The 54,984-nt window shown below is 72.1% G+C and carries 57 protein-coding genes and 1 riboswitch (2 of these 58 running past the window's edge); of the genes, 32 read left to right on the top strand and 25 right to left on the bottom strand.

Going from position 1 to position 54,984, the window contains the following annotated elements; all coding sequences use genetic code 11:
• The 5 genes from Q1B24_RS11940 to Q1B24_RS11920 all read left to right on the top strand — a co-directional run.
• Positions 1–82: the 3' portion of an OAM dimerization domain-containing protein gene (locus Q1B24_RS11940; protein WP_299928444.1), read on the top strand. 674 nt of this gene lie to the left of the window's left edge; the window shows 82 of its 756 coding nt (coding positions 675–756); its start codon lies off the left edge, out of view; the stop codon is at positions 80–82.
• Positions 79–495: a hotdog domain-containing protein gene (locus Q1B24_RS11935; protein WP_299928440.1), complete on the top strand. Its 417-nt coding sequence runs from the start codon at positions 79–81 to the stop codon at positions 493–495. Before Q1B24_RS11940 ends, Q1B24_RS11935 begins: the two co-directional genes overlap by 4 nt.
• Positions 496–910: 415 nt before the next feature.
• Entirely contained in the window at positions 911–2,476 is a 1,566-nt protein-coding gene (gene lnt, locus Q1B24_RS11930) for an apolipoprotein N-acyltransferase (RefSeq protein WP_299928437.1), read from the top strand.
• A 26-nt stretch (positions 2,477–2,502) separates the two neighbouring features.
• A complete protein-coding gene (locus Q1B24_RS11925) occupies positions 2,503–3,225 on the top strand; it encodes a polyprenol monophosphomannose synthase (RefSeq protein ID WP_299928860.1) in 723 nt (240 codons plus the stop codon).
• Positions 3,222–3,782 carry an FxsA family protein gene (locus tag Q1B24_RS11920; RefSeq protein ID WP_299928434.1) on the top strand — a complete coding sequence of 187 codons (561 nt, stop codon included), beginning with the start codon at positions 3,222–3,224 and terminating at the stop codon, positions 3,780–3,782. Before Q1B24_RS11925 ends, Q1B24_RS11920 begins: the two co-directional genes overlap by 4 nt.
• A gap of 21 nt (positions 3,783–3,803) precedes the next feature.
• Here the strand turns inward: Q1B24_RS11920 and Q1B24_RS11915 are convergent, their stop codons facing one another.
• The 3 genes from Q1B24_RS11915 to Q1B24_RS11905 form a co-directional block, all read right to left on the bottom strand.
• Positions 3,804–4,184, bottom strand: a complete 381-nt coding sequence (locus Q1B24_RS11915) for an RNA polymerase-binding protein RbpA (RefSeq protein WP_056907751.1) — start codon at positions 4,182–4,184, stop codon at positions 3,804–3,806.
• A 237-nt stretch (positions 4,185–4,421) separates the two neighbouring features.
• Complete coding sequence (locus tag Q1B24_RS11910) at positions 4,422–5,783, bottom strand: MFS transporter (RefSeq protein ID WP_299928423.1); 1,362 nt, start codon at positions 5,781–5,783, stop codon at positions 4,422–4,424.
• Positions 5,780–6,616, bottom strand: a complete 837-nt coding sequence (locus Q1B24_RS11905) for a glycerophosphodiester phosphodiesterase (RefSeq protein WP_299928418.1) — start codon at positions 6,614–6,616, stop codon at positions 5,780–5,782. The genes Q1B24_RS11910 and Q1B24_RS11905 overlap by 4 nt, the downstream gene beginning before the upstream one ends.
• A 35-nt stretch (positions 6,617–6,651) precedes the next feature.
• Here Q1B24_RS11905 and Q1B24_RS11900 point away from each other — a divergent pair, with 35 nt between their 5' ends.
• Positions 6,652–6,912: a zf-TFIIB domain-containing protein gene (locus Q1B24_RS11900; RefSeq protein WP_366916484.1), complete on the top strand. Its 261-nt coding sequence runs from the start codon at positions 6,652–6,654 to the stop codon at positions 6,910–6,912.
• 174 nt (positions 6,913–7,086) lie between these two features.
• On the opposite strand, the gene Q1B24_RS11895 is transcribed toward Q1B24_RS11900, so the two are convergent.
• Positions 7,087–8,610, bottom strand: a complete 1,524-nt coding sequence (locus Q1B24_RS11895; protein WP_299928411.1) for a UDP-N-acetylglucosamine 1-carboxyvinyltransferase — start codon at positions 8,608–8,610, stop codon at positions 7,087–7,089.
• Between the two features lie 124 nt (positions 8,611–8,734).
• Between Q1B24_RS11895 and Q1B24_RS11890 the strand changes: the two genes are divergently transcribed.
• Both Q1B24_RS11890 and Q1B24_RS11885 read left to right on the top strand, forming a co-directional pair.
• A complete protein-coding gene (locus tag Q1B24_RS11890; protein ID WP_299928409.1) occupies positions 8,735–9,751 on the top strand; it encodes a zinc-dependent alcohol dehydrogenase family protein in 1,017 nt (338 codons plus the stop codon).
• Positions 9,748–11,544, top strand: coding sequence for an alkaline phosphatase D family protein (locus Q1B24_RS11885; protein WP_299928406.1), 1,797 nt, complete (start codon positions 9,748–9,750; stop codon positions 11,542–11,544). Before Q1B24_RS11890 ends, Q1B24_RS11885 begins: the two co-directional genes overlap by 4 nt.
• A gap of 17 nt (positions 11,545–11,561) precedes the next feature.
• Here the strand turns inward: Q1B24_RS11885 and Q1B24_RS11880 are convergent, their stop codons facing one another.
• Positions 11,562–11,708, bottom strand: a complete 147-nt coding sequence (locus tag Q1B24_RS11880; RefSeq protein WP_299928398.1) for a hypothetical protein — start codon at positions 11,706–11,708, stop codon at positions 11,562–11,564.
• Positions 11,709–11,843: 135 nt separating this feature from the next.
• On the opposite strand from Q1B24_RS11880, the gene Q1B24_RS11875 reads away from it, so the two are divergent.
• Positions 11,844–12,959, top strand: a complete 1,116-nt coding sequence (locus Q1B24_RS11875; RefSeq protein ID WP_299928395.1) for a crosslink repair DNA glycosylase YcaQ family protein — start codon at positions 11,844–11,846, stop codon at positions 12,957–12,959.
• Between the two features lie 4 nt (positions 12,960–12,963).
• On the opposite strand, the gene Q1B24_RS11870 is transcribed toward Q1B24_RS11875, so the two are convergent.
• Genes Q1B24_RS11870 through Q1B24_RS11860 form a run of 3 tightly spaced genes read right to left on the bottom strand, consistent with a single transcriptional unit; the run spans position 12,964 to position 14,996 of the window.
• A complete protein-coding gene (locus Q1B24_RS11870) occupies positions 12,964–13,671 on the bottom strand; it encodes a 4a-hydroxytetrahydrobiopterin dehydratase (protein WP_299928392.1) in 708 nt (235 codons plus the stop codon).
• A gap of 29 nt (positions 13,672–13,700) precedes the next feature.
• The gene (locus tag Q1B24_RS11865; protein WP_299928384.1) at positions 13,701–14,501 is read right to left on the bottom strand and encodes an SRPBCC family protein; all 801 of its coding nucleotides are present in this window, start codon (positions 14,499–14,501) and stop codon (positions 13,701–13,703) included.
• 12 nt (positions 14,502–14,513) lie between these two features.
• On the bottom strand, positions 14,514–14,996 hold the full coding sequence (locus Q1B24_RS11860) for a pyridoxamine 5'-phosphate oxidase family protein (RefSeq protein ID WP_299928376.1): 483 nt from the start codon (positions 14,994–14,996) through the stop codon (positions 14,514–14,516).
• Between the two features lie 125 nt (positions 14,997–15,121).
• On the opposite strand from Q1B24_RS11860, the gene Q1B24_RS11855 reads away from it, so the two are divergent.
• On the top strand, positions 15,122–17,485 hold the full coding sequence (locus Q1B24_RS11855) for an excinuclease ABC subunit UvrA (RefSeq protein ID WP_299928373.1): 2,364 nt from the start codon (positions 15,122–15,124) through the stop codon (positions 17,483–17,485).
• 3 nt (positions 17,486–17,488) lie between these two features.
• Here the strand turns inward: Q1B24_RS11855 and Q1B24_RS21855 are convergent, their stop codons facing one another.
• The gene (locus Q1B24_RS21855; RefSeq protein ID WP_366916482.1) at positions 17,489–17,701 is read right to left on the bottom strand and encodes a zinc finger domain-containing protein; all 213 of its coding nucleotides are present in this window, start codon (positions 17,699–17,701) and stop codon (positions 17,489–17,491) included.
• On the opposite strand from Q1B24_RS21855, the gene mmuM reads away from it, so the two are divergent.
• On the top strand, positions 17,700–18,617 hold the full coding sequence (gene mmuM / locus Q1B24_RS11850; RefSeq protein ID WP_299928370.1) for a homocysteine S-methyltransferase: 918 nt from the start codon (positions 17,700–17,702) through the stop codon (positions 18,615–18,617). The genes Q1B24_RS21855 and mmuM overlap by 2 nt on opposite strands.
• On the opposite strand, the gene helR is transcribed toward mmuM, so the two are convergent.
• Positions 18,607–20,820 (bottom strand): RNA polymerase recycling motor ATPase HelR, encoded by a 2,214-nt coding sequence (gene helR / locus Q1B24_RS11845; RefSeq protein WP_299928367.1) that lies wholly within the window; start codon positions 20,818–20,820, stop codon positions 18,607–18,609. The genes mmuM and helR overlap by 11 nt on opposite strands.
• On the opposite strand from helR, the gene Q1B24_RS11840 reads away from it, so the two are divergent.
• The 14 genes from Q1B24_RS11840 (at position 20,726) to Q1B24_RS11775 (ending at position 31,187) form a co-directional block, all read left to right on the top strand.
• On the top strand, positions 20,726–21,331 hold the full coding sequence (locus Q1B24_RS11840) for a YiiD C-terminal domain-containing protein (RefSeq protein ID WP_366916481.1): 606 nt from the start codon (positions 20,726–20,728) through the stop codon (positions 21,329–21,331). The two genes, helR and Q1B24_RS11840, sit on opposite strands and share 95 nt — an antisense overlap.
• Positions 21,328–21,690, top strand: coding sequence for a DNA polymerase ligase N-terminal domain-containing protein (locus Q1B24_RS11835; protein WP_299928362.1), 363 nt, complete (start codon positions 21,328–21,330; stop codon positions 21,688–21,690). The genes Q1B24_RS11840 and Q1B24_RS11835 overlap by 4 nt, the downstream gene beginning before the upstream one ends.
• 88 nt (positions 21,691–21,778) lie before the next feature.
• On the top strand, positions 21,779–21,931 hold the full coding sequence (locus Q1B24_RS11830) for an RNA polymerase subunit sigma-70 (RefSeq protein ID WP_326494427.1): 153 nt from the start codon (positions 21,779–21,781) through the stop codon (positions 21,929–21,931).
• Positions 21,932–21,970: 39 nt separating this feature from the next.
• Complete coding sequence (locus tag Q1B24_RS11825) at positions 21,971–22,174, top strand: CopG family transcriptional regulator (protein WP_299928358.1); 204 nt, start codon at positions 21,971–21,973, stop codon at positions 22,172–22,174.
• Complete coding sequence (locus tag Q1B24_RS11820) at positions 22,171–22,533, top strand: type II toxin-antitoxin system death-on-curing family toxin (RefSeq protein WP_299928355.1); 363 nt, start codon at positions 22,171–22,173, stop codon at positions 22,531–22,533. The genes Q1B24_RS11825 and Q1B24_RS11820 overlap by 4 nt, the downstream gene beginning before the upstream one ends.
• A 176-nt stretch (positions 22,534–22,709) precedes the next feature.
• Positions 22,710–25,586 carry a Na+/H+ antiporter subunit A gene (locus tag Q1B24_RS11815; RefSeq protein ID WP_299928352.1) on the top strand — a complete coding sequence of 959 codons (2,877 nt, stop codon included), beginning with the start codon at positions 22,710–22,712 and terminating at the stop codon, positions 25,584–25,586.
• The gene (locus Q1B24_RS11810) at positions 25,583–26,080 is read left to right on the top strand and encodes a Na(+)/H(+) antiporter subunit C (protein WP_299928347.1); all 498 of its coding nucleotides are present in this window, start codon (positions 25,583–25,585) and stop codon (positions 26,078–26,080) included. Before Q1B24_RS11815 ends, Q1B24_RS11810 begins: the two co-directional genes overlap by 4 nt.
• Positions 26,077–27,771 (top strand): Na+/H+ antiporter subunit D, encoded by a 1,695-nt coding sequence (locus Q1B24_RS11805; protein ID WP_299928344.1) that lies wholly within the window; start codon positions 26,077–26,079, stop codon positions 27,769–27,771. Before Q1B24_RS11810 ends, Q1B24_RS11805 begins: the two co-directional genes overlap by 4 nt.
• Complete coding sequence (locus Q1B24_RS11800; RefSeq protein WP_299928341.1) at positions 27,768–28,328, top strand: Na+/H+ antiporter subunit E; 561 nt, start codon at positions 27,768–27,770, stop codon at positions 28,326–28,328. Before Q1B24_RS11805 ends, Q1B24_RS11800 begins: the two co-directional genes overlap by 4 nt.
• The gene (locus Q1B24_RS11795; protein ID WP_299928338.1) at positions 28,325–28,630 is read left to right on the top strand and encodes a monovalent cation/H+ antiporter complex subunit F; all 306 of its coding nucleotides are present in this window, start codon (positions 28,325–28,327) and stop codon (positions 28,628–28,630) included. Before Q1B24_RS11800 ends, Q1B24_RS11795 begins: the two co-directional genes overlap by 4 nt.
• Positions 28,627–28,992: a monovalent cation/H(+) antiporter subunit G gene (gene mnhG, locus Q1B24_RS11790; protein ID WP_299928335.1), complete on the top strand. Its 366-nt coding sequence runs from the start codon at positions 28,627–28,629 to the stop codon at positions 28,990–28,992. Before Q1B24_RS11795 ends, mnhG begins: the two co-directional genes overlap by 4 nt.
• A 24-nt stretch (positions 28,993–29,016) precedes the next feature.
• Entirely contained in the window at positions 29,017–29,856 is an 840-nt protein-coding gene (locus Q1B24_RS11785; RefSeq protein WP_299928332.1) for an aldo/keto reductase, read from the top strand.
• A gap of 38 nt (positions 29,857–29,894) precedes the next feature.
• Positions 29,895–30,611, top strand: coding sequence for a peptidylprolyl isomerase (locus Q1B24_RS11780; RefSeq protein ID WP_299928329.1), 717 nt, complete (start codon positions 29,895–29,897; stop codon positions 30,609–30,611).
• Positions 30,612–30,725: 114 nt separating this feature from the next.
• Positions 30,726–31,187, top strand: a complete 462-nt coding sequence (locus tag Q1B24_RS11775; RefSeq protein ID WP_299928326.1) for a GyrI-like domain-containing protein — start codon at positions 30,726–30,728, stop codon at positions 31,185–31,187.
• Here the strand turns inward: Q1B24_RS11775 and Q1B24_RS11770 are convergent.
• Together Q1B24_RS11770 and Q1B24_RS11765 are read right to left on the bottom strand one after the other, a co-directional pair.
• Entirely contained in the window at positions 31,177–31,608 is a 432-nt protein-coding gene (locus Q1B24_RS11770) for an OsmC family protein (RefSeq protein ID WP_299928323.1), read from the bottom strand. The genes Q1B24_RS11775 and Q1B24_RS11770 overlap by 11 nt on opposite strands.
• An 84-nt stretch (positions 31,609–31,692) precedes the next feature.
• Positions 31,693–31,836 (bottom strand): hypothetical protein, encoded by a 144-nt coding sequence (locus tag Q1B24_RS11765; protein WP_299928320.1) that lies wholly within the window; start codon positions 31,834–31,836, stop codon positions 31,693–31,695.
• Between the two features lie 173 nt (positions 31,837–32,009).
• Here Q1B24_RS11765 and Q1B24_RS11760 point away from each other — a divergent pair, with 173 nt between their 5' ends.
• The 5 genes from Q1B24_RS11760 to Q1B24_RS11740 are packed head-to-tail and all read left to right on the top strand — an operon-like array spanning position 32,010 to position 40,035.
• A complete protein-coding gene (locus Q1B24_RS11760; RefSeq protein ID WP_299928317.1) occupies positions 32,010–32,834 on the top strand; it encodes a formate dehydrogenase accessory sulfurtransferase FdhD in 825 nt (274 codons plus the stop codon).
• Positions 32,835–32,893: 59 nt separating this feature from the next.
• The gene (locus Q1B24_RS11755; protein WP_299928314.1) at positions 32,894–34,078 is read left to right on the top strand and encodes an exonuclease SbcCD subunit D; all 1,185 of its coding nucleotides are present in this window, start codon (positions 32,894–32,896) and stop codon (positions 34,076–34,078) included.
• Entirely contained in the window at positions 34,075–37,059 is a 2,985-nt protein-coding gene (locus Q1B24_RS11750) for an SMC family ATPase (protein ID WP_299928311.1), read from the top strand. Before Q1B24_RS11755 ends, Q1B24_RS11750 begins: the two co-directional genes overlap by 4 nt.
• 58 nt (positions 37,060–37,117) lie before the next feature.
• On the top strand, positions 37,118–38,638 hold the full coding sequence (locus Q1B24_RS11745; protein WP_299928308.1) for a TldD/PmbA family protein: 1,521 nt from the start codon (positions 37,118–37,120) through the stop codon (positions 38,636–38,638).
• On the top strand, positions 38,638–40,035 hold the full coding sequence (locus Q1B24_RS11740) for a metallopeptidase TldD-related protein (RefSeq protein WP_299928306.1): 1,398 nt from the start codon (positions 38,638–38,640) through the stop codon (positions 40,033–40,035). Before Q1B24_RS11745 ends, Q1B24_RS11740 begins: the two co-directional genes overlap by 1 nt.
• Positions 40,036–40,047: 12 nt before the next feature.
• Here Q1B24_RS11740 and Q1B24_RS11735 read toward each other — a convergent pair whose 3' ends face one another.
• The 13 genes from Q1B24_RS11735 to Q1B24_RS11675 all read right to left on the bottom strand — a co-directional run bounded on the left by Q1B24_RS11735 (position 40,048) and on the right by Q1B24_RS11675 (position 52,628).
• A complete protein-coding gene (locus Q1B24_RS11735) occupies positions 40,048–41,334 on the bottom strand; it encodes a serine hydrolase domain-containing protein (protein WP_299928300.1) in 1,287 nt (428 codons plus the stop codon).
• Position 41,335: 1 nt separating this feature from the next.
• Complete coding sequence (gene gcvP / locus Q1B24_RS11730; RefSeq protein WP_299928297.1) at positions 41,336–44,200, bottom strand: aminomethyl-transferring glycine dehydrogenase; 2,865 nt, start codon at positions 44,198–44,200, stop codon at positions 41,336–41,338.
• A gap of 63 nt (positions 44,201–44,263) precedes the next feature.
• A riboswitch (glycine riboswitch) is annotated at positions 44,264–44,370 on the bottom strand.
• A gap of 95 nt (positions 44,371–44,465) precedes the next feature.
• Positions 44,466–45,032 carry a MerR family transcriptional regulator gene (locus tag Q1B24_RS11725; protein ID WP_299928857.1) on the bottom strand — a complete coding sequence of 189 codons (567 nt, stop codon included), beginning with the start codon at positions 45,030–45,032 and terminating at the stop codon, positions 44,466–44,468.
• Positions 45,033–45,274: 242 nt separating this feature from the next.
• Positions 45,275–45,742 (bottom strand): bifunctional nuclease family protein, encoded by a 468-nt coding sequence (locus Q1B24_RS11720; RefSeq protein ID WP_299928294.1) that lies wholly within the window; start codon positions 45,740–45,742, stop codon positions 45,275–45,277.
• Positions 45,743–45,795: 53 nt separating this feature from the next.
• On the bottom strand, positions 45,796–46,536 hold the full coding sequence (locus tag Q1B24_RS11715; RefSeq protein WP_299928291.1) for a MerR family transcriptional regulator: 741 nt from the start codon (positions 46,534–46,536) through the stop codon (positions 45,796–45,798).
• A gap of 3 nt (positions 46,537–46,539) precedes the next feature.
• Entirely contained in the window at positions 46,540–47,052 is a 513-nt protein-coding gene (locus Q1B24_RS11710) for an FHA domain-containing protein (protein WP_299928288.1), read from the bottom strand.
• Between the two features lie 141 nt (positions 47,053–47,193).
• Positions 47,194–47,580, bottom strand: coding sequence for a glycine cleavage system protein GcvH (gcvH, locus tag Q1B24_RS11705; protein WP_299928285.1), 387 nt, complete (start codon positions 47,578–47,580; stop codon positions 47,194–47,196).
• 49 nt (positions 47,581–47,629) lie between these two features.
• Positions 47,630–48,382, bottom strand: a complete 753-nt coding sequence (locus tag Q1B24_RS11700; protein WP_299928282.1) for a DUF881 domain-containing protein — start codon at positions 48,380–48,382, stop codon at positions 47,630–47,632.
• Entirely contained in the window at positions 48,375–48,707 is a 333-nt protein-coding gene (locus tag Q1B24_RS11695) for a DUF1290 domain-containing protein (protein WP_172261349.1), read from the bottom strand. The genes Q1B24_RS11700 and Q1B24_RS11695 overlap by 8 nt, the downstream gene beginning before the upstream one ends.
• A complete protein-coding gene (locus Q1B24_RS11690) occupies positions 48,704–49,612 on the bottom strand; it encodes a DUF881 domain-containing protein (protein ID WP_299928272.1) in 909 nt (302 codons plus the stop codon). The genes Q1B24_RS11695 and Q1B24_RS11690 overlap by 4 nt, the downstream gene beginning before the upstream one ends.
• On the bottom strand, positions 49,605–50,210 hold the full coding sequence (locus tag Q1B24_RS11685) for a CDP-alcohol phosphatidyltransferase family protein (protein ID WP_299928854.1): 606 nt from the start codon (positions 50,208–50,210) through the stop codon (positions 49,605–49,607). Before Q1B24_RS11685 ends, Q1B24_RS11690 begins: the two co-directional genes overlap by 8 nt.
• 14 nt (positions 50,211–50,224) lie before the next feature.
• Positions 50,225–51,289 (bottom strand): hemolysin family protein, encoded by a 1,065-nt coding sequence (locus Q1B24_RS11680; protein WP_299928269.1) that lies wholly within the window; start codon positions 51,287–51,289, stop codon positions 50,225–50,227.
• Complete coding sequence (locus tag Q1B24_RS11675; protein WP_299928266.1) at positions 51,279–52,628, bottom strand: hemolysin family protein; 1,350 nt, start codon at positions 52,626–52,628, stop codon at positions 51,279–51,281. Before Q1B24_RS11675 ends, Q1B24_RS11680 begins: the two co-directional genes overlap by 11 nt.
• A 257-nt stretch (positions 52,629–52,885) precedes the next feature.
• Between Q1B24_RS11675 and Q1B24_RS11670 the strand changes: the two genes are divergently transcribed.
• Both Q1B24_RS11670 and Q1B24_RS11665 read left to right on the top strand, forming a co-directional pair.
• Positions 52,886–54,418: a sulfatase gene (locus Q1B24_RS11670; RefSeq protein ID WP_299928263.1), complete on the top strand. Its 1,533-nt coding sequence runs from the start codon at positions 52,886–52,888 to the stop codon at positions 54,416–54,418.
• Between the two features lie 4 nt (positions 54,419–54,422).
• Positions 54,423–54,984: the 5' portion of an SLC13 family permease gene (locus tag Q1B24_RS11665; protein ID WP_299928261.1), read on the top strand. Its footprint extends 548 nt past the window's final position; only the first 562 of its 1,110 coding nucleotides appear in the window; its start codon is at positions 54,423–54,425; its stop codon lies off the right edge, out of view.

Raw genomic sequence — 54,984 nt, 5'->3', positions numbered from 1 at the left:
TACGACGCCGGGCGAGGTCGCGTCCTTCATCGTCCACCGGCTCACCGGCCCCCGTCCGAGCGCCGAGGAGATCGCGTCATGAGCACCCCGATGACCGACAGCAGCCGGGTCGGCACGGTGGTGACCCACCGCCGCTACGTCCCCTACTCCCACGCCCACTACGCCGGCAACCTCGTCGACGGGGCCTACAGCCTCGGCCTGTTCGGCGACGTCGCCACCGAGATGTGCATCGTGCTCGACGGCGACGAAGGGCTCTTCGCCTCCTACTCCGACGTGCAGTTCCGGGCCCCCGTCCGCGCGGGTGACGTCCTCGAGATCACCGCGACGCTGGTCAAGGAGGGCACCCGCAGCCGGGTGATGGACTTCGACGTGAACGTCGTCGGGCGAGGCGCTCCGAGCGACGACGCGCCCGGCCGCGCCGAGGTGCTGGACCCCCCGGTGCTGGCCACGACCGCCACGGGCACGGTCGTCGTACCTCCCTCATCGCGCGCCTGATACCCCCCACCTCGGCGTGTCATGCGTCGACACGCCGAGCGACGCGAGATTTGTCAATGGAGTTTCCTCCGGGGCGCATGCCGTTGACCTGCGACAACGTGCGTCGTCGCAGGTCAGGGACGTGTTGACACCGGTCTCGCGGAGAGGGAGGGTTCCCGGGTCCGCCTGTGCAGCTCGCGGGTGGCGCCTTCGGCAGAGCGGAGACGAACGTGGGGCACGCGGAGCCAGCGGTGCCCACCGTCCGTCGACCGGTCGACGGCGCCCCGCGGGGGCTGGATGCGGGAGGGACCCCGGGGCCGTAGACAACTCCGCGTGCTCGTCAGCCAGACGGGTGCGCGTTGGTCCGAAGCCCCCCGGTTCCTCCCGCACCGCTGCAGGCGCTCCTCCGTGCCGACCCGTCGGCTACGGTCTGTGCGTGCCGCTCCGCTGCCTCCTCGCCCTCGTCGGCGGTCTCGTGCTGGCAGCCGCCTTCGAGCCGGTCGGCCACTCCTGGGTGATGCCTCCCGCGATCGCGGCCCTGGTGCTGTCCGTGCGCGGGCTCGAGCCGCGTCGTGCGTGGCTGCCCAGCCTCGTCTTCGGGGTGGCGTTCGTCTACGCGGTGATGGTCTGGATGCGCGCGGTCGGCACCGACGCCTGGCTGGCGATGTGCGCCATGGAGGCGGCCTTCTTCGTCCCGCTCGGCATCGGGATCTCGTGGAGCATGCGGTCGCGCGCGTGGCCCGTCCTCGCCGCGCTGTGGTGGGTCGGCATCGAGACGTTGCGCAGCGGCTTCCCCTTCAGTGGCATGCCGTTCGGTCGTCTGGTGTTCGCCACCGCCGACACCCCGTGGGCCGACGCCCTGCCGTGGATCGGCATGACGGGCGTCAGCCTCCTGGTGGCGCTCACCGGTACGACGCTCGCCTGGGTGCTGCTGGAGGTGCGCACCCCGTCCCGCGCGACGTACGCCGCCGTGGCGGGACTGGCCGTCGTCACCCTCGCGCCCGCACTGGTGCCGTTCCCGCTCGAGCGCAGCGGCACGGCCACGGTCGCGGCAGTGCAGGGCGACGTCCCGGGCACCGGGCTCAACGTGCCGGCCGTGCACCGCGAGGTGACGGCCAATCACGTGCGGCTGACCGAGGAGCTGGCCGACGCCGTGGCCGCGGGGGAGCAGCCGCGACCCGACTTCGTGGTGTGGCCGGAGAACTCGACCGCGGTCGACCCCTTCCTCGACACCGAGGTCCACGCCGGCATCGTCGCCGCATCCGACGCCATCGCGGTCCCGATCCTGGTCGGCGGCACCAACAGCAACCCCCTCGATGACACCCAGGTGCTCAACCAGGGGATCGTCTTCCAACCGGGTCTGGGCAGCGGCGACCGCTACACCAAGCGCCACCCGGTGCCCTACGGCGAGTACATCCCCTTCCGCGGCAGCAGCTGGATGCCTTCCACCTACGGCAGGCTCACCGAGGTGCCGCGCGACATGGTGCGCGGCACCAGCCTGGAGCCGATCCGGATCGGCGACCTGCTCGTCGCCGACGCGATCTGCTTCGACGTCGCCTACGACGAGGGGATCGCCGGCCAGGTGGCGCGCGGTGCCGAGCTGGTGACGGTGCAGACGAGCAACGCCATGTTCAGCCGCACCGGCCAGCTCGCCCAGCAGTTCGAGATCAGCCGGCTCCGGGCCCAGGAGACCGGCCGGTGGGTGGTGGTGGCCGCGATCAACGGGATCTCCGGCGTCGTACGACCTGACGGCACGGTGGTCGCGTCGGTCCCCGCACGCGGGCAGGAGGTGCTGGTGGAGAGCGTCGGTCTCAGCACCACCCAGACCCTCGCCGTCCGTCTCGGCGTCTGGCCCGGACGACTCGCACTGATCTTCCTCGTCGTGCACACGGCGGTCGTGCTCATCACCTATCGTCGTCGCCGGCAGCGCGACCGCGCCGCCGACGACGACCTGCAGCCGCCCCGGCCGTTGCAGCCCCTGGAGCGAGGTACGCCCGCGTGAGTGTCGACGGTCTCGGCCGGTGCGTGATGGTCATCCCGACCTACGACGAGGCCGACAACCTCGAGTGGATCGTCGGGCGGTTGCGCGCCGCCCAGCCGGGCGTGGACGTGCTGGTCGTCGACGACAACAGCCCGGACGGCACCGGTGACATCGCCGACAAGATCGCCGCCGCCGATCCCGCCGTGACCGTCGTGCACCGCACGGAGAAGGCCGGGCTGGGCGCTGCCTACCTCCACGGCTTCGACGTCGCGCTCCGAGCGGGATACGACGTCATCGGCGAGATGGACGCCGACGGGTCGCACCAGCCCGAGCAGCTCCAGCGGCTCCTCGACGCGCTCCACACGGCCGATCTCGTCATCGGTTCGCGCTACGTCCCCGGCGGCTCGGTGGTCAACTGGCCGCTCCAGCGGCTCCTGCTCTCGCGCGGCGGCAACCTGTACGTCCGTCTGCTGCTCGGCATCCGGGTCAAGGATGCCACCGCCGGCTACCGCCTGTTCCGGCGCACGACCCTGGAGGCGATCGACCTTGGCTCGGTGAGGTCTACTGGATACGTGTTCCAGACCGATCTCGCCTACCGCACGCTCAGCCGCGGGCTGCGGCTGACCGAGGTCCCGATCGAGTTCGTCGAGCGGGAGCGCGGCGACTCCAAGATGAGCGGCCAGGTCGCGTCCGAGTCCCTGCGCAAGATCACCCGCTGGGGGCTCTCGGAGCGACGTCAGCAGCTCCGGAGGAGCAGGAGCCGGGCATGACCATTCCACCCCCGCCCGCAGGACCACGCCGTCGGCGCCGGTGGGTGCGCCCGGTCCTCGCGGCCGCCTTCGTCGTGGTGCCCCTGGTCGAGATCTGGGCCATCCTCCAGGTCGGCCAGCTCGTCGGCCCCTGGTGGACGATCGTGCTCCTCGTGCTCGACAGCCTGCTCGGGGCGTGGCTGATCAAGCGCGAGGGTGGCCGCGCCTGGACCGCGCTGCGCGAGGCACTGCAGCTCGGTCGGATGCCGGCCCGCGAGATCGCCGACGGTGCGCTGATCCTCATCGGCGGCACGCTGATGCTCAGCCCGGGATTCGTGCTCGACATCGCGGGCATCGTGCTGATCCTGCCCTTCACCCGGCCCCTCGCGCGCCGGCTGCTCACCCGGGTGGTCGAGCGCCGCCTGGTGGTCGCGCCCGGCCTCGGCGGCCCGTTCGGCCCTCCCGGCTTCGGGAGCGGTTTCGGCACCGGCTTCGGTCCGGGTCACGGACCCCGGGACGACGAACGCCCCGGACCTGGGCCCGGAGGCCCGGTGGTCCGGGGCGACGTCGTCGAGTGAAGCGACAGCCCGATCAGCTGATCAGCTGACGCGCTTCTTCTTGTTGGCGCGGTGCAGGTGCGCGGGGCCGATCTCGCCACCGCGCAGCAGCTCCAGCCGCTCCTTGAGGATGTCCTCGAGCTCCTTCTCGGAGCGACGCTCCAGGAGCATGTCCCAGTGCGTGCGCACCGGCTTCTCGACCTTCTCCTCGGGGAGGATGCCCGCCGTGCTCAGGGCCTCCTCGCCACATCGCGGGCACTCCCACTTGGCCGGGATGTCGGCCTCGACCGACATCGTGACCTCGAAGTCGTGCCCCTGCTTGCACCGGTAACCGACCTGCTGCCGAGCGGCGAACTCGATGCCGCGCTCGTCCTCGAAACTCTGGCCGCCGAGCCGTGCGCCACGTAGTGTGCGCTCCGCCACCGTGCCCACCTCCATTGGGTTGCTGACACCCGTTGTGTTGTGTTCGGGTCTTCCAGTGCAACGAGCCAGACAATGGTTCGTGACGCCGCTCGTGGACGACGCGGCTCGATCGCACCGGAACTTCTACGATCTTCAACGGTAGCGGGGACCGCACAATTCCGCGGATTCACGGTGTCGGCGGCCACGCTCAGGCGAGACGAACTTCACCCCCAGGGGTGGACCTGGCCCCGAGCAGGCTCAGATCACCGCGGGTACGTCGTTGCCCGCCTCGCGGATGCCGCGCTCGGTGTCGACCCGGGTGAGCAGCAGGCCGCCGATCACGAAGAAGGCGATCAGGGCGAACAGCGCCGGCCGGTAGGAGTCGGTGAGGGCGAGCACGATGCCGAACGTCGCTGTACCGAACCAGGAGGTGCCGCGGTCCATCGCGTGGTAGAAGCTGAAGTACTCCGCCTCCTTGCCCCGGGGGATGAGGAGGGAGAAGTAGGACCGGGCGAGGGCCTGCGTGCCACCCAGCACGATGCCGATGGCCACGCCCATCACCAGGAAGAGGGCCACGTTGCCGGCCGGCAGGAACAGGCCCGCCGTGACGATCACGCACCAGATGGCCAGGCCCATCAGGATGGTCCGCTTGGCGCCCACCCGGCCGGCGAGCCGACCGAACAGCAGCGCACCGCCGAAGGCCACGAACTGCACCATCAGGATCGTGGCGATGAGGACCGTCTGCCCGTGGCCGAGCTCCTCCGAGCCGTAGACCGAGGCGGACGCGATGACGGTCTGGATGCCGTCGTTGAAGAAGAGGTAGGCGATCAGGAAGGTCAGGGCCATGGGGTACTGCCGCATGTCGCGCAGCGTGGCCGCGAGCTGGCCGAAGCTCCGACGGATCGCGTTGCCCTCCACCTGCTCGACCGCGACCGGCGGGTGGTCGTTGAGCTTGAGGAAGGGGATCAGGGTGAACCCGGCCCACCACACGGCTGCCGACAGCATGCACAGGCGGGCGGCGAGCCCCTCGTCGAGTCCCAGGGCCTCGTGCCCTAGGTAGACAGCCAGGTTGAGCACGAGGAGGAGGCCGCCGCCGAGGTAGCCGAAGGCCCAGCCGCGGGAGGAGACCCGGTCCCGGTCGTCCTCGTCGGAGATGAGCGGCAGGATCGAGTCGTTGACCACGCCGGCCGCGCCGAAGAACAGGTTGCCGAGCACGATGCCGACCGCGGCGAGCTGCCAGTTGTCGCCCGTCGCGAAGAAGATCAGCGAGGCGAAGAACGCGCCGATCCAGGCCAGGGTCGCGAGCAGGCGCTTCTTGTTGGCCACGCGGTCGGCGTAGGCCCCCAGTGGGGGCAGCACCAGCGCGGACAGGATCGTGGAGACCGTGATCAGCCAGAAGAACAGCGAGTCGGGGGGCAGGGAGATCCCGCCGACCTCGAAGCGGCCGTCCTCGCCGCCGACGGCGTTCTCGGCCAGGTTGATGAAGTAGGGGCCGAAGAAGACGGTGCCGATGGTGGTCGTGTAGGCGCTGTTGGCCCAGTCGTACCAGTACCAGGCCTTCTGCTCGCGCGCCTGCTCGAGCGGCGCGAGGTTGGCGATCCCGCCCTCCACGTCCGTCATGCGTCCCCCTCCATGCCATCCCCCTGCCATGGCTGGTCGGGGCCGTTCCACTGTCCGCGGGCGCGGAGCACGTCCCTGAGTATGTCCGTGCGATCGGTCATGATGCCGTCGACACCACGGTCCAGGAGGGCGTTCATCTCAATTGGGTCGTCGATGGTCCAGACGTGCACCTGGACGCCGGCCGCGCGGGCCCGTCGTACGAGCCCGCGCGAGACCACGAGGACGCGGCCCCGCCGGTGGGGGACCTGCAGCGCCGCCGGTCGCCCGCGGGTGAGCCACCGGGCGAGCCGGGCGCTGGGGGAGAGCACGAAGGCGACCACCTCCAGCGGGTGGGCCGAGGTGGCGACCCGACCACCCGTGCGCCGGCGGAACGCGTTCATCCGGCGTCCGGAGAACGAGCCGACCAGCACCCGGTCCCACGCCTGACGCGCCTCGATGAAGCGCGCGAGCGCCTCGACCGCGCCCTCGGACTTGAGGTCGATGTTGAAGCGGGCCTGCGGGAAGGCGTCGAAGAGGTCGGCGAGGGTCGGCACCCGCTCGCGACCGCCGATCAGGGCCTGCTGCACCTCGGCGTACGTCGAGTCCGCGATGCTGCCGGTGCGGTCGGTCACCCGGTCCAGGACGGTGTCGTGGAAGGCCAGCAGGACGCCGTCGCGGGTGACGTGGACGTCGGTCTCGAGGTAGGTGTAGCCGAGCTCGACCGCGTGCGCGAACGCGGCCAGCGTGTTCTCGAGGCCCTCGATGTCTGGGTGGTAGGCGCCACCACGGTGGGCGAAGGCGAGGGGCCGTCCGCTGTCGAGGTAGGCAGGTACGGACCGTTGGGGCGACGTCACGTCAGAAGTATGGACGTCAGCGGTACCGTCGGGGGATGGAGAGCATGACGTGTCCCCGGTGTGGTGTGGAGATGGACCAGCGGACCCACGGTGAGGCGACGGTCAGCTCGTGCCCTGAGGGGCACGGGGTGTTCCTCGCGCGCGCCGACCTGGGGATGCTGGTCGAGGCGGAGAACGACTGGCACCGCAACGCCGGCCAGCACACCGCACCCCTGCCGCGCATCACCGCCGACATGACCGCCCCGCCGACGACCGGCAAGGTGTCGCGGGCCTGGGTGGAGACGCTCTTCAGCTGAGCGCCCGCCTCGCTGGTTGAGGTGCGAGGAGCGCCAGCGACGAGCCCCGAAACCATCTCTCCAATGACGTGAGATCTCGACGCGCCCGTTCCGAGCTCGTTCCTCGCTCGGAGGGCTTGCTCGATCTGGCCGGGCCCACGCCGGCGACTCGTTCCTCGTCGCCGGCTGCCCGTCTCAGATGTCGCGGAAGGTCTCGATGTTGGCGCCGAGCTCGTTGAGCCGCTCGGCAAGGTCCTCGTAGCCGCGGTGGATGACGTACGTCGAGCGCAGCACGCTGCGGCCCTTCGAGGCGAGCATCGCGATCAGCAGCACGACGGCCGGGCGCAGGGCGGGCGGGCAGACGATCTCCGCGCCGGAGAAGTGCGTCGGGCCCTCGATCAGCACGCGGTGCGGGTCGAGGAGCTTGACCTGGGCACCGAGCTTGTTGAGCTCGGTGAGGTAGATCGCGCGGTTCTCGTAGACCCAGTCGTGGAGGAGCGTCTGACCCTCGGCGACCGCGGCGATGACGGCGAAGAACGGCAGGTTGTCGATGTTGAGGCCGGGGAACGGCATCGGGTGGATCTTGTCGAGCGGCGCCCGCAGCTCGGAGGGGTGGGTGGTGATGTCCACCAGCCGGGTCTCGCCGTTGAGGGCGGCGTACTCGGGGGAGCGGTCGTAGCGGAAGCCCATCTCCTCCAGCGTCGCGAGCTCGATCTCGAGGAACTCGATCGGCACCCGGCGGATGGTGATGGACGACTTGGTCACGATGGCGGCCGCGAGCAGTGACATCGCCTCGATCGGGTCCTCGGCAGGGGCGTAGTCGACGTCGACGTCGATGGACGACCGGCCGGTGACCTTGAGCGTCGTGGTGCCGATGCCCTCGACCTCCACGCCCAGGCGCTGGAGGTAGAAGCACAGGTCCTGGACCATGTAGTTGGACGAGGCGTTGCGGATCACGGTCGTGCCCGGGTGGAGCGCTGCGGCCATGAGGGCGTTCTCGGTGACCGTGTCGCCGCGCTCGGTCAGCACGATCGGCCGGGACGGCTCGATGGTGCGGTTGACGCTGGCGTGGTAGCTGCCGTCGCTCGCCTTCACCTCGAGGCCGAAGGGACGCAGCGCCGACATGTGCGGCTCGACCGTGCGCTCGCCGAGGTTGCACCCACCGGCGTAGGGGAGGTCGAACTCGTCGTAGCGGTGCAGCAGCGGGCCGAGGAACATGATCACGGAGCGCGTACGTCGCGCGGCCGTCTCGTCGATGGCCGCGAGGTTGAGGTCCGCGGGCGGGATGATCTCCAGGTCGTTGTCGTCACCGACCCAGCGGGTGGCCACGCCGAGGGAGTTGAGCACCTCGAGCAGGCGGTTGACCTCCTCGATCCGCGCGACCTTGCGCAACGTCGTACGACCCTTGTTGAGCAGCGACGCGCACAGCAGCGCGACGCCGGCGTTCTTCGAGGTCTTGACGTCGATCGAGCCGGACAGCGTGGTGGGACCGTCGACGCGCAGGTGCGTGGGTCCGGCGCCCAGTGCCACGATCTCGGAGTCGAGTGCCGCGCCGATGCGGGCGAGCATCTCGAGGGAGAGGTTCTGGTGGCCCTTCTCGATGCGGTTGATCGCACTCTGGCTCGTGCCGAGCAGCTCGGCCAGCTGGTGCTGGGTGAGCCCGCGGTGCTTGCGGGCGTCGCGGATGAGGTTGCCGATGCGACCCTTGTAGTCAGCCATGGCGACAACGGTATCTCAGATATGAGATAACGCTAGTTCGCCGCTCCCGAGCGTCCTTCGACGACCGGGGGAGGGACGCCCGTAGGGAGGGATGGCGTGCACACGTGCATGGCAGGATCGGCCCATGCGTGCCACCACCATCCATGCGCCCGGGGACATCCGCTTCGAGGACGTCCCCGACCCGCGGATCGAGCTGCCCACCGACGCGATCGTCAAGGTGGTCGCCGGCTGCATCTGCGGCTCCGACCTCTGGCCCTACCGCGGCGAGAACGACGTGAGCGCCGGGTCGACCATCGGCCACGAGTGCGTCGGCGTCGTGGAGGAGGTGGGCTCGGAGGTCTCCACCACCAAGGTCGGCGACTTCGTGATCGTCCCGTTCTGCCACTGCGACAACACCTGCGCGCACTGCCGCGCGGGGGTGCAGTCGGCCTGCGTCAACCTCGGCATGACCCAGAGCGGGCAGGGCGAGTACGCCCGGGTGACCCAGGCCGACGGCAGCCTCGTCGCGACCGACGGGATGCCCGACGAGTACCTGGTTCCGTCGCTGCTGGCGCTCACCGACGTGATGGCCACCGGCTGGCACGCTGCGGTCGCCGCCGGCGTGCAGCCCAGGCACACCGTCGTCGTGGTCGGCGACGGCGCGGTCGGCCTCAGCGGGGTGCTCGCGGCCTCGCAGATGGGCGCCGAGCGCGTGATCGCGATGTCGCGCCACGAGCCCCGTCAGGAGATCGCCCGGTCCTTCGGCGCGACCGACGTCGTCGCCGAGCGCGGCAAGGAGGGGGAGGCCCGCATCGCCGACCTCACCGACGGCATCGGCGCCGACGCCGTCCTCGAGTGCGTCGGCACCGACGGCGCCATGAAGACGGCGTTCACCGTCGCGCGCCCGGGCTCGACGGTCGGCTTCGTGGGGGTGCCGCACGGCGTCGAGCTGCCGGTGCGCCGGATGTTCCAGAAGAACGTCGGCCTCGCCGGCGGCATGGCCCCGGTCCGCCGCTACCTGCCTGACCTGCTCGACCGGGTGCTGTCGGGTGCGATCGACCCGGGCAAGGTCTTCGACCTGACGCTCCCGATGGCCGAGGCGGCCGAGGGCTACCGGGCCATGGACGAGCGTCGCGCGATCAAGGTGCTCCTCCGCCCATGACGTCACCCGAGGACAAGCTGCTGCTCGGCCCGCTGCTCCGCTACGTCGACGAGACATCGGCGTCCGTCTGGGTCGAGACGGACGGCCCCGGTCGCGTCACGGTGACCCGGGGGGCGGCGAGCGCCAGCGCGTCGACGTTCGTCGTCCACGACCACCACTACGCCCTCGTCGAGCTGGACGGGCTCGCTCCGGGCACCGCGGAGCCCTACTCGGTCACGATCGACGGCGACCGGGTGTGGCCGCCGGCCGGGTCGCCGTTCCCCGACCCCGTCATCGCCACCATCGAGGCGGGTCGGCCGCTGCACCTGGCGTTCGGCTCGTGCCGCACGTCGGTCTCCCATGACGAGAAGGGCAACAGGACCCACGGCGTCGACGCCCTGCGCGCGTGGGCACTGCGCGTCGCCGGACAGGTCGAGGCCGCAGACCCCGACGATGCCGACCTCGACCCGGACCGTCTCCCCGACCTGGTGCTGTTCCTGGGCGACCAGGTCTACGCCGACGAGACCACCGACGCGATGCGCGAGTTCATCGAGTCCCGCCGCGACATCGAGCAGCCGCCGTGGACCGAGCTCCAGGACTACGAGGAGTACGCCCACCTCTACAAGCTCGCGTGGTCCGACCCTGCGAACCGGTGGCTGCTGTCGACCGTGCCGAGCGCGATGATCTTCGACGACCACGACATCCGCGACGACTGGAACACGTCGATGGACTGGCGTCGGGAGATGGAGGCCACCTCGTGGTGGCACGGACGCATCGTCGCCGGGCTGGCGTCCTACTGGGTCTACCAGCATCTGGGCAACATGTCGCCCGCCGAGCGGGAGCAGGACGAGGTCTACGCGAAGGTGCGCGCGCACCGGGGTGACGCCGAGCAGGACCTCGGTCCGTTCCTCGACGAGTTCGCCGCCAGGGTCGACCGGGAGCCACAGACCTACCGCTGGAGCTACACCCGCGACTTCGACACCCAGGCCCGGCTGGTGGTCGTCGACTCGCGCGCAGCACGCAAGCTCGACCCGGACGACCGGGCGATGCTCGACGACGACGAGGCAGCCTGGCTCGACGAGCAGCTGCGCGGCGACGTCGACCACCTGCTGGTCGGCACGTCCCTGCCCTTCCTGCTCGCGCGCGGGCTGCACCACCTCGAGGCGTTCAGCGAGGCGCTCGCCCAGGGAGCGTGGGGCGAGCGTGGCGGCCGGATGGGCGAGAAGCTGCGCCAGCTGGTCGACCTCGAGCACTGGGGCGCCTTCCAGAACAGCTTCCAGCAGGTCGCGCGTCAGGTCATGGAGGTCGCGGCGGGGGAGCGGGGGCGCGCGCCGTCCACCGTCACGTTCCTCTCGGGCGACGTGCACCACAGCTACGTCAGCGAGGCGCGTACGACACACGGCGGGCCGGTCCTGCGCTCGACGGTCCTCCAGGCCGTGTGCTCACCGATCCGCAACCCGCTCTCGCGCAACATGCGCTTCGCGACCGCCGCGCTCTCCTACGGCGTCGCCGGCCCGATGGGCCGCCTGGCGTCGAAGTCGGCTCACGTGCCTGACGCGCCGCTCACCTGGACCTACGCCGAGGGGCCGTGGTTCGACAACAACCTTGCCTTCCTCCGGCTGGCCGGCCCGAGCCTGCGCATGTGGTGGGTCACCGGTGAGGTCGTCGACGACCACGACCGGCCGCGGCTGGCGAAGGTGGAGTCCTACGAGCTCGACGAGGACGGCAACCCGCCCCCGCGCGAGCACTTCGTGTCCAAGGTGCGCCGCAGGGTCACGCGGCGCGCGAAGGACGACTCGGTCCGCGAGCGCTGACAGAGCGGCGCTGGGTCTCAGGCGTTGCTGAGCACGCGGTCGCGCCCGTGGACGCAGCTGCACGTGTCGGAGCACGGCAGGTAGGTGTGACGACCGTGGCCGCACGCGCTGCACGGCAGGTCGTGAGAGAGGTGGACCGAGCTGGTCTCGACGGTGTCCCACATGCCGTCAACGGTCGCACCGGATCGCGCCCGAGGGGCGCGAACCGGCCGGGAATGACCGATCTGGGGCAGGAATGACCCGTTCGGGCCATGCCGACATGACCCCGACACACCGGGCTCGGGTCCTAGGATCGCGCCATGGGCGCCCCACCGAGCCTGAAGCTCACACCGCGGCAGGCCCGGCGCATCGCCGTACGCGCCCAGCTGCTCGCCGCGCCGCGCCCCACCGACGTGCTGGAGGTGGTCCGACACCTCGGGTTCCTCCAGGTCGACCTCACCAGCGTCGTGGCACAGCATGCCGACCTCGCCCTGTGGACGCGGCTCGGGGCCGCCTACGCACCGGAGGACCTCGAGGACCTGGTGGGCGACGGCGCCCTGGTCGAGCTCCGGGCCATGCTGCTGCCCAGCGAGGACGTCGCGCTGCACCGCGCCGACATGGACGCCTGGCCCGGCGAGCCGCCGCTCAAGGAGTGGCAGGAGGACCTCGCCGACTGGGTGGCTGCCAACGATGGCTGTCGCCGCGACGTCCTCGCGCTGCTGCGCGCGGAGGGACCGACCGCCGCCCGCGACCTGCCGGACACGTGCGACGTGCCGTGGCGCTCGACGGGGTGGACCAACGACAAGAACGTGATGAAGCTGCTCGAGTGCCTCGAGGCGCGCGGCGAGGTGGCGGTCGCCTCCCGCGAGGGCCGGGAGAGACGCTGGGACCTCGCCGAGCGCGTCCACCCCGGTGACCCGGCGGTGCCCGCCGAGGAGGCCCACCACGTCCTCGCCGCGCGGCGCCTGAGGGCCCTTGGCATTGCCCGCCCACGGGCGCTGGAGGCCTGGGACGAGAGGTACGACGTCCGCGGCACCGGTGCGGCCGCCCGCATCGACGGCGTACGCGGGGTGTGGCGGGTGGACCCCGACCAGCTGGCCGACCTCGACGCCTTCGAGGGGCGCACCGCCATCCTCTCGCCCCTGGACCGGCTGGTCTTCGACCGGAGGCGGATGGACGACGTGTTCGGCTTCGACTACCAGCTGGAGATGTACAAGCCCGCAGCGAAGCGGCAGTGGGGCTACTGGGCGATGCCGGTGCTCGACGGCGACGAGCTAATCGGCAAGGTCGACGCGACGGCCGACCGCGAGGCGGGCGTGCTGGTGGTCGACGCGGTGCACGAGGACGGGGACTGGTCCGCGGCGCGGCGCCGGCGCGTGCACGCCGAGCTCGACGCGCTGGGGGAGTGGCTCGGGCTCGAGGTCGCGCGTCCGTGAGGCGTCAGCCCTCTGCCGGGGCGGAGGTGTCGGCGCAGATGATGCCGCGGTTGCCCTCCTGGTCGGCGACCACGGTGAGCCCGGGTGCGTGGGTGTCGTCGACGACCACGCCGCCGGCGGCCACGGCGGCGGCGACCCGCTGCTGGGCGACCTCGGGAGCCACGTAGACCTCGACGTGGAACCGCTGGCCCGGGACGGCGTCGGCGGCGAGGTCGTCGAACCACAGGTTCGGGACGCGACCCGTGGCGTCGCGGACCTCGTCGCTGGGCGATCCCCGGCCCTGGGACTCGGCATCGCCCGTCAGGAGGGCCGCCCACACGGGAGCGACGGTGGCCGAGCCCGCCGCGTCGAGGCCGAGCTCCATCTCGCTGACGGAGGCCGGGTCCGCGGCCAAGCCGTGCTCCGCAGCGATCTCGGTGACCCGGCGGGCGAGGTCGACGTCCTGCTGGGTCACCCACTCCACGACGTGTTCGGTGTCCTCGACGTCGCGGTAGATCGCGTCGGCGGTGACGAGCTCGAGGTCGACGTGCCCACGACCGACGACCACCCGCGGGTGGTGGCCGATCGCACCACCCGCCTCGCCCACCGCGGTCACGAAGCGGGCGGCGGCACCGAAGTCGTCGACGACGTAGCGCGCGTGCAGTCCCTGGGCGAGCTTGCGCCACTCGGTCAGTCCGGCCTGGGCGATCTGAGCACCCCGCAGCATGTCCATGCCCAGCGACCCTAGCTGCGAGGACCGGGTCAGGCGGCCAGCTCGAAGCCGAGCGACGCGGCGAGCCGGCGCGGGTCGGCGACGGCGAGCGTGGCGCCGGGGTGGGTGATCGTCCCGGTGGGGTCGATCGCCGGGACGGGCTCGTGGAAGGTCAGGCAGAGGGCGCGGTCGCCGTTCGTCGTGAACGAGACGCCCCGGTCGGTCAATGACAGGTGCGGGGGACCGGCGGTCCGGTGCCACGCGAAGCCACCCGTGAGCTCGGCCGAGACGATGTTGGAGCGGGGCGTGACCAGGCGCCACGGCCCGTACCGGACGAACAGCCAGTCCGGGCCCACCTCGACCGTGGTCGTGGCGGGAGTGATGCCGAAGGCGCGCGCCGGGGCGACGTACGTCGGCGCGAACGCGAAGTCGAAGGACTCCACCGCCTGCGGAGCGCCCTCGCCGCCGGGCTCGCGCACCAGGCCCCGCAGCGCCGCGCCGGCAGGGACGCGGTAGGGCTGCAGCACGGCGGCCGCCGGGGCAGGCACGCGGAGCAGGGCGCGGCTGCCGCCGCCCGGCGCGGGCAGGACGTGGTGGTCCATGGTCACCGCGGCCGGTCCGCGACCGGCCCGCCAGGTCCACGACCGCAGCGCGGGGTCCACCCCGGTGACCTCGAAGTCCACGGCCACGCCTGCCGGGCCGTGAACCCGGCCGGTGGTGCCGACGGCGAGCACGTCGTCGGTCGCCTCGACGTCACGGATCAGCGGGGCCCACGACGACCAGGTCGCGGGCGTGGTGAAGCGGCGCCACGCCTCGTCGGCGGTGGCGGGACCGTGGGCGTCGACGAGCACGAGAAGACCCGCTCAGAGCCGGACGGTGGCGTTGTCGCCGAGGTCGGGCTTGTCGTCGCTGAGCAGCCCCTTGGCCATATGGACGGCGACGGCGACCTTGCCCGGGGACTCCCAGTACTCCGCGGTGTCGCCGTCGATTCTCAGCAGCACGTTGTCGGGGTCGTCGGGACCCCCGGACATGAAGGCGCCGGCGGACGCGTCCCACAGCTCGCGGAGCTTGGCCCGGTCGTCGCTGACGTGGGCGGTGCCGGTTAGCGAGACCCAGCCGGCCTTGCTGGAGTACGACACGTTGACCCGCGGGTCGGCCTCGATCGCGCGCACCTTGTCGCTGCTGCGCTCGGTGAGGAACCAGGTGGTGCCCGGGTCCTCGAAGTCCTGGGTGCCCATCGGCGTGGAGACCAGGCGGCCGTCGAGCGACACGTAGGTCAGCACGGCGATGTCCGTCTCCCGCATGATCTCGGCAACGGGCGCGGTCCGGTCGTCGTGGGTGCTCATGCCTCGACACTGGCATGGTGGACAAACCCGGCACCCCACCCGAGGGGCGGAGTCCGGTCACGACAGGGGCGCGCGAGGCGTCGTACTGGCAGGATTGCACCCGCCACGACAGGGGAGACGCACACGTGACCACCACACACCCGGCCGACGACCATGCACTGATCCGCGTCGAGGGCGCGCGGGAGAACAACCTCAAGAACGTCAGCGTCGAGCTGCCCAAGCGCCGCCTGACGGTCTTCACGGGGGTGTCCGGCTCCGGCAAGAGCTCGCTGGTGTTCGCGACGATCGCGGCTGAGTCGCAGCGGATGATCAACGAGACCTACAGCGCGTTCGTGCAGGGCTTCATGCCCACGCTGTCCCGCCCCGACGTGGACCACCTCGAGGGCCTGACGACGGCGATCATCGTCGACCAGGAGCGCATGGGCGCCAACCCGCGGTCCACGGTCGGCACGGCCACCGACGCCAACGCGATGCTGCGGATCCTGTTCAGCCGGCTCGGGGACCCGTATGTCGGACCGCCGACGGCGTACTCCTTCAACGTCCCGACCCGCAAGGCGAGCGGGATGATGACGACCGAGAAGGGTGGTCGCACCGAGCGCCGGATCGCCAAGCAGGAGGTCTACCTCGGCGGCATGTGCCCGCGCTGCGAGGGCATGGGCAAGGTCAACGACATCGACCGGACCGCTCTCTACGACGAGGACAAGTCGCTCTCAGAGGGGGCGCTGACGGTGCCCGGCTACTCGATGGACGGGTGGTACGGCCGGTTGTTCGAGGGCATGGGACTGCCGATGGACAAGCCGATCCGGTCGTTCACCAAGAAGCAGCTCGAGACGATGCTGTGGGCCGAGCCGACCAAGATCAAGGTCGAGGGGGTCAACCTCACCTTCAACGGGATCATCCCCCAGATCCAGAAGTCGATGCTGTCCAAGGACCCCGAGGCCATGCAGCCGCACATCCGACGCTTCGTCGAACGGGCCGTCACCTTCCAGACCTGCCCCGACTGCGACGGCACGCGGCTCACGCCCGAGGCCCGAAAGTCGACGATCGCCGACAAGTCCATCGCCGACCTGTGTGAGATGCAGATCAGCGACCTCGCGGACTGGGTCCGCGACCTCGACGAGCCGTCGGTGGCGCCGTTGCTCAAGGGCCTGCAGCACCTGCTCGACTCGTTCAGCGAGATCGGCCTGGGCTACCTCTCGCTCGACCGATCGGCGGGCACGCTGTCCGGCGGTGAGGCGCAGCGCACCAAGATGATCCGCCACCTCGGGTCGTCGCTCACCGACGTGACCTACGTCTTCGACGAGCCCACGATCGGGCTGCACCCCCACGACATCGAGCGGATGAACAACCTCCTGCTCCAGCTGCGCGACAAGGGCAACACCGTGCTGGTGGTGGAGCACAAGCCGGAGACGATCGGCATCGCCGACCACGTGGTCGACATCGGCCCGGCCGCCGGGGCCGCGGGCGGCACCATCTGCTTCGAGGGCGACGTCGACGGCCTCCGCACGAGCGACACCATCACCGGCAGGCACCTCGACGACCGCGCGCGGCTCAAGGAGACGGTGCGCGAGGCGACCGGTGCGATGGAGGTGCGCGGCGCCTCGACCCACAGCCTCCGCGACGTCGACGTCGACGTGCCGCTCGGGCTGCTCACCGTCGTCACCGGCGTGGCCGGGTCGGGCAAGAGCTCGCTCATCCACGGCTCGCTGGCCGGGCGCGACGAGGTCATCGTGATCGACCAGGGCGCGATCAAGGGCTCCCGGCGCAGCAACCCGGCGACCTACACCGGGCTGCTCGAGCCGATCCGCAAGGCGTTCGCCAAGGCCAACGGTGTCAAGCCCGCACTCTTCAGCTCCAACTCCGAGGGCGCCTGCCCGACGTGCAACGGCGCGGGGGTGATCTTCACCGAGCTCGGCCCGATGGCGACGGTGGAGTCGCCGTGCGAGGAGTGCGAGGGCCGACGCTTCAGGGCCGAGGTCCTCGAGCACACGCTGGGCGGCAAGGACATCGCCGAGGTGCACGAGATGTCGGTCGTCGACGCCCTGGCGCTCTTCAGCGACGGCGAGGCGAAGATCCCTGCCGCGGTGAAGATCCTGAACCGGCTGGTCGACGTCGGTCTGGGCTACCTGTCGCTGGGCCAGCCGCTCACCACGCTGTCCGGCGGTGAGCGCCAGCGGCTCAAGCTCGCCACGCAGATGGGGGACAAGGGCGATGTCTACATCCTCGACGAGCCCACGACCGGCCTCCACCTCGCCGACGTGGCCAACCTCCTCGGACTGCTCGACCGCCTCGTCGACGCGGGCAAGTCGGTCATCGTCATCGAGCACCACCAGGCCGTGATGGCGCACGCCGACTGGATCATCGACCTCGGTCCCGGCGCCGGCCACGACGGCGGCACCGTCGTCTTCGAGGGTCCGCCGGCCGCCATGGTGGCGGCGAAGGAGCCCACGCTGACCGGCAAGCACCTCGCGGCGTACGTCAGCGGTTGAGGGTCAGGCCTGGCAGACCGGGCACCAGAACAGCCGCCGAGCGGCGATCTGCGTGTCCTGGACGGCGGTCCCGCAGATGCGGCACGGCAGACCGGCGCGTGGCGGCGGGCGAGGCGGTGGATGGTGTGACCCTCTGGCACGCCCCGATCGTTGCCAGCCCGTCCAACCACGGCGCCGCCCGCACGGGTGTGCTCGCACCTGCGAGCATGGAGCCATGAGTCCACGCGACCTGCGCGAGAGCTTCGCCGAACGTCCTGTCGTCCTCGACGGCGGCCTCGCCACCCTGCTGGAGGAGCACGGCCACGACCTGTCGAGCGACCTGTGGTCGGCACGACTGCTGCGCGACGACCCGGCCGCGATCGAGCGGGCCCACCGCGAGTTCTTCGCGGCAGGCGCCGAGGTCGCGACCACGTCGTCCTACCAGGTGTCGTTCGAGGGCTTCGGCGCCGAGGGTGCCGACCGTGACGAGGTCGAGCGGCTGCTGCGCAGGAGCGTCCGGCTGGCCGCTGCCGCACGCGACGACGTCGCCCCCGACGGCTGGGTGGCCGCCTCGGTCGGACCCTACGGCGCGGTGCTGGCCGACGGCTCGGAGTACCGCGGCGACTACGACCTCGACGTCGCCGGCCTGCGGGCGTTCCACCGCCCGCGGCTCGACGTCCTGGCCTCGACCGTCGGTGAGCACGCCGACGTCCTCGCGGTGGAGACGATCCCGTGCCTGGCCGAGGTCGAGGCGGTGCTCGCCGAGCTCGACGGCAGCGGCGTACCGGCCTGGCTGTCGCTGTCGGCCGCCGACGGGATGACCCGCGCCGGCGAGCCGATCGGTGAGGCGTTCGCGATGGCGGCCGACGTCGCCGAGGTGGTCGCCGTCGGGGTCAACTGCACCTCGCCCGCCGACGCCGGTGCCGCCGTGCTGGTGGCCGGCGCGCACGGCCCCGCGGTCGTCTACCCCAACTCCGGGCAGGGCTGGAACGCTGTCACGAGGTCGTGGGAGGGACGATCGGCGTTCGACCCCGCCGACGTCGCCGCATGGGTGGAGGCGGGCGCCCGGCTGGTCGGGGGATGCTGCCGGGTGGGCACCTCCGACATCACTGCCCTCCGCGCCACGCTCGGGCGCTCCGACCTCACGTCGTGAGCACCACGAGCCGCTGCGTGGCCCGCGTCATCGCGACGTAGCGGTCGACCGCGCCGGCCACTCCGTCGCCGAAGTGATCGGGGTCGACGAGCACGACGAGGTCGAACTCGAGCCCCTTGACCAGCTCGGGGTCCAGCCGCCGTACGCGGTCGCCCCACGCCCGGTCGGGGGAGGAGCCTCGATGACCGCCACGATCGACGACCACCGCCGTGCCCTCGGCGTGCTCGGCCAACCAGTCGCCGATGATCGTGTCGCGCTCGGCGACCGGGGCGTGGAGCACCGGGATCCCGCTCGCGCGGACCGACGTGGGCACGTTGGCCTCCGGGAGCGCGGCGCGGATCACCGGCTCGGCCTCGGCCATCACCTCGGCGGGCGTGCGGTAGTTGACCGTCAGCGGCGCGACGGTGACCTCCTCCAGCCCGACGCGCGCCAGCCGCTCGGTCCACGACCCGGAGAAGCCGTGCCGTGCCTGCGCCCGGTCGCCGACGACGGTCAGGCTGCGCGAGGGGCAGCGCCGCAGCAGCATCGCCCACTCGGCGTCGCTGAGCTCCTGCGCCTCGTCGACGACGACGTGCGCGAACGGCCCGGCCAGCAGGTCCACGTCCGACGTCGGGAGCGCTGCGTCGTCGACCAGCACGGTCTGCAGGTCGTCGTGGACGAGCATCGACACCAGCCCGTCGCCGAACTCGTCGGCGCCCGACTCGCGCGCCGTGGTGCGCAGGTCGTCGATCACCTCGCCCATCCGCGCGCGCTCGCGGGCCTCGGCCGCCTGCGTACGACGTCGGCGCCGCGAGGCCTCGGGGTCGCCGAGCCGCAGCCGGGCCGCGTCGAGGAGCGGGAGGTCGGCGTACGTCCACGCCTCGGGGTCGGTGCGCCGCAGGAGGCGCACGTCGTCGGGGCCGAGCCACGGGGCGCAGTGGCGCAGGTAGGCCGGCACGGTCCAGAGGTCGCCGACGAGGTCGGTGTGCTCGACCAGCGGCCAGGAGCGGTCGAACGTGTCGCGCAGCCCGGAGTGGCGCTCGAGGACCCGGCGGAGCTCGACGGGGGAGAGGTCCTCGAACGCGTCCGCGGCCTTGTCGACGAGGATGGTGAGGACCTCGTCCCACACGTCGTCGCGGGCGAGGTTGTGCGGTGTGCCCGGGTCGGGGGAGCCGAAGGCCTCCGTCCACTCCGCCGCGGTGATCGGCACGTCGCCCCACGCGGTCTCGACCAGGTAGGACTCGGTGGGCGGCTCCTCGTAGAGGGCGACGGCCGGCTCGATCGCCGCCACCATCCGCAGGTCGGCCTTCAGCGCCGTCACCCGGTCGTCCGGCTCCGGACCCTGCGCCACCTCGGGCACGAGGTCGCGGACCGTGCACGTCTGGACACCTTCCTCGCCGAGGCTCGGCAGCACGTCGCCGACGTAGGCGAGGTAGGGCTCGTGCGGGCCGACGAACAGCACGCCGCCGCGCCGGTGCCCCAACCGCGGATCGGCGTAGAGCAGGTAGGCGGTGCGGTGCAGCGCGACCACGGTCTTGCCGGTGCCGGGTCCACCGTCGACCACGAGCGTGCCGCGTGACCCGGCCCGGACGATGGCGTCCTGGTCGGCCTGGATGGTGCCCAGCACGTCGCGCATCCGGGGCGTACGGCTGCCGCCGAGGGTGGCGATGAAGGCGGACTGGTCGTCGAGGGCCGCGGTGCGGGTGAGCCCCTCCTCGGTGAACGCCTCGTCCCAGTAGTCGACGATGCGCCCGCCCACCCAGCGGTAGCGCCGGCGGCTCACCAGTCCCTGCGGGTGCGCGTGGGTGGCGGCGAAGAACGGCTCGGCGGCGGGCGAGCGCCAGTCGACGAGCAGGCGGCGTCCGTCCGGGTCGGCCAGGCCGAAGCGACCGACGTACGTCGGCTCGTCCACGTCCTGGTGGACGATGCGGCCGAGGCAGAGGTCGAGGTCGTAGCGGCGCAGCGCCCGCAACCGGGAGGTGATCCGGTGCACCTCCTGGTCGCGCTCGAGGGCGACCGTGCCGTGCCGCACCGGGGTCCGCCTGGTCTCCGCCAGGCGCTCCTCGAGCTCGGCCACCGCACGCTCCAGGCCGTTCGCGATCCGGGTGAAGTGCTCGCGGTCGCGGGCGATGAGACCCGGGTCGGCCTTGGCCGCGAGGGCGCCGGGAAGGGCGAACGGTGCGGTGTCCGGAAAGCTGTCCCGGGAGCTGTGCTGCTGCGTCACGCCGTGCAGTGTGAGCGCTGCACGGGGTCTTGCGGCAAGCCCCCGGATGGCCTATACGTTGAGAGTGGAGGCAGTCCAGGCCGTCGGATCGGTCCCGATCCTGGAGGCCATGGGGATCCGTGTCGTCGAGGTCCGTCCCGGCTTCGCCGCCGCCGAGCTGCCGCCGGAGCCCAACGTGAACCACTTCGGCGTCACCTACGCCGGGTCCCTCTTCAGCGTGGCCGAGATGCTCGGCGGCCTGCTGAGCCTGGCCACCTTCGATCTCGACGAGGGCGGCGAGCTCGCCGGGTTCGTGCCGCTCGTGAAGGAGTCGACCATCCGGTTCCGACGACCCGCGCTCGGCGTCGTACGCGCCTCGGCGTCGTTGCCGGACGACGAGGTGGCACGGGTGCGGGCCGACGCGCTGGCGACCGGCAAGGGGGAGTTCGTGCTCGAAGCGACGCTCACCGACGCTGCCGGCGAGGTCGTGGCGTCGACCACCGGGACCTACCAGGTCAGACGTCTCGGGTGAGCGCGCCGAGGTTCGTCCTGCACGACCACCGTCGGCCCAGCCCGCACTTCGACCTGCGGCTCGAGGAGGACGGCGTGCTGCGCAGCTGGGCGGTGCCCAAGGGGCTGCCGGCCGACACCCGCCACGACCGGCTCGCGATCGCGGTGGACGACCACGACCTCGACCACGTCGACTTCGAGGACGAGCACAAGTCCGTCGCCGACACCGGCACCTGGGAGGAGCACTCCCGTGACGACAGGCGTCTGGTGTTCTCGCTGCACGGCCGCGAGGGCGAACGTCGCTACGCCCTGATTCACACCGGAGGCTCCCAGTGGCTGCTGCACCTGACCAAGCAGCAGTCCGCCGTCAACGAGGGTTGACAACGGACGTTATGTCAACGAAGGTTGACGCATGAGGACTGCTGTCGACGCCGAGGAACCGAGCGAGGAGAGCCCGCTCGAGGAGCTCATGCGCATCGCCCGCGCCAAGCACGACCTCGCGGCTGCCGAGGCCGTCGCGGTGCGCCGCGCTCGCATCCACGGTTTCTCCTGGGCCGAGATCGGCACGATGCTCGGCGTCTCGAGGCAGGCGATGCACAAGAAGTACGGGAAGTTCGCCTGAGCACGTGCCCGGCTGATACCAGAGCGGTATCATTCAGGCATGGCCATGACGCTGCGGTTGACCCCGGACGACGAGCGCGTGCTGGCGCAGCTCGCGGAGAGCGAGGGCGTGAGCAGGCAGGAGGCGACGATCCGAGCCATCCACGAGGCGGCGTCCCGGCGCGGTCACGAGGCTGCCGTCCGGGAGGCGTCCATCAAGGCCCGGAGCAGGTACGCAGACGTCCTGCGTCGCCTGGGCGAATGACCACCTACCTGACACTCGAAGACCTGCTCACGTTGGTCGACGACCTCGGGATCGGCCCGGTGCGCGACCTGGGGCTGCTCGAGTCAGCCGCCCACCGACCGACGACGTCCCTGTGGGAGCGAGATGCCTATCCGACGCTCGACGAGAAGGCAGCGGCGCTGCTGGAGTCGCTCGTGGGAAACCACGCGCTCGTCGATGGCAACAAGCGCCTGGGGTGGCTCGCCGTCGTCGTCTTCTACGCGCTGAACGACGTGGAACTCGACGCACCGGACGACGACGCCTACGAGCTCGTCGTCAGCGTGGCGGGCGGCGCGCCCGAGCTCGGCGAGGTCGCGTCGGCGTTGTCGACATGGCGTTGACGCGCCGCCTCCCGTCCAGATTCCGCCGATAACCGACATTATGTCAGATAGTCTGGATCCGAGGACTACACCGGTGTGATCCGCACAGATGGGGTCCGTCCCCCATCTTTCCCGTGCGGGCTCTCGATAGGTTTGCCGCAACGCCAGATCGACGACGAGGACCACCGCCTGTGCTGATGCTGATCGCAGCGCTGTTCGCGGCGGCGGTGATGTCCCCGTGGCTGCTGCTGCGCGCCGGCCGGCGTGCGTTCCTGGCGATCGCGCTGGTGCCGCTCGCCGGCACGGTGTGGGTCGCCGCCCAGGGCGTCGTCGTCCGCGACGGCGAGACCTTGGTCGAGGTCCGCCCGTGGGTCGGCAGCCTCGGTCTCGACCTGGCCCTCGCCATGGGAACCCTCCAGTGGGTGATGGCGCTCATCGTGCTGGGCATCGGCACGCTCGTCCTGGGCTACTGCGCGTCGTACTTCGGCGACGACGAGCCGGGCGTGCCCCGCTTCGGCGGCGTGCTCGTCGCCTTCATCGCCTCGATGCTCGGCCTGGTCCTGGCTGACGACCTGCTGCTGCTCTACGTCTTCTGGGAGCTGACGACGGTCTTCTCCTTCCTGCTGATCGGCCACGACTCCGAGCGGCGGGCCAGCCGGCGCGCCGCCATCCAGGCGCTGGTCGTGACCACCTTCGGCGGCCTGGTCCTCCTCGTCGGCGCCATCGTCGTCGGCCGCGCCGCCGGGACGTTCCGGATCACCGAGATCCTGGCCGACCCGCCCGGTGGAACCGCCGTGACGGTCGGGGTCCACCTCCTGCTGGTGGGTGCCGTCAGCAAGTCCGCCCTGCTCCCGTTCCACTTCTGGCTGCCGTCGGCCATGGCGGCGCCGACGCCCGTCAGCGCCTATCTCCACGCAGCGTCGATGGTCAAGGCAGGTGTCTACCTCGTCGCACTGCTCGCCCCGGCGTTCGCCGGCGTCGCGGGCTGGCGCACGGTGCTCCTGGTGCTCGGCCTCACCACGATGGTCCTCGGCGGCGTACGCGCGCTCCGCCAGCACGACCTCAAGCTGCTGCTGGCCTACGGCACCGTCAGCCAGCTCGGCTTCCTCGTGCTCGTCCTCGGTGTCGGCACCCGCAGTGCGATGATCGCCGGCCTCGCCCTGCTCGTCGCCCACGCCCTGTTCAAGGCGACCCTCTTCCTGGTCGTCGGCATCATCGACCACAGCACCGGCACCCGCGACCTGCGCGAGCTGACCGGGCTCGCCCGCCGGCTCCCCGTCCTCGCCGTGACCGCGACGCTCGCCGCCGCGTCGATGGCAGGCCTCCCCCCGCTGCTCGGCTACGTGGCCAAGGAGAGCGTGCTCGTCGCGCTCGTCGACATCGCCCGCGAGGGTGACGGCACCGGGATCGGTACGACGACCGGGTGGCTGCTGGTCACCGGCGTGGTCGTCGGCTCGATCCTCACCGCCGCCTACTCCGCACGCTTCGTCTGGGGGGCCTTCGGCACCCGCGAGGTCGAGGCACCGGTGGCGGTCCACTCCCCCTCGCCCGCGTTCGTCGCAGCACCCGTCGTCCTCGCCGCGCTGTCCCTCGTGCTCGGCCTGCTCGGCGCACCGTTGACGACCGTGCTCGGCCGCCAGGCCGAGGCGTTCCCGGCCGGTGCCCACGAGCCGGAGCTGACGTTGTGGCACGGCCCGGGACTCCCCCTGGCCCTCACGCTCGTCACGCTCGCTGCGGCCGCGGTGATGTTCGTCGCCCGGGAACCCGTCGCCCGCGCCCAGGCGGCGCTGGGCCACGACTGGAGCCTGGAACGCGCCTATCGCGGCGGCATGCGCCTGCTGGACCGCACGGCGGTGGAGGTGACCGGTGTCGTGCAGCGCGGCTCGGCCGCGGCGTACCTCGCCATCATCCTGGTCGTCCTCGTCCTGCTGCCGGGATCGACCCTCGTCGGGAACCTCGACGACCTCCGGGTGACGGCGTGGGACAACCCGGCCCAGGCCGTCGTCGGCGTCGTCATCGTCGCGTCGGCGGTGCTGACCGCCCGGTCGCGGCGCCGCATCCGCGCCGTCCTGCTGGTCGGCGTCACCGGCTACGGCACGGCCTTCCTCTTCGTCCTGCAGGGTGCGCCCGACCTCGCGCTGACCCAGGCGCTGGTGGAGACGCTCACCGTCGTGGTCTTCGTCCTGGCCCTGCGTCGGCTCCCGGAGTACTTCACCGACCGGCCGCTGAGCCGCCAGCGCTACCTGCGCGTCGCGCTCGGCGTCGCTGTCGCGGTCGTCACCGCCGGCTTCCTGCTCGTGGCCGGTGCCGCACGCACCGCCGACCCGGTCTCGCTGGCACTGCCGGAGCAGGCTCTGGAGTTCGGCGGCGGCGGCAACATCGTCAACGTCATCCTCGTCGACACCCGCGCCTGGGACACGCTCGGCGAGCTCGCCGTGCTGGTCGCCGCGGCCACGGGCGTGGCCAGCCTGGTGTACGTCAACGCCCGCGGCGCCGACATCCGCCGCGTCCACGACATCCCCTACCCGGCCGGCGTGAAGAAGGTCGCCACCGCGCCCGGTCGACGCGCCTGGCTCCCCGGCTCACGCACGCTGCCGCCCGACAAGCGCTCGATCATCTTCGAGGTCATCGTCAGACTGCTCTTCCACACGCTGGTCGTCATCTCGATCTACCTGCTCCTCGTGGGCCACAACGAGCCCGGCGGCGGCTTCGCCGCCGGCATGACCACCGGCCTGGCCCTCGTCGTGCGCTACCTCGCCGGCGGTCGCTACGAGCTCGACGAGGCCGCACCCGTCGACGCCGGACGCCTCATCGGGGCCGGCCTCGCCGTCGCGGCGCTGGCGGCCCTCCTGCCGATGGCCTTCGGAGGCGTGGTGCTGCAGTCGGCGGTCATCGACGTGCACCTGCCGCTGCTCGGCGACCTGCACCTGGTCTCGTCGGTGCTCTTCGACATCGGCGTCTACCTCGTCGTCGTCGGTCTCGTGCTCGACCTGCTGCGCGCCCTCGGCTCGCACATCGACCGCGACATCCAGCGCGCCAGGCGCGAGGCCGTCACCGAGGTGGAGGCAGCATGAGCGTCAACCTCACCCTCGTCCTCGTCGCCGCGTCCCTCCTCGGCTGCGGCGTCTACCTGGTGCTCGAGCGCAGCCTGTCGCGCGTGCTGGTCGGGATCGTGATGATCGGCAACGGCGTCAGCCTGTCCTTCATGGTCGCTGGCGGGCCCGCCGGACGCGCCCCGATCGTGTCGAAGGGCGGCGACACGACCGGCCTCACCGACCCCCTCCCCCAGGCGATGGTGCTGACCGCCATCGTCATCACGCTCGCCACCACGGCGTTCGTGCTGGCCATGGCCTACCGCAGCTGGCAGCTCAACGGTCACGACGACGTGCAGGACGACATCGAGGACGACACCATCCGCCGGCTCGCCCTCCGCGACGTGACCTCCGAGGCCTACGACGCGACGACGTCGGACTACCCCGGCGACGACTCCAGCGGCGACCCCGGCCAGGGCCCCGACGACGACCCGCTCGCCGCCGACGCCGCCGGGATCGAGGGGAGGACGACGTGAACTCCCTCGTGCCCCTCCCCGTGCTCCTGCCGATCCTCGGCGCAGGCGCGTCGCTGGCGCTGCTGCACCACCCGCGCATCCAGCGGTGGCTCAGCCTCGCCGTGCTCGGCTCCGTCGTCGCCGTGGCCGCGGTGCTCCTGGTGCAGGCGGACCGCCACGGCCCGCAGACCGTGTGGATCGGGTCGTGGCCGGAGACCCTCGGCATCGTCCTGGTCGCCGACCGGCTCGCGGCTCTCATGCTGCTCGTCAGCGCCATCGTGACCCTGGCGGTCCTCGCCTACTCCGTCGGACAGGGCATGACCGAGGACGAGGAGGGTGCCCCGATCTCGGTCTACCACCCGACCTTCCTCGTGCTGGTGGCCGGCGTCGCCAACGCGTTCCTCGCCGGCGACCTGTTCAACCTGTTCGTCAGCTTCGAGATGCTGCTGTTCGCCAGCTACGTCCTGCTGACACTCGGGGGGACGGCCGCCCGGGTGCGTGCCGGCACCATCTACGTGCTGGTCAACCTGCTGTCCTCGACCCTCTTCCTCATCAGCCTGGCGGTGACGTACGCCGCCACCGGGACGCTCACCCTCGCCCACCTGGCGCAGCGGCTCGCGGAGCTGCCCGACCACGTGTCGCTCATGATCCAGCTCCTCCTGCTGACGACGTTCGCCATCAAGGCGGCCGTCTTCCCGCTGTCGCTCTGGCTCCCGGACAGCTACCCCACCGCACCCGCGCCCGTGACGGCGGTCTTCGCCGGCCTGCTCACCAAGGTCGGCGTCTACGCCATCCTGCGGATGCAGACCCTGCTGTTCCCCGACAGCCCGCTCACCGACCTGCTGCTGTGGGCCGCCCTGCTCACGATGATCATCGGCATCCTCGGCGCCATCGCCCAGTCCGACATCAAGCGCATGCTGTCCTTCACCCTGGTCAGCCACATCGGCTACCTCATCCTCGGCATCGCGCTCGACAGCCGCACGGGCACCGCGGGCACGACGTTCTACGTCGTCCACCACATCACCATCCAGACCGCGCTCTTCCTGGTCCTCGGCCTCGTCGAGCGACGCGCCGGCAGCACGGCGCTCATGCGCATCGGCGGGCTCGCCCGGATCGCCCCGGTGCTGGCCGTGCTGTTCTTCGTGCCGGCGATGAACCTCGCCGGCATCCCGCCGTTCTCCGGCTTCATCGGCAAGGTCGGGCTGTTCCAGGCGGCGCAGCTCGACGGCAGCCCGCTTGCCTGGACCCTCGTCGGCGCCGGCGCCGCCACGAGCCTGCTCACCCTGTACGCCGTCGCCAAGACGTGGGCGGTCGCGTTCTGGCGCACCCCGCGCGAGGCCCACGAGGCGCTCGAGGCGATCGGCGGGGCCGCGGCCGACCCGGTGCCGGGCCACGACACCGGCGCGGTCCAGCAGCACCGCGGGCACGTCCACACCGCCGCGGGCACCGTGTCGCGCAACGACATCGAGGAGGCCCGCCGGCTGGGCGACGACGACGAGCCCGATCGCGACTTCCACACCCTGATCGAGGCCGGGGAGGACACCCGCCACTCCCCCCTCGGCATGCTGCTGCCCGCCGGCGCCCTCGTCGCGGCCAGCGTGCTCCTGTCCGTCGTCGCCGGGCCGCTCTACGCGCTGGGTGACCGGGCCGCAGAGGACCTGCACGAGCGCACCCCCTACCTCTCCTCCGTCCTCACCGAGGAGCACCCGTGAGCCCGGTGATGCGCACCCGCCGCGACGGGTCCACGCGGCCCGCCCGGCATCGCGCCGTCCAGCCGCTCGCGGTCGTCTGGCTGCTGCTGGTCTGGCTGGCCCTGTGGGGCGCCGTCACGCCGCTGCTCGTCGTCGGGGGCGTGCTGGTGGCCGTGCTGGTCTGCCTGACCTTCCCGCTGCCGCCGGTCGACCTCGGGTCGTCCGTCCGCCCCCTTCCGCTGCTCGGCGTCGTCGCGCACTTCCTGCTCGACGTGGTGCGCGCCAGCATCCAGGTCGCGGGCGTCGTCCTGAGACGGCGCCCGGTGCGCAACGCCGTGGTCGCGGTCGACCTCGAGACGAAGTCCGACTTCCTGATGACCCTGGTGGCCTCGATGCTGTCGCTGATCCCGGGGTCGGTCGTCGTCGAGGCCCGCCGGTCCACCCACACGCTCTACCTCCACGTCATCGACGTACCGGACGCGGAGGCCGCCGACGAGTTCCGCCGCACCGCGCTGGACCTCGAGCAGCGCCTGCTCCGCGCGCTCCCGCCCCGACCGACCGACCGGGAGCGCCCATGACCCTCGTGCTCGTCGTCGGCGCCGCGCTGCTCACAGCAGCCGCCGCGCTCCTGCTCGTGCGCCTCACCATCGGACCGACGATCCTCGACCGGAGCGTCGCGCTCGACGTCCTCGTGGCGGTGACGGTCTGCGCGACGGGCCTGTACGTCGCCCACTCCGGCGCGACCTACGCGCTGCCGATGCTGGTGGTGCTCGCGGGCTGCGGCATGGTCGGCGCGGTCAGCGTCGCCCGCTACGCCAGCCGCAGCGACGACCTCGAGGCTGCCGATCGCGACGACCCGGGCACGGGCGGTGCGCGATGAGCTGGACCCAGGTCGCCGACCTCGCCGCCGCCGTGTGCATCCTCCTCGGCGCGCTGCTCGCGCTCATCGCCGCCATCGGCGTCGTCCGCCTGCCCGACCTGCTGACCCGGATGCACGCCGCCACCAAGCCGCAGGTCCTGGGCACGGTGCTGGTGATGACCGGGGTCGCCCTCCGCCTGCGCGACCCAGGCGTCGTCGGCATGCTCGCGCTCGTCGTGCTGCTGCAGATGGCCACCAGCGTGGTGTCGAGCCACATGGTCGCCCGGGCCTCGTTCCGCGCGGGGCAGGTCCGCCACGACCTGCTCGTCGTCGACGAGCTCAGCGACGGACCTGCCCACGAGGAGCCGCGCGGCGCGCCCTGACCCGGGTGCGCCTACCGTGAGGGCATGGCCCACATCCCGACGTACGACCTCAACGACGGCACGAGCATCCCCGCGATCGGCTTCGGCACCTACCCCCTGCGCGGGGACGACGGCACCGAGGCGATCCGCACCGCCATCGAGGCCGGCTACCGGTTGGTCGACACCGCGGTGAACTACGACAACGAGGTCGAGGTCGGCGAGGCGATCCGGCGCTCAGGGGTGCCGCGCGACGAGCTGGTCGTCGCCAGCAAGATCCCGGGCCGCCACCACGCGTACGACGACGCGATCCGGTCCGTGCGCGAGTCGCTGGACCGCCTCGGGCTCGAGCGCACCGACCTGCACCTCATCCACTGGCCCAACCCGAGCCAGGGCACGTACGTCGAGGCGTGGCGGGCACTCGTGCAGCTGCAGAAGGACGGCCTGGTGCGGTCCATCGGCGTCTCCAACTTCACCGAGGAGCACCTCGTCCGCATCATCGACGACACCGGCGTCACGCCGGCGGTCAACCAGGTCGAGCTGCACCCGCGCTTCCCGCAGGAGCACATGCGCGAGGTGCACGAGCGGCTCGGCATCCGCACCGAGGCGTGGAGCCCGATGGGGAAGCGGCGGGCGCCGCTGGAGGAGGACGCCGTCCGCGCGGCCGCCGAAGCACACGGCGTCTCCCCCGGCCAGGTCATCCTGCGCTGGCACGTCCAGCTCGGCTCGCTCCCCATCCCCAAGTCGGCCGACCCCGTCCGCCAGGCCCAGAACCTCGACGTCTTCGGCTTCGAGCTCAGCGACGAGCAGGTGGCCGCGATCTCCGCGCTCGCCGAGCCCGACGGGCGGCTCTTCGGCGGCGACCCCGACACCCACGAGGAGATGTGACGCCGGGACCTGGAGGGGCGCTGGCTACCATCACCGGCATGCTGAAGCGACTGGCCACTGTGGCCGCCTGCCTGTCCGTCCTCGCCCTGTCCGCCTGCGGCAACGAAGCGGACGGGTCGGACACCGCGTCCGACCCCTCGTCCGAGACGTCCAGCGAGTCGTCGGGCGAGTCGTCGGAGGCCTCGGGCGAGACCACCACGTGCGAGTACCCCGAGGACGGCCAGGAGCCGGCGCGCGAGGTGGAGGCCCCGGACGCCGAGGCCCCGTCGGAGGGCACGGTGCCGGCGACGATCACCACCAACTTCGGCGACATCGGCCTCACCCTCGACGCGGCCACCGCGCCGTGCACGGTGAACTCCTTCGTGTCCCTGGCCGAGCAGGGCTTCTACGACGACACCCCGTGCCCGCGCATCGGTGACCAGGAGGGCTTCGGCATCCTGCAGTGCGGCGACCCGACCGGCACCGGCTCCGGCGGCGCCGGCTACTCCTTCGCCGACGAGCTGAGCGGCGACGAGACCTACCCGGCCGGCACCCTGGCGATGGCCAACGCCGGGCCCGACACCAACGGCTCGCAGTTCTTCCTGGTGTTCCGCGACTCGCAGTTCGCCCCCAACTACACCGTCTTCGGCACCATCGACGAGACCGGCCTCGAGACCATCGACGCGATCGCGGCCGAGGGCAACGACAACGCCCACCCGGCCGGCGGCGGCGCGCCCAACAAGGACGTCACGATCGAGAGCGTCACGATCGGCTGATCGGTCCGCTCGCCCGCGAGGCCCGCAGGGCGGGAGGGTCCCGGTCGGCGATCCTCGGGCGGGTGGGACCTTGGGCCCTCCCGCCCGCCACCCGGGTCGCGCAGGGTCGGTGCCATGGAGCACGAGATCACCGTGGTGGACCTGGCGGAGCAGCCGACGGCCGTCGTGAGGGGCCCGGCGTCACCGGACAGCATCTCCGGCGTCCTCGGCCGCGCCTTCGAGGCCGTCGCCCGCGCAGCCGCCGACCAGGGTCGCCGACTCGCCGGTCCCCCGTTCGCCCGCTACCGCACGATGGACGCGTCGGGCTGGGACCTCGAGGCCGGCTTCCCGGTCGACGCACCGCTCGTGGCAGCCTCCGAGGTCGAACCGTCCAGCCTCCCGGCGTGCCGGGCGGCGCGGCTGGTGCACACGGGGCCCCACGACACCCTCGGCGAGGCGTGGAGCGAGGCGTCGACGTGGTTGGAGGAGCACGGCTACGTCGCCACCGACGCGCCCTGGGAGAGCTACCTGGACGAGCCCGCGGTGGCCGAGCCGCGCACGCTCATCCTGATGCCGTGCACCCGGGTCAGCGGCTGACCGTCTCGTAGGTGATCCCGGCGCCGAGCTGCACGGTCCGCGAGACCGTGCAGAGCCGGTCGCGCGACATCTCGATCGCCGCCTGCACGCGGTCGCGTGCGGCGTCACCGTCCGGGCCCTCGGGGAAGTCGACGTCGAAGGACAGCCGGAGCCCGGTGAGGTGGTTGCCGTCCGCGTCCCGCACCTTGTGCCCCTCGGCGTGGACGTCGAAGGTCGTGCTGGAGGTGCGCTTGTGGGTGATCGCCTCGACGTCGAGCGCGCTGCACCCGGCGATGGCAGCCAGCAGGAGCTCGACCGGCGTGAAGTCGGGGTCCTCTCCCCCGGTCCCGAAGAAGGTCTCACCGCCCCGGGCGTTGGTCGCCTTGAACCGGGTCGGCCCGATGCGGGTGAGCTCGACGCTGCGCAGCGTGTCGTCCGTCATGACGAACACCCTGCCAGAGCGCAGGCTCCGACAGGGTGCTCGGTCCCGACGGTGGGGTCTCCGCGAACGTCCTGCTGAGGGGGGTCAGCGGATGGTACGACGCGCGGCGCGCCGGGCACGGCGCTCCTCACGGCGGGCGATCTCCACGTGGCGCAGGAGGGCGCGATCCTGGGCGGAGCGCGCTCGCGAGTCGACGAGGCTGAGAGCCAGGTGCAGCTGCGGGTTCATGGAGATCTGTCCTTCCGAGGGCATCCGGCCCTCCCGTGGTGAGCAAGCTGGTGTAAGAACTAACCGCTCCGTTGCGGCTCTTACATCCTACGGACCAGTAGCATCCGCCCGGGCATCCTCGAAGGGGTGATCTCGGCCACCAGCCGGAGCCGGTCGCGGGCTAGTGTCGAGGCGTGACGACCGAGCGAGTGCGACGTCCCGGGCCCTCGGTCCGGACGCGAGTGGTGGAGCACGGCGACGGCTCCGAGGTGCGCCGCGAGGACCGGCTCATCACCGAGGAGCCGCTCGAGATCCGGGTGCGCGCCGGGTCGCTCGCACCGCAGCGGGCCTGGGTGACGATGCGCACGCCCGGGCACGACTTCGAGCTCGCCGCCGGCTGGCTGGTCAACGAGGGCCTGGCCGCGCCTGCCGCGATCGCCCAGGTCGCCTACTGCACCGATGCGGACCTCGCTCCCGAGCAGGAGTTCAACGTCGTCACCGTCGCCGTCGCCGGCACGACCGTGCTCCCCCACCGGCACGAGGCCTCGTCGACAGGGTCGTCGGCCTGCGGGGTGTGCGGCAAGGACAGCGTGATGGAGGCGCTGGCCACCCGGACGGCACGTCCGTGGTCGGGTCCGCGCCCCGACGCGTCCGTCGTACGACGCCTGCCGGAGGCGCTGCGCGATCGCCAGACGCTCTTCGCGCGCACCGGCGGCGTGCACGCGGCCGGGCTGGCCGACGCCGACGGCACGCTGTCGGTCGTCCGCGAGGACGTCGGGCGGCACAACGCCGTCGACAAGGTCGTCGGCGCGCGGGTGCTCGCCGGTGAGCCGCCCGCCGCCGCGTGCCTGGTGCTCAGCGGACGCGTCGGGTTCGAGCTCGTGCAGAAGGCCGCGGCCGTCGGCATCGGCTCGATCGTGGCGGTCGGGGCACCGACGAGCCTGGCCGCCCGGCTGGCCGCCGAGGCGGGCATCGACCTGTGGGGCTTCACCTCCGCAGGGCGCACCGTGCGCTACTGACCGGACCCGGGCGGCGTGGTGGACCCGCCCTGTCGGTGCCGCGATCTAACGTTCGTCACGTGCGCATCCTCCACACCTCCGACTGGCACCTGGGGAGGTCCTTCCACCGCGAGGACCTCCTGGGCCACCAGGGTGCGTTCGTCGACCACCTCCTCGAGGTCGTCGCGCAGGAGGGGGTCGACGTCGTCGTGGTCTCGGGCGACGTCTACGACCGGGCCCTCCCCCACGTCGACGCGGTCGCGCTGGCCGACGACACGTTCGCACGGCTCGCCGCCTCCCGCGCCCGGGTCGTCGTCAGCAGCGGCAACCACGACAGCGCCCGGCGCCTGGGCTTCGGCTCGCGGCTGATGGACGCCGCCGGTGTCTTCGTCCGCACCGACGCGTCCTCGGTCGGCACCCCCGTCGTGCTCGCCGACCGGCACGGCGACGTCGCGATCCATGCGCTCCCCTACCTCGACCCCTCGGCGCTGCTCGAGCCCTGGGGCCTGGCCCGCCGCAGCCACGAGGCCGCCCTGTCGGAGGCGATGACCCGGGTCCGAGCCGACCTCGCCGCACGCCCCACCACCACTCGCAGCGTGGTCCTCGCCCACGCCTTCGTGGCGGGGGCGACACCGTCGGAGTCCGAGCGCGACATCAGCGTGGGCGGCGTCTCCCGGGTCGCGACCAGCGTGTTCGACGGCATCGACTACACCGCGCTCGGCCACCTGCACGGCCCCCACGTCCTCGACGAGCGACTGCGCTACTCCGGCTCCCCGCTGGCCTACTCCTTCTCCGAGGCCGACCAGGTCAAGGGCTCGTGGCTCGTGGACCTCGACGCCGCCGGGTTCGCGTCGGCGACCTGGATCGACGCGCCGGTGCCGCGCAGGCTGGCCCGGCTCTCCGGCACGCTGGAGCAGCTGCTGGGCGACCCCGCGCTCGCCGCGCACGAGGGCGACTGGGTGCAGGCCACCCTCACCGACGAGCGGCGCCCGTTGCGCGCGATGGAGCTGCTGCGACGCCGCTTCCCGCACACGCTCGTCCTGCAGTTCCCGGCGCCCGCCCCCGACGTCCGCACCCCGCCGCGGCCGGCAGCGGGCACCAGCGACCACGCGATCGCGATCGACTTCGTGCGCCACGTCCGGGGATCGACGGCCACACCGCAGGAGTCCACGCTCCTGCGCGAGGCCATCGACGCCTGCTGCCACGACCCCGACCAGGACGTCCTCGTCGGTTCCCCCAACCGCGCGACGGGCGGTGCCAGGTGAGGCTCCACCACCTCCGCGTCGTCGGCTTCGGCCCGTTCGCCGACCCCGTGTCGATCGACTTCGACGCGCTGTCCGATGCCGGCCTCTTCCTGCTCAGCGGCCCCACCGGGGCCGGCAAGTCCAGCATCCTCGACGCGGTCTGCTTCGCGCTCTACGGCGACGTCCCGGGCGACCGCTCCGCGGCCAAGCGGCTGCGCTCCGACCACGCCGCTGACGACGTCGCGCCCCGCGTCGTCCTGGAGGCGACGCTGTCCGGGCGACGGTTCCGCATCGACCGCTCGCCCGCGTGGACCCGACCCAAGAAGCGCGGCACCGGCACCACCACCGAGCAGGCACGCGTCGTCATCGCCGAGCGCCGCCCGGCCGACGACGGCCAGCACCTCTGGCACCCCCTCAGCACCCGCCTCGACGAGACCGGCCACCTCGTCACCCGGCTGGTCGGCATGACGCTGCCGCAGTTCTGCCAGGTCGCGATGCTCCCCCAGGGCCGGTTCCAGGCGTTCCTGCGTGCGCGGTCGGAGGAGCGGCACGCGCTGCTCCAGCAGGTCTTCCAGACCGGTCGCTTCGACCGCACCGAGCGCTGGCTGCGCGACCGCCGCGTCGCCCTGCGACGCGACTCCGAGACCCACCGCAGCACGGTCGCCGACCTGGTCAGCCGCGTGAGCGAGGTCGGCGACGACCTGGCCCCCGAGGACTGGCAGGCCGACCCCGCCGTCCTCGACGGCTGGGCCACCGGGCTGGGTGAGGCCGCCGCGTCGGCCTCGGCCGTCCAGGCGACCCTGACGGAGACGCTCGCGGCGGCCGAGACCGCTGCAGCCGTCGCCGAGTCCGCGGGCGTCGAGCTCGCCGCGCTCCAGGCCACCCACGACGCAGCCCGGCGCGACCGGGACGCGCTGGATGCCGCCGGCCCCGAGCACGACGACCGGGTCCGACGCGCCGATCGGGCGCAGCGCGCCGCCGCAGCGCGTTCCCTCCACGACCTCGCCCTCGCATCGAGCACCGCAGCCGACGAGATCGAGCGGCGCCACCACGCGGCCCTCACCGAGCTCGCCGAGCTGGTGGGCGCGCCGACGACCGACGATGCCGCCGTGGCCGAGCACCACCGTGTGGCGACGCGCGTCCTCGACGACCTCGCACGCGTGCGTCCGCTCCGCCGACAGGCCGCCGAGCTCCAGACCCGGCTCGACCGCACGACTGCCGCCCGCCACGGGGTCGCGGCGGAGCTCGACCGCCTGGCGGTCCGCGAGCAGGAGGTGCCGCAGTCCCTGGCCGACCTCGAGCCCCGTCTCGCCGCCGCCCGCGACGCGGGCGCGGAGGTCGCGACCCTCGACCGCGAGCTCGAGATCGTCCGGTCCCGGGTGCTGGCCGCCCGGTCGGCCGAGGGGCTCGCCACCGAGCTCACGGCCGCCCAGCTCGACCTCGCGGCGGCGACGCAGACGCGGCTCCTCGCCCGCGAGGCCCTCGTCGAGATCCGCGAGCAGCGGCTCGACGGCATGGCCGCCGAGATCGCGCGCAAGCTCGCCGTGGGTGCGTGCTGCCCCGTGTGCGGCTCGGCGGACCACCCATCCCCCGCCGCCCCCGCGTCAGGCGCCCCCGACGAGGCGACCGAGCGTGACGCCCGTCGCGAGGTGGACGACCTCGAAGTAGTCGTGGAGGCCCACGCCCAGCAGGTGCGGGGGCTCGAGACCCGCCTCGCCACCGCCCGCGCCGAGGCCGGGGACACGATCGACCGGCTCGTCGCCGCGGAGGCCGACGTGCTGACGCGCGCCGCCGCGGCGCGGGCCGCTGCGGCCACCGTCGCGCCCCTGGTCGCTCGGCACGACGCCCTCCTCCTCGAGCGCGACGACCTCGCGCGCCAGCGTGAAGCACTCACCTCGTCCGCGGCGCAGCTCGACACCGAGACCGCTGTGCTCGACGCGCGCCTCGAGGCGTTGGCCGAGCAGGTCCGCGCAGTCCTGCCCGACGGCGCCGACCTCGACGCGCTGACCGCGCACCACCAGCAGGTCGAGGACCTCGCCCGACGCTGCACCGACACGACCGCCGACCTCCGACGCGCACGCACCACGGCCGAGAGCACCCAGCAGGCCGCGGATCGGGCGGCTGCCGGCGCGGGGTTCGCCTCTTCGACCGAGGCAGCGGCCGCCTGGCTCTCCGAGACCGACCTCGCCGCCCTCCTCGCGACGATCGAGCGGCACGAGCGCGAGCTCGCGCGCACCGGGGAGCTGCTCGGCGACGACGACCTCGTCCGGGCTGCCGCCGCGCCGGCGCCCGACCTCGAGGTGCTCGCCGACGCCCACCGGCGCGCCACGGAGGCGGCAGCGGCGGCGCGCCACCGTGACCTGGCCCTGCGCGAGCGCGTGCGCCGCTTGGGCGGCCTCGCCGGTGAGGTCCGCAGCGCCCTCGCCGCGTGGGCACCGGTCCGCTCCGACCTCGACCTGGTCGCCGACCTCGCGGCGCTGGTCGAGGGCAAGCACCCCGACAACCGCCACCAGATGCGTCTGTCCGCCTACGTCCTGGCCCACCGCCTCGGGCAGGTCGTCGAGGCCGCCAATCTGCGTCTCTCCACGATGAGCGACCGGCGCTACTCCCTCGTCCACACCGGACAGCGCGGCGCGGGTGAGACGCGCGGGGGCCTCAGCCTGCTCGTCCGCGACGACTGGACCGGCGACAGCCGCGATCCGGCGACGCTCTCGGGCGGCGAGACGTTCGTGGTCTCGCTCGCGCTGGCGCTCGGCCTCGCCGACGTCATCACCCAGGAGGCGGGCGGCGCCGACCTCGACACGCTCTTCGTCGACGAGGGCTTCGGCTCGCTCGACGCCGAGACCCTCGAGGACGTGATGGACACCCTCGACACGCTGCGCGACGGCGGCCGCGTGGTGGGCGTGGTGAGCCACGTGCCCGAGCTGCAGACGCGCATCCCCACCCAGCTGCGGGTCCACCGCGGTCGCACCGGCAGCCACACCTCGCTCTCCCTCGCCTGACCCACGACAGCGGAGTCGCTGCCGATCGTCCACGCGCGGCTCGGCTAGGTTCGTCCCCATGAGTGCGCCCGGGCTCGACCCGACCTTCAGCGACCTGCCGCACCGCCGGCTCGGCGAGGTGGCCCTCGCCCGGGCCCAGGAGCTCGGGGCCAGCCACGCGGACTTCCGGTTCGAGCGCAACCGCTACCAGTACCTCGGCGCACGCGACGGCGTCCTGCAGACCGCGAGCGACGCCGAGGACCTCGGCTTCGCCGTCCGCGTCGTCCACCGCGGCGCGTGGGGCTTCGCCTCCGGCATCGTCCTGACCGACGACGAGGCGCGCCGGGTCGCCGAGACCGCCGTCGCGGTCGCCCAGGTCGCCGCGGCGATGACGACGACCCCGGTCGAGCTCGCCCCCGAGCCGGTGCACGACGACGTCACCTGGGTGTCGGGCTACGACGTGAACCCGCTCGACGTACCCACCCCCGAGAAGGCGGCCCTCCTCGTCGACTGGACCGACCGGCTGCGCACGGGCGCGGCCGTCAACCACGCCACGGCCTTCCTGCAGCAGGTGCAGGAGAACAAGTACTACGCCGACCTCAGCGGCACCCGCACCACCCAGCAGCGGGTGCGCCTGCAGCCGGGCTTCGAGGCCACCGGCGAGGACGACCAGACCGGGATCTTCGACTCGATGGCCTCCGTCGCACCGCCGGTCGGCCGCGGGTGGGAGTACCTCACCGGGTCGCACTGGGACTGGGACGCCGAGCTCACCGAGGTCCCCGAGCTGCTCGCCGAGAAGCTCAAGGCCCCCACCGTCGAGGCGGGCACCTACGACCTCGTCGTGCACCCCTCGAACCTCTGGCTGACCATCCACGAGTCCATCGGTCACGCCACCGAGCTCGACCGCGCGCTGGGCTACGAGGCCAACTACGCCGGCACGTCGTTCGCGACCTACGACAAGCTCGGGAACCTCCAGTACGGCTCCCCGGTGATGAACGTCCGGGGTGACCGCACGCAGGAGCACGGTCTCGCGACGGTCGGCTACGACGACGAGGGCGTCCAGACGCAGGAGTGGGACATCGTCCGCGACGGCGTGCTGGTGGGCTACCAGCTCGACCGCTCGATGGGCCACCTCAAGCCGGAGCTGAACGACGGCCGGTCCAACGGCTGCGCGTACGCCGACTCCCCCGGCCACATCCCGATCCAGCGGATGGCCAACGTGTCGCTGATGCCCGGCGCTGACAACCTCGGCACCGACGACCTCATCTCGCGGGTCGAGCGCGGCATCTACGTCGTGGGCGACAAGTCGTGGTCGATCGACATGCAGCGCTTCAACTTCCAGTTCACCGGCCAGCGGTTCTACACGATCACCGACGGCAAGCTGGACGGGATGCTCCGTGACGTGGCCTACCAGGCGACCACGACCGACTTCTGGGGCTCCATGGAGGCCGTCGGAGGCCCCGACACGTGGGAGCTGCACGGCGCGTTCAACTGCGGCAAGGCCCAGCCCGGGCAGGTTGCCGCCGTCAGCCACGGCTGCCCCAGCGCGCTGTTCCGCGGCGTCAACATCCTCAACACCCTCGACGAGGCGGGCCACTGATGACCTCCACCCGGCACACTCCGCAGCAGCTGGTCGAGCACGCGCTCGCGACCTCGACCGCCGACGACTGCATCGCGATCGTCCGCGACGTCACCAGCGCCAACCTCCGCTGGGCCAACAACACGCTGACCACCAACGGCGTGATGACCGAGGTGTCGGTCACCGTGGTCAGCTTCGCCGCCGTCCAGGGCGGTGTCGCGACGGGCTCGGTGTCCGGCAGCGCCTCGACCCCCGAGCAGGTCACCGCTCTCGTGGACGCCGCTGACGCCGCCGCACGGGCCGGCTCGCCGGCGGAGGACGCGGCCGACCTCGTGTCCGACGCGACCTCGCCCGACTGGGACACCGAGGCGGAGACGACCGACATCGGGGTGTACGACGCCTTCGCACCCGCCCTCGGTGAGGCGTTCGTGCAGGCCACCGCCGAGGACCGGTTGCTCTACGGCTTCGTCAACCACGACGTCGCCACCACCTACCTCGGGTCGAGCCGCGGGCTGCGACTGCGCCACGTGCAGCCGACCGGCCACTACGCGTGCACCGGCAAGGACGCCTCACTCACCCGCAGCGCCTGGACCGGTGGTGCGACCCGCGACTTCCGTGACGTCGACGCCGCGGCGATGGCCGCGACGGTCGCGCAGCGGCTCGCCTGGGCCGAGCGGCGCATCGACCTCCCCGCCGGGCGCTACGACACGATCCTGCCGCCGTCGTCGGTCGCCGACCTGATGATCGACGCCTACTGGGGAGCCGGCGCGCGCGTGGCCCACGAGGGCGAGTCGGTCTACAGCCGCCGCGGTGGCGGCACCCGGATCGGTGACAAGGTCGCCGCCCCCGGAGTCAGCCTCTTCTCGGACCCGGCCTACCCCGGGCTCGAGTGTGCGCCGTTCGCCATCGCCGGGGCGTCCGACAACACCGACTCGGTCTTCGACAACGGCCTGCCGCTCGAGCGCACCGACTGGATCCGCGACGGCCTGCTGACCGGACTGCTCCAGACCCGCCACTCCGCCGGGATGACCGGCCAGCCGGTCACCCCGATGATCGACAACCTCGTCCTCGAGGTGGGCGACGGTGCCGGCACGGTCGAGGACATGGTCGCCGGCACGCAGCGCGGCCTGCTGCTGACCTGCCTGTGGTACATCCGCGAGGTCGACCCGCAGACGATGCTCCTCACCGGGCTGACCCGCGACGGCGTCTACGTCGTGGAGGACGGGGAGATCGTCGGCGCGGCCAACAACTTCCGCTGGAACGAGAGCCCGATCGACCTGCTCAACCGCTTCAGCGCCGCGACCGCGACCGAGCCGAGCTTCAGCCGCGAGTGGGGCGACGACTACTTCTCCCGCACCGCGACCCCGGCGCTGAGGATCCCCGACTTCAACATGTCGAGCGTGTCCCAGGGCGTCTGAGGCGGGCCCGGCTCAGCGCGGGTGCCCGCCCGGCACGTCGACGTCCGGGTCGTAGGGCGTGCGGGTGTAGACGAACGTCGCACACTCGAGGTGGTGGACCGACCCGTCGGGACGGCGTACGACGTCGAGCCGCTCGCCGCGGTGGTAGCCCGAGACCCCGACGAGCGTCCCGTGGACCGGTTCGAAGCGATCGGTCACCACGTTGCCGCGTGCCATGGCGCGCAGCTCGAGCCCGTCGTTGTGCCAGCGGACGTCGTAGGCGGTGTTGCCCCAGAACCACACGCCCGGCACGCCGTCGGCCTCGCGCGGGACGGCGGCGGTCGGGCGCCACGGAGCCGGCCGTGCGTCCTCGGCGTCGGGGTCGCCGTCGATGAGCGAGACGGCGAGCTCGCGCGGGTCGATCCCGGTGGTCGCGTTGGCCAGCACCACTGCTCCGATGCCGCTGTCGGGGTCGACGTGGAGTGCGGCCAGGAAGCCCGGCATCGACCCGTTGTGCCCGACGAGCCGTCCCCCGGGGTGGATGCCGAGCATCAGCCCGAGTCCGTAGTCGGGCGTGACGGGCCGCTGCATCTCCGCGAGCGAGGACGCCGCGAGCAGGTCGGGACGTGCCCCGCCGAGCACCTGGCCCCAGGTCACGAGGTCGGCGAGCGTCGACCAGAGCTGGCCGGCCGGCGCCATCGCCCCGGTGTCGGTGAGCGGCTCGTGGACCCGGACACCCGTGAAGTGGTCGACGCTCCAGCCGGGCTGGGCTCCGGGACGCGGCAGGTACGACGTCGCCCGCATCCCGAGCGGCTGGAGCAGCCGCTCGGCGACCAGCGAGCGCCACGGAGCCCCGAGCCGGCGGGCCACGACCTCGCCGAGGAGGCCGTAGCCGAGGTTGGAGTAGTGGAACCAGGCACCCGGCGGCGCGACGCGGCCGCGTCCGTCGTTGGCCGCGGCCAGGGCGGCGAAGTCCCCACCGCGCGTGCGCTCCCACCACGGTCCCCGGGGCTCGCTCTGCATGCCCGACGAGTGCGCGAGCGCGTCGCGGATCGTCACCTCGCCGTAGCCGACGTCGCCCAGGTGGGCCGCGAGCGTGTCGTCGAGGTCGAGCAGCCCCTCGTCGCGGGCCTGCACGACCAGGACGGCCGTCATCGTCTTGGTGATCGAGCCGATCCGGTACTGCCCGTCCAGTCCGGGCGCCTCCCCGGCCCCGCCCGCCCACACCGCGCCGTAGCGGTCGAGGACGGCGCCGACCACCGAGGTCAGGCGCCCCTCGGCCTGCGCGACGTCGAGCAGCCGCTGGCGCTGGTCACTCATGTCAGTCCTGCGCGAACGCCTCCGGCGGCGGGCACGCGCACACCAGGTTGCGGTCGCCGTAGGCCTGGTCGATGCGGGCCACGGGCGGCCAGTACTTGTCGGCGTCGATCCCACCCGGGAACACCCCGACCTCGCGCGAGTAGGCGCGGTCCCAGTCGCCGACCAGCGCGCGGGCCGTGTGCGGCGCGTGGCGCAGCGGCGAGTCCTCGGGGCTCCACTCCCCCGCCTCGACGCGGGCGATCTCGCCACGGATGGCGATCATCGCGTCGCAGAACCGGTCGATCTCGGCGAGGTCCTCCGACTCGGTGGGCTCCACCATGAGCGTCCCGGCCACCGGGAACGACATCGTGGGCGCGTGGAAGCCGTGGTCGACGAGCCGCTTGGCGACGTCGTCGACGCTCACCCCGCTGGCCTTGGTGATCCCCCGCAGGTCGAGGATGCACTCGTGGGCGACGAGGTCGCCGTGACCGCGGTAGAGCACCGGGAAGTGGCCCTCGAGCCGCGTGGCGATGTAGTTGGCCGACAGGACCGCGACGGCGGTCGCCCGGGTCAACCCCTGGGCCCCCATCATCCGGATGTAGGCCCACGTGATCGGCAGGATGCCGGCCGAGCCGTAGGGCGCCGCGCTGATGGGGCCGATGCCCTGCCGCTTCTCGGTCTCCGGGTGCCAGCCGTGCGAGGGCAGGTACGGCGCCAGGTGGGCGCGTACGGCGACCGGGCCGACGCCCGGGCCACCGCCGCCGTGCGGGATGCAGAAGGTCTTGTGGAGGTTGAGGTGGGACACGTCGCCACCGAACTCGCCCGGACGTGCCCAGCCGAGGAGCGCGTTGAGGTTCGCGCCGTCGACGTAGACCTGTCCACCGTGGTCGTGGACGATCTTGCACAGGTCGGTGATGGTGTCCTCGTAGGCCCCGTGGGTGGAGGGGTAGGTCACCATGATCGCGGCGAGCGTGTCGGCGTGCTGGTCGCACTTGGCGAGCAGGTCGTCGAGGTCGACCGAACCGTCGTCGGAGGCCTTCACCACGACGACCTTCATGCCGGCCATCACGGCCGACGCGGCGTTGGTGCCGTGCGCGGACGACGGGATGAGGCACACGTTGCGGCCGCCGTCGCCGTTGGCCACGTGGTAGCCACGGATCGCCAGCAGGCCGGCGAGCTCGCCCTGGGATCCGGCGTTGGGCTGCACCGAGACCTTGTCGTAGCCGGTGACCTCGGCCAGCCACCGCTCGACGTCGTCGACAAGCTCGCGGTAGCCGGTGGCGTCCTGGGCGGGTGCGAAGGGGTGCAGGTCGGCGAAGCCGGGCAGGCTGATCGGCTCCATCTCGGTGGTGGCGTTGAGCTTCATCGTGCACGACCCGAGCGGGATCATGCCGCGGTCGAGGGCGTAGTCGCGCGAGGACAGCCGGTGCAGGTAGCGGAGCATCTGCGTCTCGCTGTGGTGGGAGTTGAAGACCTCGTGGGTGAGGTAGTCGGTGGTGCGCCGCAGGTCCTCGGGCAGGCCCGAGACGGCGTCGTCGCCACCGGGCGCGACACCGAACGCACGCAGCACGGCCGCGACGGTCGACGGGCTGGTGCGCTCGGACGTCGACAGGCCGACGTGGTCGGCGTCGACGAGCCGCAGGTGCAGCCCGACCTGGCGGGCGGCCGCCACGACCTCGCCCGCGCGGCCGGGCACGGCCACCGTCAGGGTGTCGAACCAGGTGTCGTTGACGATGTCCGCTCCCCCCGCCCGCAGCGCCTCGGCGATGCGGCTCGCGTGGTCGTGGGTGCGCTGGGCGATCCGGCGCAGCCCCTCGGGGCCGTGGTAGACGGCGTACATCGAGGCCACCACGGCCAGGAGCACCTGCGCGGTGCAGATGTTGGACGTCGCCTTGTCGCGACGGATGTGCTGCTCACGCGTCTGGAGGGCCAGGCGGTAGGCCGGGCGGCCCTCGGCGTCGACCGACACCCCGACGAGGCGCCCGGGCAGGTGCCGCTCGAGGCCGGCCGCCACCGACATGAAGCCGGCGTGCGGACCGCCGTAGAAGAGGGGTACGCCGAAGCGCTGGGACGAGCCCACCACGACGTCGGCGCCGAAGGTGCCGGGGGCCTCGAGCAGCGCGAGGGCGAGGATGTCGGCCGCCACGACCGCCAGGCCACCGCGCTCGTGCGCGGCGTCGATGACCGGCCGCGGGTCGCGGACCGCGCCCGAGGCGCCGGGGTACTGGACGAGCACGCCGCACAGGTCGCCGTCGGGAAGGCCGTCGGCGAGGTCGGCCACGACGACCTCGATGCCCATCCCCTCGGCGCGGGTGCGGACCACGTCGATCGTCTGCGGCAGCGCGTCGGAATCGACGACGAACGGGCCGGTCGCGTTGCGCTGCGCGCGACGTACGAGCGTCATCGCCTCGGCAGCGGCGGTGCCCTCGTCGAGCAGCGAGGCGTTGGCGGTGGGGAGGCCGGTCAGGTCGGCCACGACGGTCTGGAAGTTGAGCAGCGCCTCGAGGCGGCCCTGGGAGATCTCGGGCTGGTAGGGCGTGTAGGCGGTGTACCAGGAGGGGTCCTCGAGCACGTTGCGCCGGATCACCGCAGGCGTGATGGTGGCGTGGTAGCCCAGCCCGATCATCGCCTCCGCCGGGCGGTTCTGCGAGGCCAGGGTGCGCAGTGCGCGGGCCGTCGCCTCCTCGTCGAGCGCGTCTGGCAGGTCGAGCGCCGCGGCCGAGCGGATGCCGCCCGGCACCGCGGCCGTCATCAGCGACTCGAGCGACTCGTGACCGATCGCCTCGAGCATGTGGGCGACGGCCGCGTCGTCCGGACCGATGTGGCGGGCGACGAACTCGCCCAGCGAGTCGGCGGGGCCGGCGGCGGTCGGGGTGGTGTCGGGCACGAGGGCTCCTGAGGTCGCGACGCTTGACCTCCCCCTCTGTCAGCCCGGTGACCTCCAGAGTGCCAACCCAGTGCGGTCCGGGTGCCTGAGAGGTTCCGGGGAGGAATTGCCCCTTCGGCGCACGACGTCCGGTCGGGGACCGTGCGCCGCGACTCTCCCGCATGGGATGTCGGCGGCACCGAGTCTAGCGGGAGGGCACCGAAATGCCCGAGGCCGCCCGGTGGACGGGCGGCCTCGTGGGTGGAACGGGAGGGTCGGGTGGGAGTCAGCCGGTCTGCCGCGCGGCGCGACGGGCGGCGAGCTCGTCGCTGGGCGACGGCGCGGCCTGCTCCGCCGTGCGCTCCGACGGCAGCTCGGCGAGGGTGCCCTCGATCTCGCGCCAGACGCCGCCGATGGCGATGCCGAAGACGCCCTGGCCGCCCTGGAGGAGGTCGATGACCTCGTCGTTGCTGGTGCACTCGTAGACCGAGGCTCCGTCGCTCATGAGGGTCACGCGGGTCAGGTCGTCGGTGCCGCGCTCGCGCAGGTGGGCGGTCGCGGTGCGGATCTGCTGCAGCGAGATGCCGGCGTCGAGGAGGCGCTTGACGACCTTGAGGATCAAGATGTCGCGGAAGGAGTAGAGACGCTGCGAGCCCGAGCCGGCCGCTCCCCGCACGCTGGGCTCGACGAGCCCGGTGCGGGCCCAGTAGTCGAGCTGGCGGTAGGTGATGCCGGCGGCGTTGCACGCCGTCGGGCCGCGGTAGCCGGTGTCGCTCGGGAGGGGCGAGACGTCGTCGTCGAAGAGCAGGCCCTGCTCCTCGGCGAGGTCGGTCGCCTCGGCCGCAGCCTTCATGCGGGCGGCGTCGGCGCCGTTCTCGTTCTCGTTGCTAGCCACAGTGACCCTCCAGGTCAGTTCCTCCGCTGAGCGGTAACTCCTGGGGGAAGGGCCCGCCCGGCGCCGGAGGACCGACAACCACAACGGTGGAGTTACAACAGAGACAGTTCAACGTAAGCCCGATCCGACGGGTTGTCCATCCATCGAGCGGCGTGTCGCAACCATCAACCTTCACTTGAGGGTGAGGGTCTGGACGAGCGTCAGGGGGACTCGAAGTCGTCGGGCGACACGTGGTCGAGGAACTCGCGGAACCGCTCCACCTCGTCCTCCTGCTCGGCGGGCACGGCCAGGCCGGCCTCGTCGAGGACGGCCTCGGCGCACACGATGCGCGTGCCGGTGCGCAGGGCGAGGGCGATCGAGTCCGAGGGACGGGCGCCGACCTCGGCGCCGCCGTCGAAGACGAGCTGCGCGAAGAACACCCCGTCCTTCATGTCGACGATGCGCACCTCGTCGAGGCGCTGGCCGGTGGCCTCCAGCACGTCGCGCATCAGGTCGTGCGTCAGCGGGCGCGGGGGCGTGACGCCCTGCTGGGCGAAGGCGATGGCCGTCGCCTCGACCGCCCCGATCCAGATCGGGAGATAGCGCTCGCCCGTCACCTCGCGCAGCAGCACGATCGGCTGGTTGGAGGGCATCTCGACGCGGACTCCCACGACGTCCATTTCGCGCATGCGCCCACCCTACTCACGTGTCCTGACGCGATCGCGCGGGTGGGGCGGGCGGTTCAGCCGCGGTCGAGACCGACCTTCACGAGGGTCGCGTGCAGGCGTACGGACAGGGCCGCGATCTCGGACGTGGCGTCCTCGGCCCGTCCTCGCGCAGCCGCGTCACGGCCGCGGGCGAGGGGGGCGACCACCTGCTGCACCAGGCCGACCTCGCGGTCGGCGGCCGTCTTGAACGCACGCAGGTGGCGGGGCTCGAAACCGAAGTCGGCGAGCTCACGGGCGGTCTGCGCGACGACCAGCGCGTCGCTGTCGAAGTGGCCCGTTCCGCTGCGGGCGCTGACCAGTCCGTACTGCTCGAGCTCGGTCAGCAGGTCCTCGGAGATCTCGGCCACCTTGAGCAGCTCGCGGCGTGAGAGGCGCAGGTCGCTGCTGCGCCGGAACGACTCGGGGCTCGGCAGTCCGTCGGCGCTGAGCGCGACCTTGGGCACGGTCGGCACGACCGACTCGATCGCCGGCGGCTCGAGCCCGCGGTCGATGGCGTCGAGGTGGTCGCCGATCACCTTGAGCGGAAGGTAGTGGTCACGCTGCATCGTCAGGATGTAGCGCAGCCGCGACACGTCGTCGGCGGAGAACTTGCGGTAGCCGGCGGCCGTCCGCTCGGGCTTGACGAGGCCCTGGTCCTCGAGGAACCGGATCTTGGGGATGGTCACCCCCGGGAAGTCGGCCCGCAGCTGGTCGAGCACCTGCCCGATGTTGTAGCGGGCGCCGCGACTCGCACCCGAGGCCGTCGAGGCACTCACGGATCAGCTGTCCGGGTGGGAGGAGAAGAACACCAGCCGGTACTTGCCGATCTGCACCTCGTCGCCGTCGTTGAGCTCGACGGAGTCGATCCGGTCACGGTTGACGTAGGTGCCGTTGAGGCTGCCGACGTCGCTGACGGTGTAGCCCGATCCCGACCGGCGGAACTCCGCGTGGCGGCGCGAGACAGTGACGTCGTCGAGGAAGATCTCGCTGTCGGGGTGTCGGCCGGCGCCCACGACGTCGACGTCGAGGAGGAACCGGCTGCCGGCGCTCGGTCCGCGCTGCACGACCAGGAGGGCGTGGCCCTCGGGGAGGGCGTCCACCGCTGCCGCGTCGACGGCGCTCAGCTGGCGGTCGGACGACTCCCGCTGGTCGGGGACCCCGAAGGTGATGGTCGCAGTGGACTCGACCGGGCTCGCGCCCGTGTCCTCCCCAGCGAGCAGCTTGGTGCCGCACTGGGCACAGAAGCGGGCATCGTCAGGGTTCTGCTTGCCACAGGCGGTGCAGAACGGCATGGAAAGCTCCTCGACGGATCGACGCCCAACCCTCAGCCGAGAGTTGAGGTTGACGGTTTCCCCGAACCTACCAGCCCGCCGTTGGCGACGGCGGGCGGTCGGGGAACACGGGTGGGCAGGTGGTGGGACAGGGGTTGCGGGTCAGCCGTCCAGCGTGGCCTGGTAGGTCGAGGCGTCCATGAGGCCGTCGACCTGCGAGCTGTCGGGGACCCCGACCTCGAACAGCCAGCCCGCCTCGTAGGGGTCGCTGTTGACCAGCTCGGGCGTGGAGTCGAGGGCGGCGTTGGTCGCCACCACCTCCCCCGTCACCGGGGCGTAGATGTCGCTGACCGACTTGGTGGACTCGAGCTCGCCGCAGGTCTCCCCCGCCGTCACCTGGTCGCCCACCTGCGGGAGGGAGACGTACACGATGTCGCCGAGGGCGTCCTGGGCGAAGTCGGTGATCCCGATGCGGACCGAGCCCTCGGTGTCGCCGGGGGTGCGGACCCACTCGTGCTCGCTTGTGTACTTGAGGTTCTCCGGATGCACGGGGACTCCTAGGTGCAGTGGTGGTGTGTGGCTGCAGGTGTGCGGCAGGCTACTGGCCGGTGCCGAACTCTGCATGCTCCGGTCGGGTGGGCTCACGGACGCTGGTGATCTGGACGGCCTCGAGGTCCTCCACGTCGACCGTGGCGCCGTCGTAGGTCTCCAGGGTCTCGATGGGTCCGGTGGAGAACTCGAGAGCCGTACGGAGCACGTGCGGGTCGCCGATCACCTCGAGGACGTAGGGCGGCTCGAGGAGCTGGCCGTCGACCTCGATGCCACCCACGCCGTTGTCGAAGGAGGTGTCCGCGCCGAGCCGGATCGAGTCGTTGAGCTCCATCGCCTCGGCACCGGCCGTGCGCAGCTCCTGCACCGTGTCGAGCAGCGACCCGACGTTGACGCGGGTGGACGACTCGTTGATGGTCATTCGGATGCCCGGTCCGGTGACCGGCACCAGGCCGGCGATGATGTTGAGGGTCCGCACCCGCTGCTCGGCCTCGTCGAGGGCCGCGAACCTGGCCTGGTTCTCGTTGGCGAGCTCGTCGCGCCGCGCCTCGAGCCGGTCGACCTCGCGGCGTGCGCGCTCGGCGGTGCCGGTGAGCCCGTCGAGCACCTCGACGAGCTCACTCTCGCGGAGACCCGCATAGGTGTCGTTGGCCGCGGTGTCGCGCACCTGGACGATGAAGGCGAAGCCGAGGACAGCCAGGAGCGCCGCGACCACGACCTGGCGCCGCGACGGCCGCACCACGGCCTTCCGTAGCCGGTCGCGACCGGGTTCGGGCTCGGGGTCGGTGCGGTGCTCAGGCATGGAAGACGTGCCTGCGGATGGCTGCGACGTTGGAGAAGATGCGGATGCCCAGCACGACGATCACGCCGGTGCTGAGCTGCGAGCCGACACCGAGCTGGTCGCCGAGGTAGACGATCGCCGCCGCGACCACGACGTTGCTGACGAAGGAGACGACGAAGACCTTGTCGTCGAAGATGCCGTCCAGGTAGGCGCGCAGCGCACCGAAGACCGCGTCGAGCGCGGCCACCACGGCGATCGGCAGGTAGTTCTGCAGGCTGAGCGGCACGTCGGGGGCGAAGACCAGCCCGGCGATGATGCCCAGGAGCAGGCCGAGGGCGGCTATCACGGCGAGCTCCCTTCTCGTTCAGGCCCGTTGTTGGGATCGGCGTCGAGCTCGATCACATCACGAAGGACGCGTTCGGGCGCAGCCGGCAAGCGGATGTCATCGACATTCTGGGCGTCGTAGACAAATCCGTAGTTGGAGACGCGGGCGAACCACTGCTGACCCTGCGAGCTCTCGACGAGCCGGGCCTGCAGCGTCTGGGGGTCACCGATGGCCGAGACCTCGTAGGGGGCGTTGACCGGGCGGCCGTTGACGTGGACGGCGCGGTTGGTGTTGCGGATGCCTCCCAGCGCGTTGATCCGCTGGTCGTTGATCGCCACGGCCTCGGCCCCGGCCGCGAACAGCCCGTCGACCAGCGTGGCGAGGTCCTCGTCGAGCACCTCCCCGTCCACGTCGCCGCCGGGCCGGTTGTCCACCGTGATCCGTACTCCGGGACCGTGGACGGCGGAGAAGCCGGAGACGAGCTCGGCGCGCCTGACTCGCGTCTCGATGTCGTCGAGCTTCGCCTGGTTCCTCGTGCTGCTGCTCGCGAGCGCGGCGTTGGACCGGTTCAGCTCCGCGACGTCCCCCTGCAGGCCGCGCACCTCCTCGCTGCGGCTGTCGATCTGCTCGACCAGCGCTGTCCGGCTCAGCTCGTTGGCCGGCGCCTCGCGGTCGGTCTGCACGGCGACGACGGCCGCCATCACGCCGAGCGCCGCCACCGCGAGCAGGCTGGACCAGTGCGGTCGCGCCACCTGCGGGCGTACGTCGCCGTCTGCGGCCCGCTTCTGGGCCACGTGGGCGTAGTCCTCGTCCATCGACCGCGCGGTGATCAGCGTCAGGAGCGGCGTCGTGACGTGCTCGGGCAGCGGGCGGTCGGTCTCGAGGTGTGCCGCTCGCGGCCCGGGACGCGGCTGCGACTCAGCCATGGTCGGTCGCCGGGAACGTACGACGCGGTGTCTCGCGCACCAGGGTGCGGACCTGCCAGGCGTAGAGGACCCCTGCCCACCAGTAGAGCCCGATCCCCCACCAGGCGAAGGCCCAGCCGAAGTTGCGGGCGAGCGTCGCGACGATGCCGTCACCCTCGCCGAGGAGCAGCAGCGGGAAGGCATAGAGCAGGTTGAACGTGGCCGCCTTGCCGAGGAAGTGCACCGGCAGCGCCGAGAAGCCGCGGGTGCGGAGGATCGGCACGAGGCCCCAGAGGAAGAGGTCACGCAGCGGCAGCGCGATGGCGACCCACCACGGGATGATGTCGCGCAGGAAGAGGCCGACCACGACGGCCAGGATGTAGAGCCGGTCGGCCACCGGGTCGAGGATCTCGCCCAGCGTGGAGTACTGGTCGAGCCGGCGCGCCAGCCACCCGTCGAGGAAGTCGGTGAACCCGGCGACCATGAGCACGACGAGGGCGATCGCGTCGGCCTCCGGCCCGAGCACCAACCACAGGAAGAGGGGTACGCCGGCGAGCCGCACCACACTGATGATGTTGGGCACGGTCCAGACGCGAGATGCTCCCTCGGACACGGTCAGACCCTATCCAGCGCTCAGTGAGCCTCGACGCCGGACACGTCGTGGTGCGCGGCGTCGCGGATCTCACCGACGAGCTCCTCGAGCACGTCCTCGAGCGTGACCAGGCCGATGACGCTCCCGTCGCGCTCCACGACCCGCGCCATGTGGGCGCCCTTGACCTGGAGGCTCTCGAGGGCGTCGTGGAGCAGGTCGTCGGGGTGGATGGAGGCGAAGGGACGGATCCACTTGTCCTCGATGACGCGCGAACGCTTGTCGTCGTCGGACTCCAGGGCGTCCTTGATGTGGAGGTAGCCCAGCAGCGTGCCGTCGTCGCCGGCGACCGGGAACCGGCTGAAGCCGGTGGCCGCGCACACGGCCTCGACGTCGGCCACGGTCGAGCCCGGGGCCACCGTGGCCAGGGTGTCGGGCGCCATCACGATGGCGGCGACGGACTTCTCGGTGAAGCCGAGCGCGCCGGCGAGCCGGTCGTACTCGTCGGCCTCGATGAGTCCCTCGCCCCGCGACTCCTCGACGAGGGCGGCGACCTCCTCGCGGGTGAAGCTGGAGTGGACCTCGTCCTTGGGCTCGATTCGCATGACGCGCAGCACCCCGTTGGCCGCCATGTTCATGCCTGCGATGACCGGGCGCAGCACGGTGACGATCGCCATCATGGGCGGGCTGAGCACCATCGCGGCCCGGTCGGCCCCGGCGAGCGCGATGTTCTTGGGCACCATCTCGCCGAGCACGACGTGCAGGTAGACCACGATCGACATCGCGACCACGAACGACACCGGGTGCAGCAGGTCGTCGGGCAACCGGGCGGCGTGGAAGACCGGCTCGAGCAGGTGGGCGACGGCCGGCTCTCCGATCGCACCCAGGCCGAGCGAGCAGACGGTGATGCCGAGCTGTGCCCCGGCCATGACGAGCGAGATGTTCTCCATGGCGCGCAGGGTGGTGCGGGCGGCCCGCGAACCCTCTTGGGCGCGCGGCTCGATCTGGCTGCGGCGAGCGGCGAGCAGGGCGAACTCCGCGCCCACGAAGAAGGCGTTGAGGCCGAGCAGCACGACGGCGAGGCCCACGCCGAGGAGGTCACTGTTCATGGTCGGCCTCCCCCACCAGCACGAGGTCGAGCCGGTCGATGCGCAGGCCGTCCATCCGTTGCACGGTCAGGGTCACCAGGCGCTCGCGCACCTCGTGGGGGTCGCTGCGGTCGGGCACCGGGAGCTCGACGCGGTCACCGGGCTCCGGGATCTTGCCGAGCTCGCGCATGACGAGGCCGGCCACGGTGTCGTAGTCCTCGTGGTCGGGCAGCTCGATGTCGGTGACGTCCTCGACCTCGTCGGGACGCAGCAGCCCCGACAGGGTCCAGCTGCCGTCGCGGCGCTGGCGGATCCGCGCGCCGAGCCGGTCGTGCTCGTCGGAGATGTCGCCGACGATCTCCTCCACGACGTCCTCGAGCGTGACGATGCCCGCGTGGCCGCCGTACTCGTCGAGGACGACGGCCATCTGGAAGCCGTCCTGGCGCAGCAGGGCCAGGAGCGGGTCGAGCCGCAGGCTGTCGGGCACGACGACGGGGCGGACCATGACGCGCTTGATGCGGGTGGTCGCGCGCTCGTGGACCGGCACGGCGACCGCGTGCTTGACGTGCACGGTGCCGACGACGGTGTCCTCGGCGTCGAGGACCGGGAAGCGGGAGTGCCCGGTCTGGCGGGCCAGCTCGATCACCGCTGAGACCCGGTCGCCGTCCTCGACGGTCGTGGTCCGCACGCGGGGGGTCATGATCTCGCCCGCGGTGCGGGTGCCGAACTCGACCGATCGCTCGACGAGCTCGGCGGTGTCGGCGTCGAGCGTGCCCTGGTCGGCGGACCGCTGGACGAGCGAGGAGAGCTCCTGGGAGCTGCGGGCGGAGCGGAGCTCCTCCTGCGGCTCGATGCCGAGGCGGCGCACGATGGCGTTGGCCGACCCGTTGAGCGCCCGGATGGGGCCGCGGGTGAGGGCGGTGAAGCCGCGCATGAAGCCCTGGGTGTTGCGGGCGGTCTCGAGCGGGCGGGCGATGGCGATGTTCTTGGGCACCATCTCGCCGAAGATCATCGTGACGACCGTGCCGATCGCGAGGCCGAGCGCGAGCGAGAGGGGTGTCACGACGCTCTCGGCCACCCCCGCGGACGCGAGCGGGCCGTCGATCAGGTCGGAGATGGCCGGCTCGGCGAGGAAGCCGATGGCCAGGTTGGTGACGGTGATGCCGACCTGGGCGCCGGACAGCTGAGTCGACAGCGAGCGAAGAGCCAGCTGGACGCCGCGGGCGCCCTCGTCGCCGGCGGCCGCGGCGCGTTCGACGCTGGGCCGGTCGACGGTGACGAAGGAGAACTCTGCGGCCACGAAGAGGCCGCAGGCGGCCACGAGGGCCAGCGACACGAGCAGGAGCAGGAGGGGGGTCACGACGCGCACCCGGTGGTCAGTGCGGTCGTGCGGGGACTTTGACTCTCGTCCATGGCGGCTGCTGCGGGTTCCTTCATCTCGTGCGATCGGGGCATGCGCCGAGCCGTGGTGCGCGGCGTCGGCGAGTCCACAGGGTAGCGGTCGGGTCCATTGTCACCCCAGTCGTCGTGTCGCCTTGGGGAGGCGGCCTCCGGCGCCCTACTCTTGCGCCGACACGGGCGGACGAGCAGGCCCTCAGGGTCTCGGCGAGGGGCAGCATGCGAGCGTGGGCACAGTCGATCACGGCTGCCCTCCTGATCGTCCTCGTCGCCACCCTGGCCACGGTCACGGCGACCAGCGACACGGACCAGGCGCGTGCGGCGGGCACGGTGCGGATGGTGCAGGGCACCCTGTCCCCCGGCACCGGAGCCGACGAGACGACCCGTCCCAACCTGGTGTTCGTCCTCACCGACGACATGCGCGACGACGACCTCGACCACATGCCGATCACCCGGCGCCTCCTGGCCGACCAGGGCATGGAGTTCACCGACGCGATCTCGCCGCACCCGCTCTGCTGCCCGGCCCGCGCCCAGCTCGCCACCGGCCAGTACGCGCAGAACAACGGCGTCCAGCACAACCGCGGCGTGAACGGCGGCTTCGACGCGCTCGACCCCACGCAGGAGGCCAGTGTCTGGTTCCGCGCCGGCGGCTACCGCACCGCGTTCGCCGGCAAGTTCCTCAACGGCTACCACCCCGGCGACGTGCGTCCCGCCGGGTGGTCGCGGTGGGACGCGCTGACCCGCGGGGTCTACGACTACGTCGACTTCACGATGACCGGTGACGGGGACCCCCGCCGCTACACCGACAGCTACATCACCTCGGTGATCGAGGACCGCACCAACGAGGCCGTGCGCGACTTCGCGCGCACCGGCGACCCCTTCGTCGTCTACGCGTGGCACCTCGCGCCGCACTACCGGATCAGCCCCGAGGGCGGACGCAGCCTGCCTCCCGCGGCACCGCAGGACCAGGACCTGTTCCTCGACGAGCGCCCGTCCGCGTTCGACGACCCCTCCTTCAACGAGGAGGACGTCACCGACCAGCCCGCCTACCTGCGGCACCGCGCCCCCGCGTCGCGCGACGAGGTGGCCGCGGAGAACACCGCCCGGCTGCAGTCGTTGCAGGCGGTCGACCGTGCGGTCGGGTCCCTGGTCCAGACGCTGGACGACGAGGGCGTCCTCGACGACACCTACATCGTCTTCACCTCCGACAACGGCTACTCCCTCGGCGAACACCGCTTCGTCGGCAAGGACGTCCTCACCGACGAGGCCCTGCAGGTCCCGCTGCTCGTGCGGGGCCCCGGCGTGGTCCCCGGTGCCACGTCCTCACTGCCCGCGACGCTGGTCGACCTCCCCGTCACCTTCGCCGCCCTGACGGGAGTCACCCCGCAGTGGCAGGTTGACGGCACGTCCCTGGCGCCGACCCTGCGCGGCGAGCCCCAGCCGTTCCGGGACACGACCCTCATCCAGACCGGGCGCACCCTGGGCAACGGCTGGTCGCACCGGGGCGTACGCACCGAGCGCTACCTCTACGGCACCGACGGTCTCGACACGTTCCTCTATGACCGGCTGCTCGACCCCTACGAGATGGTCAACCTCGCCGATGACCCGGCCTACGCCGGCGTGCGGTCCACGCTCGAGATGCGCCGCCGCGAGCTCGTCGACTGCGCGGGCTGGACCTGCAACCAGCAGTTCGGTCCGGTCCCCGAGCCGGTGACGGGCACGGCGTCCGGCGCCGCCCGCGGCTCGTCGTGACCACGTGACCGAGGCCCTGCGCTCCCTGCTCCACCCCGACCTGACGCCCGTCCTGGCCCAGGTGCTGCCGGTCGCGGTCTTCCTGCTCGCGATCACGGTGACCGCGGAGGTCGCACAGCTGGCGGGCGTGTTCGACGTGGCCGCGCACGCGCTCGCACGCCGCGCCCGGCACCGGGTCGTGCTGCTGTGGCTGACCTTCGCCACCCTGGCGGTCGTCTGCACGATCGCGCTGAGCCTCGACACCACCGCCGTCCTCCTGACGCCCGTCGGTCTCGCCATCGCCCGCCAGACCGGGGTGGCGCCCCTCCCCTTCGCACTCACCACCCTCTGGATCGCCAACACCGGCTCGCTGCTGCTCCCCGTGTCGAACCTGACGAACCTGCTGGCCGTGCACCGCTTCGAGGACCTCGGGGCCGACCACGGCGACTACGTCCGTACGGCGGCCGCGCCCGCGGTGACCGCCATCGTCGTGACCCTGGTCCTGATCGCCGTCCTGCAGCGGCGCGCGCTGCGCGGGACCTATGCCGTCGAGCCTCCGGCGGATCCGCACGACCGTGTGCTGCTCG

The sequence above is a fragment of the uncultured Nocardioides sp. genome, from assembly GCF_947488025.1.
GTDB lineage: Bacteria > Actinomycetota > Actinomycetes > Propionibacteriales > Nocardioidaceae > Nocardioides.
This window is presented reverse-complemented; position numbering and strand designations above follow the sequence as displayed.

Excerpts from the sequence above, each read along its gene's own strand:
- Q1B24_RS11935 (WP_299928440.1), top strand. The coding sequence starts at position 79 with ATGAGCACCCCGATGACCGACAGCAGCCGGGTCGGCACGGTGGTGACC.
- Q1B24_RS11925 (WP_299928860.1), top strand. The coding sequence starts at position 2,503 with ATGGTCATCCCGACCTACGACGAGGCCGACAACCTCGAGTGGATCGTC.
- Q1B24_RS11920 (WP_299928434.1), top strand. The coding sequence starts at position 3,222 with ATGACCATTCCACCCCCGCCCGCAGGACCACGCCGTCGGCGCCGGTGG.
- Q1B24_RS11910 (WP_299928423.1), bottom strand. The coding sequence starts at position 5,783 with ATGACGGACGTGGAGGGCGGGATCGCCAACCTCGCGCCGCTCGAGCAG.
- Q1B24_RS11900 (WP_366916484.1), top strand. The coding sequence starts at position 6,652 with ATGGAGAGCATGACGTGTCCCCGGTGTGGTGTGGAGATGGACCAGCGG.
- Q1B24_RS11895 (WP_299928411.1), bottom strand. The coding sequence starts at position 8,610 with ATGGCTGACTACAAGGGTCGCATCGGCAACCTCATCCGCGACGCCCGC.
- Q1B24_RS11890 (WP_299928409.1), top strand. The coding sequence starts at position 8,735 with ATGCGTGCCACCACCATCCATGCGCCCGGGGACATCCGCTTCGAGGAC.
- Q1B24_RS11885 (WP_299928406.1), top strand. The coding sequence starts at position 9,748 with ATGACGTCACCCGAGGACAAGCTGCTGCTCGGCCCGCTGCTCCGCTAC.
- Q1B24_RS11880 (WP_299928398.1), bottom strand. The coding sequence starts at position 11,708 with ATGTGGGACACCGTCGAGACCAGCTCGGTCCACCTCTCTCACGACCTG.
- Q1B24_RS11875 (WP_299928395.1), top strand. The coding sequence starts at position 11,844 with ATGGGCGCCCCACCGAGCCTGAAGCTCACACCGCGGCAGGCCCGGCGC.
- Q1B24_RS11870 (WP_299928392.1), bottom strand. The coding sequence starts at position 13,671 with ATGGACATGCTGCGGGGTGCTCAGATCGCCCAGGCCGGACTGACCGAG.
- Q1B24_RS11860 (WP_299928376.1), bottom strand. The coding sequence starts at position 14,996 with ATGAGCACCCACGACGACCGGACCGCGCCCGTTGCCGAGATCATGCGG.
- mmuM (WP_299928370.1), top strand. The coding sequence starts at position 17,700 with ATGAGTCCACGCGACCTGCGCGAGAGCTTCGCCGAACGTCCTGTCGTC.
- Q1B24_RS21855 (WP_366916482.1), bottom strand. The coding sequence starts at position 17,701 with ATGGCTCCATGCTCGCAGGTGCGAGCACACCCGTGCGGGCGGCGCCGT.
- Q1B24_RS11840 (WP_366916481.1), top strand. The coding sequence starts at position 20,726 with ATGAGACCCGGGTCGGCCTTGGCCGCGAGGGCGCCGGGAAGGGCGAAC.
- Q1B24_RS11830 (WP_326494427.1), top strand. The coding sequence starts at position 21,779 with ATGCGCATCGCCCGCGCCAAGCACGACCTCGCGGCTGCCGAGGCCGTC.
- Q1B24_RS11825 (WP_299928358.1), top strand. The coding sequence starts at position 21,971 with ATGGCCATGACGCTGCGGTTGACCCCGGACGACGAGCGCGTGCTGGCG.
- Q1B24_RS11820 (WP_299928355.1), top strand. The coding sequence starts at position 22,171 with ATGACCACCTACCTGACACTCGAAGACCTGCTCACGTTGGTCGACGAC.
- Q1B24_RS11815 (WP_299928352.1), top strand. The coding sequence starts at position 22,710 with ATGCTGATCGCAGCGCTGTTCGCGGCGGCGGTGATGTCCCCGTGGCTG.
- Q1B24_RS11810 (WP_299928347.1), top strand. The coding sequence starts at position 25,583 with ATGAGCGTCAACCTCACCCTCGTCCTCGTCGCCGCGTCCCTCCTCGGC.
- Q1B24_RS11795 (WP_299928338.1), top strand. The coding sequence starts at position 28,325 with ATGACCCTCGTGCTCGTCGTCGGCGCCGCGCTGCTCACAGCAGCCGCC.
- mnhG (WP_299928335.1), top strand. The coding sequence starts at position 28,627 with ATGAGCTGGACCCAGGTCGCCGACCTCGCCGCCGCCGTGTGCATCCTC.
- Q1B24_RS11785 (WP_299928332.1), top strand. The coding sequence starts at position 29,017 with ATGGCCCACATCCCGACGTACGACCTCAACGACGGCACGAGCATCCCC.
- Q1B24_RS11780 (WP_299928329.1), top strand. The coding sequence starts at position 29,895 with ATGCTGAAGCGACTGGCCACTGTGGCCGCCTGCCTGTCCGTCCTCGCC.
- Q1B24_RS11775 (WP_299928326.1), top strand. The coding sequence starts at position 30,726 with ATGGAGCACGAGATCACCGTGGTGGACCTGGCGGAGCAGCCGACGGCC.
- Q1B24_RS11770 (WP_299928323.1), bottom strand. The coding sequence starts at position 31,608 with ATGACGGACGACACGCTGCGCAGCGTCGAGCTCACCCGCATCGGGCCG.
- Q1B24_RS11765 (WP_299928320.1), bottom strand. The coding sequence starts at position 31,836 with ATGAACCCGCAGCTGCACCTGGCTCTCAGCCTCGTCGACTCGCGAGCG.
- Q1B24_RS11745 (WP_299928308.1), top strand. The coding sequence starts at position 37,118 with ATGAGTGCGCCCGGGCTCGACCCGACCTTCAGCGACCTGCCGCACCGC.
- Q1B24_RS11740 (WP_299928306.1), top strand. The coding sequence starts at position 38,638 with ATGACCTCCACCCGGCACACTCCGCAGCAGCTGGTCGAGCACGCGCTC.
- Q1B24_RS11735 (WP_299928300.1), bottom strand. The coding sequence starts at position 41,334 with ATGAGTGACCAGCGCCAGCGGCTGCTCGACGTCGCGCAGGCCGAGGGG.
- Q1B24_RS11725 (WP_299928857.1), bottom strand. The coding sequence starts at position 45,032 with ATGAAGGCTGCGGCCGAGGCGACCGACCTCGCCGAGGAGCAGGGCCTG.
- Q1B24_RS11720 (WP_299928294.1), bottom strand. The coding sequence starts at position 45,742 with ATGCGCGAAATGGACGTCGTGGGAGTCCGCGTCGAGATGCCCTCCAAC.
- Q1B24_RS11710 (WP_299928288.1), bottom strand. The coding sequence starts at position 47,052 with ATGCCGTTCTGCACCGCCTGTGGCAAGCAGAACCCTGACGATGCCCGC.
- Q1B24_RS11700 (WP_299928282.1), bottom strand. The coding sequence starts at position 48,382 with ATGCCTGAGCACCGCACCGACCCCGAGCCCGAACCCGGTCGCGACCGG.
- Q1B24_RS11690 (WP_299928272.1), bottom strand. The coding sequence starts at position 49,612 with ATGGCTGAGTCGCAGCCGCGTCCCGGGCCGCGAGCGGCACACCTCGAG.
- Q1B24_RS11680 (WP_299928269.1), bottom strand. The coding sequence starts at position 51,289 with ATGAACAGTGACCTCCTCGGCGTGGGCCTCGCCGTCGTGCTGCTCGGC.
- Q1B24_RS11670 (WP_299928263.1), top strand. The coding sequence starts at position 52,886 with ATGCGAGCGTGGGCACAGTCGATCACGGCTGCCCTCCTGATCGTCCTC.